Source organism: Acinetobacter sp. B51(2017) (assembly GCF_003711395.1).
In the GTDB taxonomy this organism is placed as follows: Bacteria; Pseudomonadota; Gammaproteobacteria; order Pseudomonadales; family Moraxellaceae; genus Acinetobacter.
This window is the reverse complement of sequence record NZ_PJRJ01000020.1, coordinates 1-54,366: the sequence shown is the minus strand read 5'-3', so window position 1 is coordinate 54,366 and position 54,366 is coordinate 1. Positions and strand designations below refer to the sequence as shown.

At 40.7% G+C, this 54,366-nt stretch carries 61 protein-coding genes and 2 pseudogenes; 30 read left to right on the top strand and 33 right to left on the bottom strand.

Annotated elements, in window-relative coordinates:
• Positions 1–308: 308 nt before the first annotated feature.
• The 6 genes from CYK47_RS10580 to CYK47_RS10555 all read right to left on the bottom strand — a co-directional run bounded on the left by CYK47_RS10580 (position 309) and on the right by CYK47_RS10555 (position 4,769).
• On the bottom strand, positions 309–809 hold the full coding sequence (locus tag CYK47_RS10580; protein WP_252150272.1) for a DUF2057 family protein: 501 nt from the start codon (positions 807–809) through the stop codon (positions 309–311).
• A 203-nt stretch (positions 810–1,012) separates the two neighbouring features.
• On the bottom strand, positions 1,013–1,606 hold the full coding sequence (locus CYK47_RS10575) for a nitroreductase family protein (RefSeq protein WP_122901561.1): 594 nt from the start codon (positions 1,604–1,606) through the stop codon (positions 1,013–1,015).
• Between the two features lie 56 nt (positions 1,607–1,662).
• Positions 1,663–2,385 carry a nitroreductase family protein gene (locus tag CYK47_RS10570; RefSeq protein WP_122901559.1) on the bottom strand — a complete coding sequence of 241 codons (723 nt, stop codon included), beginning with the start codon at positions 2,383–2,385 and terminating at the stop codon, positions 1,663–1,665.
• Between the two features lie 162 nt (positions 2,386–2,547).
• Positions 2,548–3,642, bottom strand: a complete 1,095-nt coding sequence (gene ftsY / locus CYK47_RS10565; RefSeq protein WP_122901557.1) for a signal recognition particle-docking protein FtsY — start codon at positions 3,640–3,642, stop codon at positions 2,548–2,550.
• Positions 3,643–4,036: 394 nt separating this feature from the next.
• Complete coding sequence (locus CYK47_RS10560; RefSeq protein WP_122901555.1) at positions 4,037–4,348, bottom strand: hypothetical protein; 312 nt, start codon at positions 4,346–4,348, stop codon at positions 4,037–4,039.
• 58 nt (positions 4,349–4,406) lie between these two features.
• Positions 4,407–4,769, bottom strand: coding sequence for a hypothetical protein (locus tag CYK47_RS10555; RefSeq protein ID WP_122901553.1), 363 nt, complete (start codon positions 4,767–4,769; stop codon positions 4,407–4,409).
• A gap of 225 nt (positions 4,770–4,994) precedes the next feature.
• Between CYK47_RS10555 and CYK47_RS10550 the strand changes: the two genes are divergently transcribed.
• From CYK47_RS10550 to CYK47_RS10540, 3 genes are all read left to right on the top strand, one after another.
• The gene (locus CYK47_RS10550) at positions 4,995–5,228 is read left to right on the top strand and encodes an SEL1-like repeat protein (protein ID WP_122901551.1); all 234 of its coding nucleotides are present in this window, start codon (positions 4,995–4,997) and stop codon (positions 5,226–5,228) included.
• 143 nt (positions 5,229–5,371) lie between these two features.
• Positions 5,372–5,737 carry a DUF2750 domain-containing protein gene (locus CYK47_RS10545; RefSeq protein WP_122901549.1) on the top strand — a complete coding sequence of 122 codons (366 nt, stop codon included), beginning with the start codon at positions 5,372–5,374 and terminating at the stop codon, positions 5,735–5,737.
• A gap of 106 nt (positions 5,738–5,843) precedes the next feature.
• Positions 5,844–6,275, top strand: coding sequence for a CBS domain-containing protein (locus tag CYK47_RS10540; RefSeq protein WP_122901547.1), 432 nt, complete (start codon positions 5,844–5,846; stop codon positions 6,273–6,275).
• Between the two features lie 36 nt (positions 6,276–6,311).
• Here the strand turns inward: CYK47_RS10540 and trpB are convergent, their stop codons facing one another.
• The 9 genes from trpB to CYK47_RS10495 form a co-directional block, all read right to left on the bottom strand.
• Positions 6,312–7,517: a tryptophan synthase subunit beta gene (trpB, locus tag CYK47_RS10535; protein WP_122901544.1), complete on the bottom strand. Its 1,206-nt coding sequence runs from the start codon at positions 7,515–7,517 to the stop codon at positions 6,312–6,314.
• 26 nt (positions 7,518–7,543) lie between these two features.
• Positions 7,544–8,731, bottom strand: a complete 1,188-nt coding sequence (locus tag CYK47_RS10530) for a vWA domain-containing protein (protein WP_122901542.1) — start codon at positions 8,729–8,731, stop codon at positions 7,544–7,546.
• A gap of 179 nt (positions 8,732–8,910) precedes the next feature.
• The gene (locus CYK47_RS10525) at positions 8,911–9,762 is read right to left on the bottom strand and encodes an AAA family ATPase (protein WP_122901541.1); all 852 of its coding nucleotides are present in this window, start codon (positions 9,760–9,762) and stop codon (positions 8,911–8,913) included.
• Between the two features lie 18 nt (positions 9,763–9,780).
• Positions 9,781–10,146 (bottom strand): hypothetical protein, encoded by a 366-nt coding sequence (locus CYK47_RS10520; protein WP_122901539.1) that lies wholly within the window; start codon positions 10,144–10,146, stop codon positions 9,781–9,783.
• Between the two features lie 21 nt (positions 10,147–10,167).
• Positions 10,168–10,470 (bottom strand): YcgL domain-containing protein, encoded by a 303-nt coding sequence (locus CYK47_RS10515; RefSeq protein WP_122901537.1) that lies wholly within the window; start codon positions 10,468–10,470, stop codon positions 10,168–10,170.
• A gap of 123 nt (positions 10,471–10,593) precedes the next feature.
• Positions 10,594–11,709 carry a ribonuclease D gene (locus CYK47_RS10510; RefSeq protein ID WP_122901535.1) on the bottom strand — a complete coding sequence of 372 codons (1,116 nt, stop codon included), beginning with the start codon at positions 11,707–11,709 and terminating at the stop codon, positions 10,594–10,596.
• Between the two features lie 175 nt (positions 11,710–11,884).
• The gene (gene recR, locus CYK47_RS10505; RefSeq protein ID WP_122901533.1) at positions 11,885–12,481 is read right to left on the bottom strand and encodes a recombination mediator RecR; all 597 of its coding nucleotides are present in this window, start codon (positions 12,479–12,481) and stop codon (positions 11,885–11,887) included.
• A gap of 12 nt (positions 12,482–12,493) precedes the next feature.
• Entirely contained in the window at positions 12,494–12,823 is a 330-nt protein-coding gene (locus CYK47_RS10500; RefSeq protein ID WP_122901531.1) for a YbaB/EbfC family nucleoid-associated protein, read from the bottom strand.
• A gap of 25 nt (positions 12,824–12,848) precedes the next feature.
• Complete coding sequence (locus CYK47_RS10495; RefSeq protein ID WP_122901530.1) at positions 12,849–14,036, bottom strand: O-succinylhomoserine sulfhydrylase; 1,188 nt, start codon at positions 14,034–14,036, stop codon at positions 12,849–12,851.
• A 133-nt stretch (positions 14,037–14,169) separates the two neighbouring features.
• Between CYK47_RS10495 and CYK47_RS10490 the strand changes: the two genes are divergently transcribed.
• The 5 genes from CYK47_RS10490 to CYK47_RS10470 all read left to right on the top strand — a co-directional run bounded on the left by CYK47_RS10490 (position 14,170) and on the right by CYK47_RS10470 (position 18,188).
• The gene (locus CYK47_RS10490; RefSeq protein WP_122901529.1) at positions 14,170–15,264 is read left to right on the top strand and encodes an alpha/beta fold hydrolase; all 1,095 of its coding nucleotides are present in this window, start codon (positions 14,170–14,172) and stop codon (positions 15,262–15,264) included.
• A 14-nt stretch (positions 15,265–15,278) separates the two neighbouring features.
• Complete coding sequence (locus CYK47_RS10485) at positions 15,279–16,151, top strand: NAD(P)-dependent oxidoreductase (protein ID WP_122901527.1); 873 nt, start codon at positions 15,279–15,281, stop codon at positions 16,149–16,151.
• A gap of 77 nt (positions 16,152–16,228) precedes the next feature.
• On the top strand, positions 16,229–16,498 hold the full coding sequence (locus CYK47_RS10480; protein ID WP_122901525.1) for a YARHG domain-containing protein: 270 nt from the start codon (positions 16,229–16,231) through the stop codon (positions 16,496–16,498).
• A gap of 25 nt (positions 16,499–16,523) precedes the next feature.
• Positions 16,524–16,937: an HIT family protein gene (locus CYK47_RS10475; protein ID WP_122901523.1), complete on the top strand. Its 414-nt coding sequence runs from the start codon at positions 16,524–16,526 to the stop codon at positions 16,935–16,937.
• Positions 16,938–17,108: 171 nt separating this feature from the next.
• A complete protein-coding gene (locus tag CYK47_RS10470; protein ID WP_122901521.1) occupies positions 17,109–18,188 on the top strand; it encodes a porin in 1,080 nt (359 codons plus the stop codon).
• A gap of 62 nt (positions 18,189–18,250) precedes the next feature.
• On the opposite strand, the gene CYK47_RS10465 is transcribed toward CYK47_RS10470, so the two are convergent.
• On the bottom strand, positions 18,251–18,871 hold the full coding sequence (locus CYK47_RS10465) for a YidB family protein (RefSeq protein ID WP_122901519.1): 621 nt from the start codon (positions 18,869–18,871) through the stop codon (positions 18,251–18,253).
• Positions 18,872–18,961: 90 nt separating this feature from the next.
• Positions 18,962–19,426 (bottom strand): DUF6231 family protein, encoded by a 465-nt coding sequence (locus CYK47_RS10460; RefSeq protein ID WP_122901517.1) that lies wholly within the window; start codon positions 19,424–19,426, stop codon positions 18,962–18,964.
• Between the two features lie 35 nt (positions 19,427–19,461).
• Here CYK47_RS10460 and CYK47_RS10455 point away from each other — a divergent pair, with 35 nt between their 5' ends.
• Complete coding sequence (locus CYK47_RS10455) at positions 19,462–20,334, top strand: DUF2797 domain-containing protein (protein WP_122901515.1); 873 nt, start codon at positions 19,462–19,464, stop codon at positions 20,332–20,334.
• Between the two features lie 29 nt (positions 20,335–20,363).
• Here CYK47_RS10455 and CYK47_RS10450 read toward each other — a convergent pair whose 3' ends face one another.
• The 3 genes and pseudogenes from CYK47_RS10450 to CYK47_RS10440 form a co-directional block, all read right to left on the bottom strand.
• Entirely contained in the window at positions 20,364–22,229 is a 1,866-nt protein-coding gene (locus CYK47_RS10450) for a SurA N-terminal domain-containing protein (protein ID WP_122901513.1), read from the bottom strand.
• 128 nt (positions 22,230–22,357) lie between these two features.
• Positions 22,358–22,630: a non-specific DNA-binding protein Hbs gene (hbs, locus tag CYK47_RS10445; RefSeq protein ID WP_122901511.1), complete on the bottom strand. Its 273-nt coding sequence runs from the start codon at positions 22,628–22,630 to the stop codon at positions 22,358–22,360.
• A 156-nt stretch (positions 22,631–22,786) separates the two neighbouring features.
• A pseudogene (locus CYK47_RS10440) lies at positions 22,787–23,170 on the bottom strand (phasin family protein); the annotation flags it as partial.
• 231 nt (positions 23,171–23,401) lie between these two features.
• Between CYK47_RS10440 and CYK47_RS10435 the strand changes: the two are divergent.
• From CYK47_RS10435 to fdx, 8 genes are all read left to right on the top strand, one after another.
• Entirely contained in the window at positions 23,402–24,046 is a 645-nt protein-coding gene (locus CYK47_RS10435) for a hypothetical protein (protein ID WP_122901507.1), read from the top strand.
• Between the two features lie 112 nt (positions 24,047–24,158).
• Complete coding sequence (locus tag CYK47_RS10430) at positions 24,159–24,632, top strand: Rrf2 family transcriptional regulator (protein WP_122901505.1); 474 nt, start codon at positions 24,159–24,161, stop codon at positions 24,630–24,632.
• Between the two features lies 1 nt (position 24,633).
• On the top strand, positions 24,634–25,851 hold the full coding sequence (locus CYK47_RS10425; RefSeq protein ID WP_122901503.1) for an IscS subfamily cysteine desulfurase: 1,218 nt from the start codon (positions 24,634–24,636) through the stop codon (positions 25,849–25,851).
• A 103-nt stretch (positions 25,852–25,954) separates the two neighbouring features.
• On the top strand, positions 25,955–26,344 hold the full coding sequence (gene iscU / locus CYK47_RS10420; protein WP_122901501.1) for a Fe-S cluster assembly scaffold IscU: 390 nt from the start codon (positions 25,955–25,957) through the stop codon (positions 26,342–26,344).
• 37 nt (positions 26,345–26,381) lie between these two features.
• Positions 26,382–26,702 carry an iron-sulfur cluster assembly protein IscA gene (iscA, locus tag CYK47_RS10415; RefSeq protein WP_122901498.1) on the top strand — a complete coding sequence of 107 codons (321 nt, stop codon included), beginning with the start codon at positions 26,382–26,384 and terminating at the stop codon, positions 26,700–26,702.
• A 91-nt stretch (positions 26,703–26,793) separates the two neighbouring features.
• A complete protein-coding gene (gene hscB, locus CYK47_RS10410; RefSeq protein WP_122901497.1) occupies positions 26,794–27,309 on the top strand; it encodes a Fe-S protein assembly co-chaperone HscB in 516 nt (171 codons plus the stop codon).
• Positions 27,310–27,345: 36 nt separating this feature from the next.
• A complete protein-coding gene (gene hscA / locus CYK47_RS10405) occupies positions 27,346–29,205 on the top strand; it encodes a Fe-S protein assembly chaperone HscA (RefSeq protein WP_122901495.1) in 1,860 nt (619 codons plus the stop codon).
• 16 nt (positions 29,206–29,221) lie between these two features.
• Positions 29,222–29,560 carry an ISC system 2Fe-2S type ferredoxin gene (gene fdx / locus CYK47_RS10400; protein ID WP_122901493.1) on the top strand — a complete coding sequence of 113 codons (339 nt, stop codon included), beginning with the start codon at positions 29,222–29,224 and terminating at the stop codon, positions 29,558–29,560.
• Positions 29,561–29,601: 41 nt separating this feature from the next.
• Here fdx and CYK47_RS10395 read toward each other — a convergent pair whose 3' ends face one another.
• Entirely contained in the window at positions 29,602–29,832 is a 231-nt protein-coding gene (locus CYK47_RS10395) for a hypothetical protein (protein WP_122901491.1), read from the bottom strand.
• Between the two features lie 227 nt (positions 29,833–30,059).
• On the opposite strand from CYK47_RS10395, the gene CYK47_RS10390 reads away from it, so the two are divergent.
• The 5 genes from CYK47_RS10390 (at position 30,060) to CYK47_RS10370 (ending at position 33,602) form a co-directional block, all read left to right on the top strand.
• Complete coding sequence (locus CYK47_RS10390; RefSeq protein WP_122901489.1) at positions 30,060–30,548, top strand: CinA family protein; 489 nt, start codon at positions 30,060–30,062, stop codon at positions 30,546–30,548.
• A 44-nt stretch (positions 30,549–30,592) separates the two neighbouring features.
• Complete coding sequence (locus CYK47_RS10385) at positions 30,593–31,201, top strand: aminotransferase (RefSeq protein WP_122901487.1); 609 nt, start codon at positions 30,593–30,595, stop codon at positions 31,199–31,201.
• Between the two features lie 141 nt (positions 31,202–31,342).
• Entirely contained in the window at positions 31,343–32,002 is a 660-nt protein-coding gene (locus tag CYK47_RS10380) for a TetR/AcrR family transcriptional regulator (RefSeq protein WP_122901485.1), read from the top strand.
• 115 nt (positions 32,003–32,117) lie between these two features.
• Positions 32,118–33,038 (top strand): ornithine carbamoyltransferase, encoded by a 921-nt coding sequence (gene argF, locus CYK47_RS10375; RefSeq protein WP_122901483.1) that lies wholly within the window; start codon positions 32,118–32,120, stop codon positions 33,036–33,038.
• Positions 33,039–33,134: 96 nt separating this feature from the next.
• Positions 33,135–33,602, top strand: coding sequence for a hypothetical protein (locus CYK47_RS10370; RefSeq protein WP_122901565.1), 468 nt, complete (start codon positions 33,135–33,137; stop codon positions 33,600–33,602).
• On the opposite strand, the gene CYK47_RS10365 is transcribed toward CYK47_RS10370, so the two are convergent.
• From CYK47_RS10365 to rpiA, 7 genes are all read right to left on the bottom strand, one after another.
• Entirely contained in the window at positions 33,599–33,952 is a 354-nt protein-coding gene (locus CYK47_RS10365; protein WP_122901481.1) for a YnfA family protein, read from the bottom strand. The genes CYK47_RS10370 and CYK47_RS10365 overlap by 4 nt on opposite strands.
• A gap of 66 nt (positions 33,953–34,018) precedes the next feature.
• Entirely contained in the window at positions 34,019–36,295 is a 2,277-nt protein-coding gene (gene clpA, locus CYK47_RS10360) for an ATP-dependent Clp protease ATP-binding subunit ClpA (protein ID WP_122901479.1), read from the bottom strand.
• Between the two features lie 9 nt (positions 36,296–36,304).
• Positions 36,305–36,718, bottom strand: a complete 414-nt coding sequence (gene clpS, locus CYK47_RS10355; RefSeq protein ID WP_122901563.1) for an ATP-dependent Clp protease adapter ClpS — start codon at positions 36,716–36,718, stop codon at positions 36,305–36,307.
• Positions 36,719–36,735: 17 nt separating this feature from the next.
• Positions 36,736–37,467, bottom strand: coding sequence for a DUF6776 family protein (locus CYK47_RS10350; RefSeq protein ID WP_122901477.1), 732 nt, complete (start codon positions 37,465–37,467; stop codon positions 36,736–36,738).
• Positions 37,468–37,547: 80 nt separating this feature from the next.
• A complete protein-coding gene (gene argC, locus CYK47_RS10345; protein WP_171407316.1) occupies positions 37,548–38,600 on the bottom strand; it encodes an N-acetyl-gamma-glutamyl-phosphate reductase in 1,053 nt (350 codons plus the stop codon).
• 213 nt (positions 38,601–38,813) lie between these two features.
• Positions 38,814–39,467 carry a M48 family metallopeptidase gene (locus tag CYK47_RS10340; protein ID WP_122901473.1) on the bottom strand — a complete coding sequence of 218 codons (654 nt, stop codon included), beginning with the start codon at positions 39,465–39,467 and terminating at the stop codon, positions 38,814–38,816.
• A 56-nt stretch (positions 39,468–39,523) separates the two neighbouring features.
• A complete protein-coding gene (gene rpiA, locus CYK47_RS10335) occupies positions 39,524–40,195 on the bottom strand; it encodes a ribose-5-phosphate isomerase RpiA (RefSeq protein ID WP_122901471.1) in 672 nt (223 codons plus the stop codon).
• A 107-nt stretch (positions 40,196–40,302) separates the two neighbouring features.
• Here rpiA and ilvA point away from each other — a divergent pair, with 107 nt between their 5' ends.
• The gene (gene ilvA / locus CYK47_RS10330; RefSeq protein WP_122901469.1) at positions 40,303–41,841 is read left to right on the top strand and encodes a threonine ammonia-lyase, biosynthetic; all 1,539 of its coding nucleotides are present in this window, start codon (positions 40,303–40,305) and stop codon (positions 41,839–41,841) included.
• 45 nt (positions 41,842–41,886) lie between these two features.
• On the opposite strand, the gene CYK47_RS10325 is transcribed toward ilvA, so the two are convergent.
• The gene (locus tag CYK47_RS10325; protein WP_122901467.1) at positions 41,887–42,393 is read right to left on the bottom strand and encodes a hypothetical protein; all 507 of its coding nucleotides are present in this window, start codon (positions 42,391–42,393) and stop codon (positions 41,887–41,889) included.
• 129 nt (positions 42,394–42,522) lie between these two features.
• On the opposite strand from CYK47_RS10325, the gene CYK47_RS10320 reads away from it, so the two are divergent.
• Positions 42,523–43,182, top strand: a complete 660-nt coding sequence (locus tag CYK47_RS10320) for a potassium channel family protein (RefSeq protein ID WP_122901465.1) — start codon at positions 42,523–42,525, stop codon at positions 43,180–43,182.
• Positions 43,179–44,522 carry a TrkH family potassium uptake protein gene (locus CYK47_RS10315; RefSeq protein WP_122901463.1) on the top strand — a complete coding sequence of 448 codons (1,344 nt, stop codon included), beginning with the start codon at positions 43,179–43,181 and terminating at the stop codon, positions 44,520–44,522. Before CYK47_RS10320 ends, CYK47_RS10315 begins: the two co-directional genes overlap by 4 nt.
• 32 nt (positions 44,523–44,554) lie before the next feature.
• On the opposite strand, the gene CYK47_RS10310 is transcribed toward CYK47_RS10315, so the two are convergent.
• The gene (locus CYK47_RS10310) at positions 44,555–45,700 is read right to left on the bottom strand and encodes a phospholipase A (protein ID WP_122901461.1); all 1,146 of its coding nucleotides are present in this window, start codon (positions 45,698–45,700) and stop codon (positions 44,555–44,557) included.
• 20 nt (positions 45,701–45,720) lie between these two features.
• Positions 45,721–48,660 (bottom strand): insulinase family protein, encoded by a 2,940-nt coding sequence (locus CYK47_RS10305; RefSeq protein WP_122901459.1) that lies wholly within the window; start codon positions 48,658–48,660, stop codon positions 45,721–45,723.
• A 235-nt stretch (positions 48,661–48,895) separates the two neighbouring features.
• Between CYK47_RS10305 and CYK47_RS10300 the strand changes: the two genes are divergently transcribed.
• The 4 genes from CYK47_RS10300 to CYK47_RS10285 all read left to right on the top strand — a co-directional run bounded on the left by CYK47_RS10300 (position 48,896) and on the right by CYK47_RS10285 (position 51,240).
• Positions 48,896–49,900, top strand: a complete 1,005-nt coding sequence (locus CYK47_RS10300) for an adenosine kinase (RefSeq protein WP_122901457.1) — start codon at positions 48,896–48,898, stop codon at positions 49,898–49,900.
• Positions 49,901–49,914: 14 nt separating this feature from the next.
• Complete coding sequence (locus CYK47_RS10295; RefSeq protein ID WP_171407317.1) at positions 49,915–50,226, top strand: Rieske (2Fe-2S) protein; 312 nt, start codon at positions 49,915–49,917, stop codon at positions 50,224–50,226.
• A gap of 15 nt (positions 50,227–50,241) precedes the next feature.
• Complete coding sequence (locus tag CYK47_RS10290) at positions 50,242–50,865, top strand: OB-fold-containig protein (protein WP_122901453.1); 624 nt, start codon at positions 50,242–50,244, stop codon at positions 50,863–50,865.
• Between the two features lie 93 nt (positions 50,866–50,958).
• Complete coding sequence (locus tag CYK47_RS10285) at positions 50,959–51,240, top strand: hypothetical protein (RefSeq protein ID WP_122901451.1); 282 nt, start codon at positions 50,959–50,961, stop codon at positions 51,238–51,240.
• A gap of 43 nt (positions 51,241–51,283) precedes the next feature.
• On the opposite strand, the gene aroC is transcribed toward CYK47_RS10285, so the two are convergent.
• Together aroC and prmB are read right to left on the bottom strand one after the other, a co-directional pair.
• Positions 51,284–52,369, bottom strand: coding sequence for a chorismate synthase (gene aroC, locus CYK47_RS10280; protein WP_122901450.1), 1,086 nt, complete (start codon positions 52,367–52,369; stop codon positions 51,284–51,286).
• 14 nt (positions 52,370–52,383) lie between these two features.
• Complete coding sequence (gene prmB, locus CYK47_RS10275) at positions 52,384–53,394, bottom strand: 50S ribosomal protein L3 N(5)-glutamine methyltransferase (protein ID WP_122901449.1); 1,011 nt, start codon at positions 53,392–53,394, stop codon at positions 52,384–52,386.
• Between the two features lie 599 nt (positions 53,395–53,993).
• Between prmB and CYK47_RS10270 the strand changes: the two are divergent.
• Positions 53,994–54,366, top strand: a pseudogene (locus CYK47_RS10270) (IS982 family transposase); the annotation flags it as partial.

Sequence of the window (54,366 nt, the reverse complement as noted above, 5' to 3'; positions counted from 1 at the left end):
CAATTACTGACAAAAAATTTGCTCAAATAAACTTCGAGAAATTCTTACCAATTATCAATGAAAATATATTCGATTGATCAACCAGTAAAAATCCACACAAGTTGTTCTTCATAATCTCTTAATGATTTTCTTACTTCTTCGTCAGAAGTAAGCAGAGTGGAGAATTTTATTCCACATCTCTTATTCAGGATAATCATTTTATATGAATTTATATAAATAGCAAGCAAAACAAGTTGGGAAAACCACTAAGTGAGAGAAAATCAACCTGAAGGAAGGTTATCGCTTGTGAAATTAATAAGAAGCTTATTTTACTTGGCTTGTTCTGCAATCCAATTCATAAATCTTTGTCTCTCAGAGATCGATGCTTGTTGCCAAAGTTGTATAAGCTGCTGATCAAATGCTGCTGGATTTATCTTTGTAGGCGTCTTAAATGCAGGTATAGCATGACTTGAGGTTGTTTTATTTTGGATGAGCGCTTGCAAAGGTGGTGTTAAGGGTAATTGATCTGCACTTTGTTTTGAAATGAGCTGTTGTTGATTATCATACAAACCTATAATAGGTTGTCTTTGATATTGTTTGGCACTGTCAAAATCTTTGGGTGCTTGAAGTAACCTCAAACTATATTCACCTGCATTCAGCGCAGGAGTCACGAAATTAAAGGCTTCTGATTTTACAATATCATGAGAATTATCTGTATGTTGGAAAAATTCCTGATAACGTAAGCTGATGTGCTGTACACCAGGGCTAAGCTGATATTGCTTTTGCTTATTCAATATACCTTGATATACCTTGATTGACGTATTGCTCATTGACCGCTAACAATTTGATTTCTTCTGGCACAGTCAGGATTACTGCAGCAAACAAGTTGCTGCTGCATGCAATAATAGCCAAACTCGCAATCAGCATCTTTAATTTCATAATCTCAATCTAAGTAAAATTAAAGCCCGCACTATGCAGGCTTTAAATGTCAGTTTCATGACAGATCATACTTAAAAACACTTCGGCCACAAAATTAATCAAAGCGTTTAAAACGCTGCTCATCTGGCATAAAATCTTTATCACCCGCAGGCGTTTCAATCGAGCCAAACACCAATTGGGCACGTAATGTCCAAGTACTTGGTAGATTAAACTCATCTGCTACTTGCTGATCAATAATCGGATTATAGTGTTGTAAGGATGCACCAATATTTTGTTCAGCCAATGCTGTCCATACTGCAAATTGGGCAATACCTGTTGAATGTTCTGACCAAACAGGGAAATTATCCGCATATAAAGGGAATTTTTCTTGCAGATCTTTTACAACTTGTTGATCTTCATAAAATAGTGCTGTACCAAAACCAGCAGCAAAACTTTCAATTTTTGTTTGCGTGTTGGCAAATGCTTCCGCAGGGACAATCTTAGCTAAGGTTTCTAGCACGATCTGCCAAAACTTGCGATGTGATGCGCCATACAACGTGACAACACGAGAGCTTTGCGAGTTGAATGAAGATGGACTCAAACGCACTGTTTCACGAATTAAACTATCAACTTGATCGACATCCTGCGATAGATTGTTCCCAAGATGATAGATACTGCGACGTTTTTGTATATGTTGCAAAAATGACATTATTATTCTCTGCACCACTTAAAAGATAGCTCTTATCCTAAAAGATCTCATCTAATTCACCTAGATGCTATTTCGTAACACATCGTTTCAGATTTAGAACATTCCGTTAAAACCTGATAATCCTTGGCGGAAAATGTTGAGCTTACTGTGGTTTTTTTATCTTCAATCGAACCAAACAATAACTGTGCTTTAAGTTGCCAACTTGGCTCTAGCTGAAATTTTTTCTGTAAACTATGATCAAAGCCTTGATAATGGAGTAACTCTGCGCCTAAACCAACATCAGCTAAAGCCCCCCATGCCGCAAGGCTAATCGCACCTAAATATTGTGCTAACCAATTCGGATGCTGCTCGGCAAGCAACGGTTGTTTTTTGGCTAAGTGTTGTAGCGCCTGCTGATCTTCAAAAAATAGAATAGTGCCCAAAGCATTTTGACAGGCTTGCATTTTATATGCAGTTGCAGCAAAAACATGCACAGGAATTTCTTGACGCTGCTGTGCTTCAACCAATTGCCAAAAATTTTGGTGAGCTTCATGATACAGCACCACAAACTTTAAACCTTGTACACCTTGTATAGATGGACAACGTTTAATGGCTTCAATAATCAAGGCACTTAAATAATTTTGACTTAAATGGACTTTTTTACCTAACTTTGCCATTGGCTGACAGGCTTGAAGATATTCGATAAAGGCTTTTTCGCTATGTGTGTTAGTTTTTTTTAGCTGAAATTCTTTTCTCAGATCCGTGGTGAACACTTGTCCAATTTTACTGAATAATGCCACAAGAAAATCCCCTAAATATTTTATGGTTTTATAGAATTCTAAGCGTTATAAGTAGATTTAGGCATTTTTTTATTTATTTTGATGTGTATATTTTAAACGATCACATCCATAAAAAGACAAAAGCTCCGCAAAATTCGGAGCTTTCGTGATTAATCTAGCATTTTATTTTTTTTCAGTTTCAAATAATGCTGCCACAAATGATTTAGCTGAGAATGGACGCAAGTCGTCAATTTTCTCACCTACACCAATAAAACGAATAGGCACATGGGTACGACTGGCAATATTAAACAATACCCCACCTTTGGCTGTGCCATCGAGTTTGGTAATGGTTAAACCTGTTAAGCCCACTGCCTCATCAAACATTTCGACTTGGTTAATGGCATTTTGTCCTGTACCTGCATCTACCACCAACATAATTTCATGCGGTGCAGTGGCATCGATTTTTTGCATCACGCGTTTAACTTTGGTCAGCTCTTGCATTAAGTGACCTTTGTTATGCAACCGCCCCGCAGTATCTGCAATCAAAACATCTACACCTTTGGCGCGTGCACTTTCAAAAGCGTCAAATATGACCGATGCAGAGTCTGCACCATGACCTTGAGCGACGACTTGGATGTTGTTACGTTCACCCCAAATTTGTAGCTGTTCCGTTGCCGCAGCACGGAAGGTATCGCCCGCAGCCAACATGACTTTTTTACCTTCGCCTTGTAAGCGTTTTGCTAGTTTACCAATGGTTGTGGTTTTACCGACACCATTGACACCTACAACTAAAATCACAAAAGGTGCTTTATTGCTATCTATATGCAAAGGTTTAACACGCGGTGCTAAGAGTGCCACTAATTCTTCTTGCAAGGCTTTATAAAGTGAATGTGAATAAATCAAATCACCACGCGCAGTACGTTCGGTTAAATTGGCAATAATGGTTTTAGTTGCTTCAACACCAATATCTGCGACTAAAAGTTGTTCTTCGACTTCTTCTAATAGTTCATCATCGATTTCTTTACCACCGATTAAGATATTCACCATGCCATCTGCAAGGTTTTTACGGGTTTTGGTTAAACCCTCTTTCATACGGCTAAAGAAACCACCCGATGTTGCAGGTGCTTCTTCTGGAGTAAGTTCAGGTGTGGCAACTGCTTGAGCGGGTTGTGTAGCCACAATCGGTACATCTACCGCAGGTAAGCTCGGTAGCGTGACATCGTCATCCCCGATATCAGCATCAATCAAAAATTTATTTTGCAGATTTTGCTGTTGCATGCCGAATCCTTAAAAAGCATCGCGTTAAAAAACAAAGAGTCTAACATAGTTTAATTACAGAGAACATTGAGCGTCTTGAACTCATCCTAGAGTTGTGTTCAGTTGGCTTTTTTTCAGCAATGGCTGTGCGATATGATTGAGGTTAATGATGAGGCTTTTTTATAGTTTGCTCTATTTAAATTGTTTTTACTGTGTTTTTCTTATTTATGATGGTTTTTTGCTTGTAAAAATAAAACTCTTTAGTTTACTTAGGCTATTTAATCAACTGTTGAGCTAAGTTTCAGCAAGATCAATGCATTGCTATGATTCCACTGGTTTAACAGTGATCCGTGATGGTGCTTTTTTTAGTATTGGATAAAATACAATCTGGCTGAGTCGCCACTCTCTCATCTTACTATTTGAATTTTAATGCGGGCAGCTGCTTGGCCTGACGCTGTTCATCTTGTTGGGCATGCATTACTTTTAAATATTGCCCATAAGAGATGTAATCATAGTCACGTAACAGGTTGAGTGCTAAAGATTGCGTATGTGGATATTCCTGCTGATGAGCCAAGTCGTGCAGTTGTTGAATGTGCACGGCGCCTACGGGATGCTGCAAACTACGATAAGCTGTGACCACAATCGCAAGCACTAAAAACAACACTGCAACATGATAAAACTGTTGCAGTGTCAATGGAATCTGAAAAGTTTTAGAATACAACGGCATAAATATCCTCGAATTGCCGAGTAGTGTAAAACGCAGCAATTAGAAGTACAAGGTCTATCTAGCCCACCATATTACGTACCACACCAAAATATAAAATTAAGGCAATAATTGCCAACACTAAGGCAATGGCAAAAACACTAACGCCTCCTTCAGCGTCCGCAGGATGCAATTGATCTTCATCGGCAATACGTTCTAATTCACCATTATAAGTATTATAAAAGGCTAAGCGCTGTTCTGGACTCAATTCGCGGGTAAAGTCATACACCCTTTTACGCTGCGCCAAACAAAAATCACCTAAATGAATCTCATGATGGAAGATCGCTTCTTCTAAATTTAAGCGATGCTGACGAGCTAAAGCAATGATTTGCTCATGGCTAGGTGGCAAATCCATGTTAAATCCATCTAAAGTACGAGTGCTCATGCTTTTCTCCTTGTTTTTGTTTATTTATTCATCCATTATCTTAATCAATAATAAAAAAGATCACTGTTTAATCATGTAATCTTGAATAATGTGAAAATTACCCCATATAAGCATTGACAGTGAGTATCACTTTGTAATATTAGTTTAATATGTTTAGTGTAAACTAATTTAAAGACTGACTTAACAGTCTGATAATTTGATCATAATTACAATAAGGAGTTTTCTATGAATCAGCCTATCTCTCAACATGATTTAGAACATGTCTATGCCAATGCAGTGAACACCATTCAATCGCAAATGAATTTTTCTGATGCGGTGGTAGAATTGGAACAAGCAGCGCGTGCAGGTCATGGTAAAGCAGCTTTATTTTTAGCTGAATTATATTATCAAGGTTTCCGTGTCGAACGTGATTCGCTGAAAGCGCAGTACTGGCAAAACATGGCCACCATGCAAGCATAAAGAAACGTCACCTAGGTGGCGTTTTTTTTATTCCTATCATCAGCATCGACATATTTTATTACGATTTTTCGCAAAGCTTACACTGATCTTTCATATGATATTTTTACAATGAGCACATCTATCTCGTTAAGCTCGATACAGTTATGCACTTACTTCAACCTGTGACACAGGATTTATTTTTAAAAGTGACCATTTTAAAATCGATGATGTACTGTGGTGTGTTGTGGGGTCTTTATCATCAAGGTTGGGCAATGAGTCAAGATCAAGATGATTTTATTTTTCCCTTTTGGCTCAGTGCGACGCAAGCTGAACGCTATGCCCGAAAACATTGGCCACAGTACAAAGCGCGTAAAATTACCTCAGAGAATTTTAATAGCGCCTTGCTACCAACCTTACAACGTTTAAATGTGCGTCCGACATTGTATAAGACAGATCGACATCGTTTAAAACTGAGCGCAGCACAAATGCAAAGTTGGTTTTTTCAAGATTTAAGCCCAAAAAATGTGTAAAAATCTCGTTTAAGCTGCTATATATACATAAAGACGTCTATTTTTCCCATGCATTTAGCATGAAGCGTCTATCACTTAACAACAACAATAAGGACCAGAATTTAAGATGACCACAGTTGCCCAAGTACTAAAAACCAAAGAGGCTCATGTCTATACCATTGCACCCAATGCCAGTGTACGAAGTGCAATTAAATTAATGGCAGAAAAAAATATTGGTGCTTTAATCGTAATTAATGAACAAAATAAAGTCGTTGGGATTATTTCAGAACGCGACTATACCCATAAAGTCGTATTAAAAGATCGTTCGTCTTTAACCACCAATGTAGATCAAATTATGACCAGCAATGTGCTTACCGTGACCCGTAGCATGAAAGTCGAAGAATGTTTACAAATGATGACAGATGGCCACTTACGTCATCTACCTGTAGTAGAAGATGAAAAACTACTTGGTATGGTCGCTATTGGTGATTTAGTCAAAGCTGCCATGGAAGACCAGCGCTTATTAATCCAACAGTTACAACATTATATTTCAGGTTAAAAAAACCGCTCAATTGAGCGGTTTTTTTAGGCTATCTTACAAGCCTAATTTTGCTGCCACATAGTCTGAGTCTTTATCACCACGACCTGAAACCGTCACAACAATTTTAGTCTCAGGACTTAAGTGTGGGGCTTCACGAATGGCCCATGCAACCGCATGTGCGCTCTCAAGTGCTGGCACAATCCCTTCGACACGAGACAATGTCATAAAGGCATCTAAGCATTCTTGGTCAGTGGCCGAAGTATATTCGACTCTGCCTAAATCTTTAAGTAAGCTGTGCTGTGGCCCTACCCCTGGATAATCCAAACCAGATGCAATGGAATGAACAGGTAGTGGCTCACCTTGTTCATCCTCCAATACATAACAAGCCATTCCGTGTAGTTGACTCGGTTTACCTAAAGTTAAAGTAGCTGAATGCATATCAGTATCTAAGCCATGTCCAGCAGGTTCAACCCCAACCAATTTAACTTCTGGATCATTTAAAAATGCACTAAATGAACCCACGGCGTTAGAACCACCCCCCACACACGCCACTACATAATCGGGATTCAAACCAAAACGCGCTTGGCTTTGCATTTTAATTTCATCACCAATAATCGCTTGAAAATCACGCACCATTTTTGGAAATGGATGAGGACCAACCACCGAACCAATGGCATAGATAAAGTTTTTAGGGTCTTTTAAGTATTCTTCAAAAGCACTATCCACAGCATCTTTTAAGGTCGCTGTACCGCGCGTCACTGCAATAAGATCAGCACCTAAAATTTTCATTTTTACGACATTTGGATGTTCTTTTTCGATATCCACTTGCCCCATATGAATTTCACACGGAATACCCACTAAAGCACACGCCGTGGCTAAGGCTACACCATGCTGACCTGCGCCAGTTTCGGCAATGACTTTGGCTTTACCCATATATTTAGCCAACAAGGCTTCACCTAAACAATGGTTAATTTTATGCGCACCCGTATGGTTTAAGTCTTCACGTTTTAAATAAATTTGTGCACCACCTAGCTGCTCAGATAAACGCTTTGCATAAAACAATGGACTTGGACGACCAACATAATGGGCAAATAAGTCTTTAAGCTCATTTTGAAAGGCCTCTGTATGGCGAATTTCTTCATAAGCCACATTAATTTCATCCATCGCCGCTTTTAAGTCATCTGAAATAAATTGACCACCATAGTTGCCAAAGAAACCATCTTCGTTAGGTAAGGCAATGCCATTGATTTGATGTTGCATAAAGGTTCTCTAAGTGTAGGGGGGCTCTAGCGAGCTAAATAACGTGTCATATCTTCAATGCCATTTAATGTCATTGGATACATATGATCAGCAAAAATCTGTTTGATGAGGCCAATAGTATGGGTATATTGCCAATAGTGTTGCGCTTCAGGATTCAGCCATGCGGTTTTATCAAAATGCTGTTGTAATCGCTGTAACCAAACTTGTCCAGCCTCATCATTCATATATTCGACTGAGCCGCCGATCGAGGTGACTTCGTAAGGTGCCATACTGGCATCACCCACGACAATCACTCGATAATCACGCCCATAGGTGTTGAATAAATCAAATGTGTTTAATCGACTACTGGAACGACGCGCATTATCTTTCCAAACATAATCATATAAGCAATTATGAAAATAGAAATATTCTAGGCTCTTAAATTCGGTTTTGGCTGCACTAAAAAGTTTCTCGCATTGACTAATATGGGCATCCATAGAACCACCCACATCAAATAGCATTAATACTTTGACACGATTACGCCTCTCTGGCATCAATTGTACATCCAAAATGCCTTGTTTAGCGGTGGCTTGAATGGTGCCGTCGATATCGAGTTCTTCAGCTGCACCTTGACGGGCAAATTTACGCAAGCGGCGTAATGCCATATGCATTTGTCGGCTCGCGAGCAATTGATCATCATCTAAATTGCGATATTGACGCTTTTCCCAAACTTTGACAGCCGAACGTTTACGGCTTGGCCCACCAATACGAACTCCTTCAGGATGATCTCCATAGGCACCAAATGGAGATGTCCCTCCCGTGCCGATCATTTTATTGCCGCCTTGGTGTTTTTTATGCTGTTCACGTAGGCGTTCTTCTAACATTTTCATCAGTTCTTCTAATGAACCAGCTTTTTGTAATTGTTGACGTTGTTCTGGGGTGAGATGTTTTTCCAGTAATTCTAAATCAAGCCAACTTTTCGGGATTTTATGTATTTGCTCCAGCAACTGATCCAAATCAAAGCTGGCAATACCTTTAAAGTAGTCTTGCATAGCGCGATCAAACTTATCAAAAAAGCGCTCATCTTTAACCATAATAGTCCGACTGAGCTGATAAAATTGCTCTTGATCGGCAAAGACAAGCCCTGCTGCCACAGCGTGATTCAGATCAATTAACTCACGCGTCGAGACGGGAATGCCGTATTTGCGTAAGGTATAAAACAAGCGCACAAACATAAATACATCCAGTCCATTTCAAGTTGTATCTTTAAACGGTAAATCCCCGCTGACCTCATTTCATCTTATGCTGACCATAGTCTATACGCAATACACTGGGTTTAAGCGCAAAAAAGCCTTGTCTATAATACCAAGATAAAATAAAAGCCGGATAAACCAGCTGATATTAAATGAGTTGATTAACGACGTGACATAAACGCCAAGCGTTCTAGCAGCTGTACATCTTGCTCATTTTTCAGTAAAGCACCATATAAAGGTGGAATCGCGTTGCTCTTATCATGATTGCTTAAGATATCTGCAGGCATATCATCAGCCATAAGTAGACTAAGCCAATCAATGAGTTCTGAAGTCGATGGTGGTTTCTTTAAACCCGGCAATTGACGTAATTTAAAGAAGACTTGTAGCGCTTCATTAACCAATTGTGTCGAGATTTTTGGAAAATGCACAGCAATGATTTGACGCATGGTGTCTTCATCAGGGAAGTCGATATAATGGAAGAAACAACGACGTAAAAAAGCATCTGGCAATTCTTTTTCGTTGTTAGAGGTAATAATCACAATCGGTCGCTGCTTGGCTGTAATCGTTTCGCCAGTTTCATAGACAAAGAACGACATTTTATCGAGTTCGTGTAGTAAGTCATTCGGAAACTCGATATCAGCTTTATCAATTTCATCAATAAGTAGGACACAGCGCTGCTCATGCGCAAAAGCCTGCCACAATTTACCAGGTTTAATATAATTTTTGATGTCATAAACACGGTCATCGCCCAATTGGCTATCACGTAAGCGTGACACGGCGTCATATTCATATAGGCCTTGTTGCGCTTTAGTGGTCGATTTAATATGCCAAGTGAGTAAAGGTAAATTCAAACGATGTGCCACTTGCTCAGCAAGTAAAGTCTTGCCTGTACCTGGCTCACCTTTAATTAACAATGGCTTTTGTAATTGACGTGCGGCTTTCACTGCCAGTTGAAGACTCTCGGTGGCAATATAACTGTCGCTACCGCTAAATTGTGTCTGATCCACAACCATATTTCATCCCTGTGTTTATTATAATGGAGACTTGTGTTGTTGTGCTTTATTGGCGCTATATTTAGACCAACAATAGCCGAGAATCGCACCCACGCCTGTCACTAATAAAATACTGGCGAGGTTTGCCCAGACCAATGGCATATCTTTAGTGAGTACGCCAAAGATTAAACCAAAAATCGCAGGTGCAAGTGCAGCATTACTGCCTTCTGACACCGTTGGGGTCAGTAAGATGGCAAAACCTAGAATCCAAGTCATGCCACCTAACAGTTTAGGTAGGCGTTTGGCAATTTCATACCAGCACCATAAAACAATGGCACTTCCGCCTAAATAAACCGTGATCGCAATCAGGTCTTCAGGAATGGCGTCCAAAAATGTCAAATCCATCTCTTCTCTCCTGATTGATGATTATGCGCCGCGCAAACCTTCAGGTTCCACTGCATTTGGATTAATTAAACCTTCTGGCGGCATTTGTAAGAAGAAACCTTTAGTTTCTAGTGAATCCAACACATGTAAGACATTCACACGCGCCAATTTGCGTTCTGCATGTAATTCTAAATCCATAACAAACGTTGCACGGCCAAAGGCACCACGTACCGCTTCTGGCAATACCAACAGCGGGTCAAAACCCTCAGCTTCACTTTCATTTGGACGAATCACGTATAAATACATTTCGTCTTTTTTGCTCGATTTATAAATAGAACAGTACATATTAGAACTCATAAAACAACTTACAACAGCATACAATAAAAAAGACAGATACCGCAGCTTTTCGTGGACCTGTCTTTTTATAATACTGAAATATTAATGCTTTCAGTGAAGAAATGTAAAGTTTTAAGCCAAATCACTGACTTGGCAAAAAACATCTAATAATGGCCGCGTCAGCAAAGGATAACGCCAACCCAATAGATAAGCAGGTAGATCCTGTTCTGTGCGTTGCAACAGCGCATGCTGATGCAAGGCATTCAACCACTTTTTACGCATCAAGACTTCTTTAGGAATACCTGTTTCTGCCACGGCGTTTGCTAAAATCTGCTCAATCTGTTCGCTGAGTTGTTGCGAAGCACGTAATGGTCGTGGTAAGCGCTCTGGCCACTGCTCTGGCTCAGGTAAATCTTTAAGCAAAGCCAAAATCGTTTTGCCGTATTCACGTACAATATTGGCCCGAATATCTTTTACTGTGGCCAATACAAACGGATTGCGCGGATTTTTCTCAACCACATCCAATAAACTTGAATTTTTAAGAATAAAGCTTTTGGGAATATTTAAGGCTTTGGCGAGTTCGTCACGCCACACTGCTAGACGCTGCAATTGCATTAACTGACGGCGTGAATGACGGTAATTACCCACATCCTGATATAAATCTTGAGTCGCTGTGTGTTGACCAATCTCATAGGTGAGATGACGGCAATCTTCTAATACCCACTCTAGCATGCCTTTAGCACGTAGCTCAGTCTGAATTTTTTCTGACAACTGCATAATATACAGTACATCATTGGCTGCATAATTGAGCTGCTCTTGACTTAAAGGACGCGCTAACCAGTCGGAACGGGTTTGGTCTTTATCAATCTCAATATTGAGCAAGGTTTTCAGCGCATTCTGATAACTGACTTGCAGACCATAACCTAAAAAGGATAAAGCCACTTGCGTATCAAACACATTATTGAGGTTATTTTGCTGTGCGTAATGGTAGATCAGATCAATATCTTCCCCACAGGCATGAAAAATATTTTGCTTAGCAGCAAATATTTTTTGCCAAAAGGCGCTTAAATCTAATGTAGTTCCATCGAGTAAATAGACTTGATTGGCAACATTAATTTGAAAAACACCAAGTTTTGGCCAAAGAGTGTCCACTTTAATAAATTCGGTGTCTAAACCGTAAGTCGAACACTGTTCCATTTGCCCTAAAATTGGCTCCAAGTCTTTTTGCTGTTGGATAAACTGAAACATATCTTAGATTGTCGTTGGATAGTTTTTTAACCCCATTATTTTAGCTACATCTATATAATTTAGATATAAAAAAATATAATTTTATGTGCTTTATTTCACATTTTATTTAAATTTTCTCGAGGATATATAAAGATACTTATATTTTTTTTATATAAAAGTTAAAACGCATAAAAATTTATTTCATGCGCATTCGATTATACACAGCTTGGCTTAAAGTATGACTATCCACATATTCAAGTTCGCCCCCTTGTGGCACGCCTTGGGCAATACGGGTCATGGTAATCGGTAAATGCTTACTGGCTTCTAATAAGTAGTGCGCCGTGGCTTGACCTTCTACTGTCGCATTGGTGGCTAAAATGACTTCTTTAATCTCGCCTTGGGTTAAACGCTGCAACAAGTATGGAATACCAATTTCTTCAGGGCCAATACCATCGAGTGGTGATAAATGCCCACCTAAGACATGATATTTACCACGAAAGCTACCACTTTGCTCAATCGCCATGACATCGGCGGGTGATTCCACTACACACAGCAACTCAGCATCACGGTCATGAGCTGCACAAATTTCACACACATCATCTTCGGTTAAAGAATGACAAATGCTGCATGCATGTAAGCTATTACCCGCTTCAGTTAAAGCATGTGCAAGTTGATAAGCACCTTCACGGTTTTTTAACATTAAATGTAATGCCATGCGCTGAGCCGATTTCGGCCCAACGCTAGGTAGAACACGTAATGCTTGTACCAGTTGATCAAAACGATCACTAAACATTACCTTAATTCCTTAGAACATACCCGCAAGACCAGGCGGTAGGCCCATGCCTTGATTCGCAGATTTCATGGTTTCTTCAGAAATCGCTTCTGCTTGACGCGCTGCATCATTCATTGCTGCTGCAATTAGGTCTTCAATCATATCTGCATCGTCTTGTAATAATTCAGGATCGATTTGAATACGTTTCACCACATTGCGGCAAGTCATGGTTACTTTGACTAAACCGCCACCCGCTTCTGCGTGCACTTCAGTTTGCGCCAGCTGTTCTTTAGCCTTCTTCACGTTGGCTTCCATGTCTTTTTGCATGCGCTGTGCTTGCTGCATCAACATATTAATGTTCATAAAAATCTCCGAAAAAACGTAATAATTAGATCAGATCTAATCCGCGAGAAAGATCGCGAATAATATCATCAATATCTTCTAAACCAACAGACACGCGGATCAAACCTTCACGAATACCAGCTGCAGCTTTGGCATCTGCTGATAATTTGCCATGTGTGGTGGTGGCAGGATGAGTAATGGTTGATTTTGCATCACCCAAATTACCAGTAATTGAAATAAATTGGGTATTGTCGATGACTTTCCAAGCGCCTTCACGTTCGCCTTTCACTTCAAAGGAAACAATGCCACCAAAACCAGTTTGTTGTTTTGCTGCTAATTCATGACCCACGTGTGCCGGTAGACCTGCGTAGTACACTTTTTCAACTTTATCATGTGCATCTAAAAATTCTGCTAATTTTTGTGCACTCGCTGAATGTTCACGCATACGTAAACGCAGTGTTTCTAAACCTTTTAAGAATACCCAAGCGTTAAATGGGCTCATTGATGGGCCGGTAGTACGTACATAACCAAATACATCTTCAAGTAAGGCATGATTACCCACCACTGCACCACCTAAAGCACGACCTTGACCATCTAAGTATTTAGTTGCTGAATACACCACCAAGTCAGCACCAAATTTTAGCGGTTGCTGTAATACCGGCGTACAGAAGCTGTTATCAATAGCAAGTAAAGCGCCATTTGCATGGGCAATATCCGCTAAAGCTTGAATATCAGCCACTTCAGCAAGTGGGTTAGATGGTGATTCTACAAATAAAAGTTTAGTCGTTGGTTGAACTGCATTTTTCCATGCATCTAGATCGGTTAAATCGACAAAATCAACTGCAACACCAAACTTCGCCACATATTTTTCAAACATCGCCACAGTCGAACCAAACACGGCGCGTGAACAAATCACATGATCGCCTTGTTTTAAATACGACATTGCTACAGCCATAATGGCAGCCATACCCGAACTTGTTGCCACGGCACGTTCTGCACCTTCTAACGCTGCAAGACGTTTTTCAAACATTGCAACGGTAGGATTAGTAAAACGTGAATAGATATTACCCGGCTCTTGACCTGAGAACTTCGCTGCAGCTTCTGCGGCATTGGCATACACAAAAGATGAGGTTAAGAAGATTGGCTCGCCGTGTTCACCCTCAAAGCTACGTGTGTGGCCGGTACGTAGTGCTAAAGTATCTAATTGGTATTCAAGATCGTCGTATTGGCTCATTATATTTTCAGTCCATGACTGCCTGTGTGAAGAATTGCCAACATTTTGAGCGCCTAGTATCTTATCGGTCAAGGTAAAATATACAATGATCGTTTAGACTTCGTCCAAATCTACTGCTAAAGATGTGCTATTTATGAGAAAGTTAGGCAAATTCAACCTGAAAAATCAAACAGATAAATTGAAAAACTTATCTACTCGGGTGTTTCGTAGTACCTCACTGGTGGTCTCGCAAAGCACACCGTATCAGGTGATTTTTGAGTATGAACATGCCAAAGTACGTCATTATCCTGCGGTAGAACGTAAATTTTTACAGCCTTTGGTGTTTATTCCACCACTTGCTGTGACTGTTTCGATTTACGATTTGTATCCTTATCGTTCTTTAGTCAATTACTTCCAGCAACAAGGCTTTGAAGTGTATTTACTCGATTGGGGACGCTTGAACTATAGCCATCACCAACTTAATTTTATGAGCTTCTTAGAAGACACGATTCCAGCGTGTTTAAGCTATATCCGTAAGCATGCCGATAGTGAGGAGGTCTCTCTACACGGATGGAGCATGGGGGGCTTATTCGCTACGCTGTATACCGCGCATCATCACTCCAAGCATATTAAAAACTTAATTACCTTAGGTGCGCCAATTGATACTTTCTTAACCGGTTGGCACGGCGAATTACTCAAACACACGCAAAAGATTTTACAACGCTATCCACGCCTTGCCGAGACACTGTATCAAGGCAAACTTCCCAAGAAAATGATTCAAACCCCCGGCAAACTCAATGCTTTTGTATTTAAGTTGTTAGATCCAAAAGGTTGGTTCAATGGTCATAAACGCTTTTTGCAAAATTTAGATGATCCACAAATTGTGCAAGAACATGCCACCATGGGCGCTTATTTAAACGACATGATTGATTACCCGGGTGGTATCAATCAAGACATGATGCTCAATATTTGGCTGCAAAACCCACTCAAAAACGGTCATATTCACTTAAATAATAAACTTATCGATTTAAAAAATATTCACTGCAATCTCTTGGTGGGCGCGGGTTTGCGCGATCAATTGGTCTCAGCCAAAGCGGTAGCGCCTTTATGTGAATTGACAAGTAGTACGGATGTCACGTTTACTCTGATCCCAGGTGGGCATATGGGGATTATGTCTAACCAAAATACAGCCAAGGAATTTTGGCCACAGATGGCGGCTTGGCTGACACAACGATCGACACAGATATAAAAAAGGGTATCCGCATGATTCAATCCGTTGCATTCATTGGTTTAGGCGCAATGGGCTACCGTATGGCAGCACACTTGGTAAATAATTTTGCACAGGTGTGGGTATGGAACCGTAATTTTGTTAAAGCCGAACAACATGCTGCTGAATATGGCTCACAAGCTGTAGAACTGGCGCAAGCCGTACAAGCCGATGTGATTTTTTCATGCTTACCCACCAGTCAAGATGTCATTGATTTAATAGAAACTGTGCAATTAAAACCTGGTTCAATTTGGGTCGATTGCACCAGCGGTGTGCCAGACAGCGCGCGTCTGTTACATAGCCGCCTCAAGGCCCAACAGATTGGCTTTTTAGATGCGCCAGTTTCAGGTCAAACCATTGGTGCTGAAAAAGGCACCCTAACTGTGATGATTGGCGGTGCTGCTCAAGATGTTGAACGCGCTTTACCTGCAATTGAATGTTTTGCTGAACTGATTCAACATGTGGGTGAACCCGGTGCAGGCTTTGCAGTAAAAGCGGTCAATAATATGCTGATGGCAGTGAATCTATGTGCGGCTTTAGAGGGTTTTGGCACATTAAAAGCGCACGGCGTAGATTTAAATGGCGCTTTAGCTTGTATTAATGCCTCAAGTGGCAAAAGTGGCGTCACCGAAAGCGTATTACCGCAACGCATTCTTAATCGTGAATTCCCATTGACCTTTGCGCTTCCATTATTAGCCAAAGATACTGGCATTGCGCTAGACTTAGTCCGTCAGGCTAAATTAGCAGCACCTGTCATTGCCCAAACTCAAAGTTTAGTGCAAGCAGCCAGCAACCAAACTGATCAGAGCAGTGATTTTTCTACCCTTGCCCACCTGTATGAAACTTGGAATAAAATTACAATTGAGTAAGCTTTAGTCATTGTATTTTGCATCCAGCACCCCAATATTAGAGGCATACATCATTTAATTCATGAAGGAATATCAACATGATGAAATTCACCATTGCAGCGATAGCAAGCTTAATGACCCTGTTGGCTGCAACCCACGCCACGGCCAATGAGCAGCAATGCCAGAAGCTGCAAGATGATCATGATGTGATTTATGCTTCTAAGGGCTTTTGCTTTAAAGACCCAGCCAAACAAGCTCGTTTTGATGGCAAAAACTGTCATTTGAGTAAAGAACCAAAGTTCTCAGAAAAAGAGCAACAACGTCTTGACCAAATCAAGCAAAAACAGAAAGAATTGAACTGTAAATAATTACAGCGATTTTTAAGGAAAAATCATGGCTTACGATGATCAAAACATTTTTGCTCGTATTTTACGTGGTGAGTTACCAGCCATTAAAGTCTACGAAGACGAACAGGTCTTAGCTTTTATGGATATCATGCCGCAAGCAGATGGCCATACTTTGGTGATTCCAAAGTCCCCTGCGGTAACATTGCTTGATTTAGCACCTGAAGCGGCGGCTTATACCATTCAAGTCGTGCAAAAAGTTGCCAAAGCTATGGAAAAAGCCTTAGACGTTCAAGGCATTGTCCTGATGCAACTCTCTGGTGCTGCTGCGGGTCAAACTGTACCGCATGTGCATTTTCATCTCATTCCAAGCTCTATTCATGAGTTAGGTAAACACGGCGCCGTAATGGGTGATCAAGTACAAATTCAAGCATTAGCAGAAAAAATTAAAGCCGCACTTTAAACACTTCTTCACAAACGGAGCTATTTGGCTCCGTTTTTTGTGCTTATTCTTGTGAATCGTCATCAAACTGCAATCATTTGTTCATTGAACTGTCTTATTTATTGACAATACTGAGCGCCAATAAAGCGCAGTAAATATTTCTTACTGCTCAGTTCTTTACTGGAGCAAACAATGAACAAAACACTTTGTGCACTGGCAATTGGGGCAACACTTTTTACACCAGCCTTAGCAATGGCAGCAGATATTAAACTTTATGGTCGTGCACACGTTTCTTTAGATTATTTAGATGACGGCAAAGATTATAATGAAGTGGCTTTATCGTCGAATGCTTCACGCTTAGGCTTTAAAGTTGAACATCAAGTCAACCCAAATTTAACCGCATTTGCACAAATCGAACAACAAATTAACTTCGCCAGCGGCGCAGATGACAGTAAAGATTCTGTTGATTTTTCCACGCGTGACACCTACGTTGGCTTAAAAGGTGACTTTGGTCAGGTCAAAGTGGGCCGTTTTGACTCACCATTTAAAGCCGCACGTAACCCAGTGAATTTCTTTGGTGACCAAGTCGGTGATTTACGTAATATCACCCGTGCTTATGATCATCGTTTTGACGAACGTAATCCAAATACCATCGAATACCAATCGCCAAAATTTGGGGGTGGTTTTACCGCTAAAGCGGCATTGTCTTTACACAATGGCACCATGATCGCCGATGAATCTACCGAAGCAAGCAACGAAAAATCTAAAGCCTATGATTTGGGCTTAAACTACAAAGCGGGTGATTTAGATTTAGCCGCAGCTTATGAGCATTATGAAGAAGATGTTAGCCGCGGTGAGCGTGATGGTTTCCGTTTAGCAGCAAGTTATAAAATTACACCTGCCTTTAACTTAGGTGGTTTATATCAGTTTACCAGCAGTGACAATGATGTAGGCGTGAATGCCGATGCGCATGTGCTTGGTGTAGCGGCCGACTATAAATTAGCAGCAAAAACCTCATTACGTGGTCAAGTCTTCCATCGTGAAGTTGATAGCGACGATGCCAACTCAACTTTATTGGCTTTAGGTCTAGAACATCGTTTAGATAGTCAGTTACGTATCTATAGCAACGTAGCTGCTGTGATGAATGATGACAATGCCACGTTAACACCATGGTCACAAGCACGCAGTAACAAGCCTGCCAAAGATCAAGGCGTAAATGCTGCGGGCGAAACCGCACTTGGTTTGTCTGTAGGTATGCGTTACGACTTCTAAGCTCGGCACAACTTCTTATAAAAAAGACCAGATTTCAATCTGGTCTTTTTTATTATTTAAGCTTAACGTTTTAAAAAACCTGACACCAAATTTAATACGTGTTGAATATCATCATTAGCTTCTTGCTTACTGGTCTTTTCACCTTGTGGGGTTAAAGAGTCAATAATCTCAGGTAAGACTTTTGAAATTGCGCCATACACATCTTGTTTATCGGTATGTGCTTGTTGCGCGACTTGCTCGACATCCTGATCATCAAACAAGCTTTGTACAGCCTGCCGATCCACACTCGCATTGGCACCCTCACCCGTGGATACCCAATCTTCCACTTGTGAGCTTAGACCTTGGCCACGTAACTTATCTAAAGCCCCTTGTAAACCGCCTTGTTTTTGAATCCAAGCCAATACCAAAGGCAACACAGCAATTAATAGGGTTTTTCCACCACCTGAGAAGCCAGCATTACTGCGCGGCTGTGCTTGAGGTTGCTGCTGTCCACCTAATTGACCTAAAACACTGCCTAAAATCCCCCCTAAGCCGCCTTGTGCACTGTTCTGACTGGATTGTCCACCAAGCTGACCCAAAACACTGCCCAAGATACCACCCAAGCCATTTTGCTGGCTTTGCTGTTGATTGCCACCTAGGGCTTGTTTAGCCAAAATCTCTACAATATTGCTTAAATTTGTCATTTCAACTGCCTAATTTTTGTCAAATCCCTCTCTTTCAGCATACGTATTTTGTAAAGTTTTTCCTTGACTGCTTTGTTAAGATTTGCAAGCTTACCAACGAAATTTATCCCAATTTTCAGGATTGGCCCAAAACTTAGCATTCAACCAATCTGGCACATGCTTATAGGTTAAAATATTAAATTGCCATAAAGCAAAATCATGTGCATGGCTCGTTTTATCAATCAGTTGGGTAAAGCCTAGTGCTCGTAGGAGTTTTTCATCGCTTAATGCAGCAACCACCACAATACGCTTCGCCATTAAATCACGCAGTTTAACCAACAGTTGTGATTTTTGCTGAACAGTATATTGCTGCATCTCTGGGCTGGTTAAGATCACTAGCGCCACATCATGACGCTGCTGAAAAGGCAGATTTAAAAACTCGGATACGTTAAAATATTGCCAAGCAAGTTTAGGGGCAATCTCGCTTAAGTCCTGCCCTAGACATAAGGCTGTGGTGATCGGCTGCACCTTGGATAAATCGTCTAGCATTAACGTGATGACACTTTCCTCAGCCATGAGCACATCCTCTTTTTCATTCAGTGAGTATTTATATGGAATATCAAGGCATTTGCCATAAAATGCATGCCGGTTTGCAAGACGTTAGTGTAACTGATCAACAAACACACAAGGCAAATGTTGAGTACAAATTTATTCTAGATCGCACAAAAATTGATCTACCTTTCGTTTTAGGTCAAGAAATTGAACTGGAATGGAGTGGCAATATTTATTGTGTGTCTTGCGGTCAAAAAACGCCGAAGTCTTATTCTCAAGGACATTGCTTTAAATGTTTTAAAACCAAAGCGTCTTGCGATATGTGCATTATGAAGCCTGAGACCTGTCATTATCATTTAGGCACCTGCCGTGAAGAGCAATTTGCCCAAGAGGTGTGTTTCCAACCGCATATTGTGTATTTAGCCAATTCTAGTGCATTAAAAGTCGGGATTACCCGTTTAGGACAAATGCCAACCCGTTGGCTCGATCAAGGCGCGACGCAAGCATTACCAATTATGCAAGTCGGCTCACGTCGTTTATCAGGGCAATTAGAGGTGATGTTTGGGGCCGAAGTGGCTGATAAAACCGATTGGCGTAAATTACTGAAAGGTGAAGCGCCTCCACTTGATCTCATTACAGTTCGCGATCAACTCTTAGATGATTTTGCCCCACAAATTGCCATGATTCGTGATGAATTTAGTATGAGTCTGGATTTTAACGAAGGCTTAGAGATTCTAGAGCATGAGCGTCCACGAGAGTTTATCTATCCTGTGGCAGCCTATCCTGAAAAAATTAAATCACATAATTTGGATAAAACCCCGAAAATTCGTGGCAAGTTACAAGGCATTAAAGGTCAGTATTTAATTTTAGATAACGGTGTCATTAACATTCGTAAATATACCGGTTATGAGCTCTGTATTCGTAGCGAATAAAAAAACCAGCCCGAGGGCTGGTTTTTTTATTATTTAATTTTGGCTTTAGATTTTAGATAACGGGTGTAATCATCTAATTCTTGTTCAGCACGCAACTTTTGATACAAACTCGCGAGCTCTTGTACTGCCTCTGGTGCTAAAGCATCGGTAGTCTTTTGTACCTTAGAAACACCTACGACAATCAATTCATTGGGTAAAGTCGCCGTGGTCACTGACCAATGACCTTCTTTTGGTGGCAAGACACTAAATGCAGCGCGCTCTACATCACGCTTTAATAAGCCTTGTGAGCGTGCAAATGTACCTGCATCTACAAAGTCGATAGCATGCTTAGCGCGAACTTGGGCTGCGGGCTGAGTTTTAAAGTCATTTAATGCAGCTTGAATTTTAGCAGTTGCAGCAGCAGCGGCTTTTTTCTCAATTAATGTGGCTTTTACGCGTGGCATAGCTTCCACTAAGCTTTGCACACCAGCCGCATGGTAATCACGGACTTTAACCCAAGCCACATCACCATTGGCTAACTGAATACTGCTTGAGGCATTGCGGTCACCATTTTGTACATCACTATTAAACAGCTTAGTTTTTACATTTGGATCACTTAATACAGGATGCTGTGTACTTAAAGTCATGCCTTTTAAGCTTTGTACTTGAGTGCCTTTCACTTCTTGCGACACAACATCTAAGGCATCGCTGCTAATTACCAATTCATTTAAAGCATTGACACGGTCAGAGAAAGCATTCGCTTGTTTTGTTTTTAAGATTTCCGCCTCTAAACGTGGCTTTTCTTGCGCCAAGCTTGGCACATTGATAGCTGCTGCTTGCGCTTGAATAACATGGAAACCATATTGAGTTTTCACAACATCAACTTGGCCTGCTTTGCTGGCTGCTACCGCTTGATCAAAATCATCGCCAAATACACCTTTGGCATACCCTTCAATCACACCGCCTTTGGCTTTAGAATCTGGATCTTCTGAATATTTTTGTGCAGTGGCTGCAAATGTTGCCCCTTTGGCAATTTCTGCTTGTGCCGCTGTTGCACGCTGTTTAGCTTCAGCTTCAGAACGCCCATCTAAAGTCACTAAGATATGTTTCACTTGTGCTGGAGCATTGCTTTGTTGAGATGCCACAAACTTATCATATGCTGCTTGTAGCTCTGCTGCAGTTACAGTGGGTTGTGCTGTACTCATACTGCTTGGTGTGAACACAATATAGTCCACATCCACACTGGCTACTTGCTTAAAGGTATTTTTATGTTGGTTATAGTAATTGGTGATGTCTTGTTCAGAAACTTGAACTGCTTTTTTATAGTCATCAAGTTTAATGCTAGCCAAATGTAAAGTACGCTGTTCAGTTTGTAAGTTTACAATTTGCTGAATATCATTTTTGCTCACCAACGCATGTTCTAAAAATGAATTACTCAACATTTTTAAGGCGTGATCTTGGCGTAAATTCGCAATTAAGCTTTGGCTCGTCATCCCTACAGAACGCAAGTAATTGGCATACAAAGTTTCTGAAAATTGACCATTTTCTTGAAAGCTCGGTTGTTGCGCGATCATTTGTTCAATTTGCGCATCGCTTAAAGAAATACCTAGTTTTTGTGCTTGCTGTAATAGTAAGGTACGGGCTACTAAGCTATCTAAGGCTTTATTTTCAATAAAACGCTCATTGAGCAAAGTCTCATCACCATTCACATAAGATAGATATTGCTGTTTAAACGACTTGGTAAGTGCTTCTAATTCTTTTTTAGAAATTTCATCGCCATTGACCAATTGAGCCGTGTCTTCAGATTTGCCACCGCTAAAATATCCTTCAATACCTACAAGCGCTAAAGGGGTTAAAAACAACACCAGCAGGACTTTACCTAGCCAACCCTTAATAACTTTGCGAAAAGCTTCCATAAGTATTCCAATATTTTATTTGCGGGGAATTTTAACCGAAAACCCCTATTGAATGAATCGTCGTACGGTACAAAAACCGTGATTTCATAAAAAAACGCGCCTGAGCGCGTCCTTAAACACAACAGGGCTTACGCGATTGCATCTTTTAAGCCTTTACCTGCTTTAAAACCTGGAACTTTGCTGGCTTTAATTTCTAAAGTTTCGCCAGTTTGTGGGTTACGACCTGTGCGTGCAGCGCGTTCTTTTACTGCAAAAGTACCAAAACCGACTAAAGTAACTGTATCACCTGCTTTTAGTGCAGTTGTAATTGACGCAATTGTTGCATCCAATGCTTTACCCGCATCAGTTTTTGACAGTCCACCATTCTCTGCAATTGCATCGATTAATTCTGATTTATTCATGAAAATTACGTCCTCTTAATCTCTTTATTCAAGATCTAAACTATAACTAAAAACCTGTATAACGCCTTTATAGCAATGCTTTAGTGCAAAACGCAATACTATCTTGCTGCTTTTATTAAAAATAATAAAAATAAAGAAATCCTGTGCGACTAAAGCTTAAGGTTTAGGATGCAATTGCTGCTTGAGTTGTTGATTTTCTTGTGCCAAGGCATCAACCTTATGATGTAACTGTAAAATAAGTTGTTCTAAATATTGAATATCCTTATGTGTCGCAAGGCCAACTTTATTTAGAGATTGCTGCACGCGCTGATCCCAACCTTTATCAAGCTTTTCTGGCGGCTCATCGCTTGCTTTTGGGGTATTTTTTACTGTCTCTAGCGCTGTTTTTGCACTTTCAGCAATATTTGATTCAAGTTCTTCACCCATCTTTACTAAATTTTCAAAGAGTTTAGAACCCTCTTCTTCAGCACGTGAAAATGCACCTAAACCTGCTAGCCAAATTTGCTGAGTATATTTACGAAAATCCAGCATATTTTTGCGTGTATTTTCTAGACGTTTAGGTTTCTCATGTGAGTCTATATTACTTAGGCTATTTTGTGTGTTTTTATCCTGCTGTTGTGTTGGCATACGTTGCCTCCTTGCTTATTTTGTGTACGGTTTTAACATCAAAAAGTGGATTTATCTTATAATAGCAAAGCTAACACTTGAACGTTTTGTAAAACTGTTCTACAAAGCTGTGGCGAATTTCTATTTATTGGGCAAGGATGGTTTATGAGTCAACGTAATAAGAAGCAACAAGCACCCGTGATTCTAGAGATGAGCATGGTCGCGCTTGAAACTTTATTTACTTTTGTATTACAACACGACCCTGTTATTGCTCACCAAGCTCAAAAATTCGTAGACCAAAATATTCGCCTAAAAATTAACAGTTATGTGCCCTACTTCGACTTTTATGTTGAATTCAACCAAAATGGTATTTTGTTTGATACCCAAGCACCAAGCCAAGCTGTCGATCTAGACATCCGTACCACGTTAATGGATTTAGTCAAAATCTTTGTTATGGGTAATAAGCGCAGTATTCGTGCAATGCGTATCCAAGGCGATGTAACCTTAAAAGATGAATTTCGCGACTTAGCTTTAATGTTTAGTTTACCTAAAGTATTGTCTGACTGGAAACAATGGCTTAAAGAGCCTTCAGAGAGTACGGATTTAGTCTCTTCTAAACAGCGCATTCATCCTTTATTAGAAAAAATTGATGATCAACGCACGCAAATTAATCGTTTACAAGTTGAACTTAAACAATATAAAAACCGTGTTCGTCACTTACAAAGCAAGCAAAAACGCTTAAATTTTATATTTTCAAGCCTGATACTGCTTTTAATTGTAATATTGTTGTATACTATTTTCTTCGCATAAAGTATTCATTTTCTAAAAAATTAAAAGCAATTTTCGCCCAATAAAAAAACTTGACTATTTTAGTCAGGATTCTTAAAATCACCTTATCTAGTCTTAACATGTGTATCGAATCATGCGCTTAACAACTCGCGGTCGCTACGCAGTGACTGCACTCCTTGACTTAGCTTTGCAGCCAACTGAACAAACGATCACGCTTGCTGAAATTGCAGCACGCCAAACGATTTCTGTTGCTTATTTAGAGCAGTTATTTGCGAAGCTCAAGCGTCACGGCCTAGTGTCTAGTGTGCGAGGTGCCAATGGTGGTTACCATTTAGCGCGTAGTGCAGATGATATTACCGTGTTAGAAATCATTGAGGCTGTAAATGAAACCGTAGACGCGACACGTTGTGACCATAAAGGTAATTGCCAAAATGGTGCAATGTGCTTAACTCACGATTTATGGCAGGAACTCTCCCATCACATCGCCGATTATCTTGCAAAAATCTCACTTGCTGACTTAATCGCCCGTGACAACGTACAAACCGTTGCCATTCGCCAAAATTCAGCATCTTTTGATTCAGCCCTTTTATCGGTTACAGGTATTTGACATGAAACGTCCGATTTATCTTGATTACGCAGCAACAACTCCTGTTGACCCTCAAGTTGCAGAACGCATGGTAGAGTGCCTTACGTTTGAAGGTACTTTTGGTAATGCAGCATCTCGCTCACATGCTTATGGCTGGCAAGCAGAAGAAAAAGTAGAATATGCCCGTGAACAAGTGGCGAACCTAATCAAAGCTGATCCACGTGAGATTGTGTGGACTTCTGGTGCAACAGAATCAGATAACTTAGCGCTTAAAGGCATAGCACAGTTCTACGGTTCAAAAGGTAAGCACATTATTACCTCTAAAATTGAACATAAAGCAATTTTAGATACATGCCGTGAGCTTGAATCTGAAGGTTTTGAGATCACTTATCTTGAGCCTCAACCACAAACAGGTTTAATTACTCCTGAGATGGTGGAAGCTGCGATTCGTCCAGATACAATTTTAGTATCACTGATGATGGTCAATAACGAAATCGGTACCATTACTGACGTTGCTGCAATTGGTGAGATCACTCGCGCGAAGAAAATTTTCTTCCACGTTGATGCAGCTCAAGCAGCAGGTAAAGTTGAAATCGACCTTTCAACCATGAAAATTGATTTAATGAGCTTCTCAGCGCATAAAATCTATGGTCCTAAAGGTATTGGTGCACTTTACGTTCGCCGTCAACCACGTGTACGTCTAAAAGCGCAAATGCATGGTGGTGGTCATGAGCGTGGTATGCGTTCAGGTACAATTGCGACTCACCAAATCGTGGGTATGGGTGAAGCATTTGAACTTGCAGGTAAAAACCTAGCTGCAGAACAAGCGCGTATTCGTGTATTACGTGACAAATTATGGAACGGTTTGCAAGGTTTAGAACAAGTGTTCTTAAACGGTCACCCAACCTATAACGTAGCAAACTACTTAAATGTAAGCTTCAACTTTGTTGAAGGTGAATCATTGATGATGGCGCTTAAAGATGCTGCCGTATCATCTGGTTCTGCATGTACATCAGCAACGCTTGAGCCTTCGTATGTACTACGTGCGCTTGGTCTGTCTGATGAGCTTGCACACAGCTCTATCCGCTTCAGCTTTGGTAAATACACCACTGAAGAAGATATTGATCACGTGTTGAGCATCACCCAAGCTGCTGTTGAGAAGTTACGTGAACTTTCTCCGCTTTGGGATATGTATAAAGAAGGTATTGACCTCTCTAAAGTTGAGTGGACTGAACACTAATTTGAGTTTGAGATTGTGGCTTTAGTGTCACAATCTCATTGAATTTCATGTTTTAACCCTCATATTAAATATTAACGCTGACCCCGAGGTTTGGAGAAGCAACATGGCTTATAGCGAAAAAGTGATCGATCATTACGAAAATCCTCGTAATGTTGGTGTATTAGATAAAAATGCTGAAAACGTAGGTACAGGTATGGTGGGTGCACCTGCATGTGGCGACGTTATGCGTTTACAAATTCAAGTGAATGACGAAGGCGTGATTGAAGAAGCACGTTTTAAAACTTATGGTTGCGGTTCTGCAATTGCATCAAGTTCACTGGTAACTGAATGGTTAAAAGGTAAAACTTTAGATCAAGCTCAAGCAATTAAAAATATTGACATTGCAACTGAACTGGCATTACCACCAGTAAAAGTACACTGCTCTGTACTTGCTGAAGATGCAATTAAAGCAGCGGTAGAAGACTACCGTGCCAAGCAAACTGACAAAGCTTAATTGTTCTGAGTTTTAGATTGAATTTAACGGAGTTTTCATGATCAATTTAACTGAAAATGCTGCAGCTCATATCAGCAATTACCTGAAAAATCGTGGTAAGGGTGAAGGCATTCGCGTTGGTGTGAAAACTTCAGGCTGTTCAGGCTTAGCATATGTGCTTGAGTTCGTTGACGAAGTTGATACACATGACCAAATGTTTGAACAATTTGGTGTAAAAGTCTTTGTTGACCCAAAAAGCTTAGTTTATCTCGAAGGTATGGAGATGGATTACGTAAAAAATGGGCTTAACGAAGGCTTCGAATTTAATAATCCAAATAAAAAAGGCGAATGTGGCTGCGGCGAATCTTTTACAGTTTAAGCCCTCCTCGTTGTCTTATTTTGCATTAAAACAGTGTCACTTACACTGTTTTAATTGCATTTAACCTCAGTAAAATTAGCCGGAATCTCCCATGAATCATTTTGAGCTGTTCAATCTTCCTGTAGCACTCGATATTGATTTAGCTACTTTAAAAGCCGAATTTTTAAAGTTGCAGCAACAATATCATCCTGATAAAGCCAGTGATAAAGATCAAGCCCTGATCAAATCTAGCGAGATCAATCAGGCCTATAAAGTGTTATCTCAGGTTGATAGCCGTGCGGGATATTTATTAGGCTTAAAGAAACAAGATTATCATCTCGATCAATCGATTAGTGATTTTGAATTTTTGCAAGATGCCCTTGAAATTCGTGAACAGCTTGATGACGCGCGTTCAAGTGAAGAATTACAATCGTTAAAAGTTGAAGTACAACAATGGATTGACGGCTTAGTTCGTGAATTTAAAATTGATTATGATGATGAAGATTGGGGGGAAGCGCGCGATACAGTGCGTAAACTACGTTTCTTTGTCAAAGTCATGGCCGACATTGAAAAAGCTGAAGATCGCATCTTAGATGATGAAGACTTTGATTTAGATGATGATTTTTAATTGATGTATTTATTTTTAGTTCAAAGGATGTAACGCATGGCGCTCTTGCAAATTGCAGAACCTGGTCAATCAAGTGCACCGCATGAACACCGTATTGCGATTGGCATCGATTTAGGCACTACACATTCATTAGTTGCGACGGTACTTTCGGGTCAAGCCAAAGTCCTGCATGATCAACAAGGTCGAGTGTTACTCCCTTCGATTGCTCACTATAATGAACAACGTGCGGTTTATGGTGATGAAGCCAAAGCATTTATTACTCAAGACCCTAAAAACACCATTGTTTCAGTGAAGCGTTTTATGGGTCGTTCAAAAGCCGACATTAAGTTTCAGCACCCTTATGAATTAATGGGTGAAGACAATCAAATGCCTGCTTTTGCTACAGCGCAAGGTCCAAAGACACCGGTAGAGATTTCGGCTGAAATTTTAAACCAGCTTAAACTGCGTGCTGAAGATAGCCTAAAAAATCCAATTAATGGTGCGGTGATTACTGTACCGGCTTATTTTGATGAAGCGCAGCGCCAAGCGACACGTGATGCTGCGGAGCTTGCTGGCTTAAATGTATTACGTTTACTGAATGAACCAACTGCTGCTGCGGTGGCGTATGGTCTCGATCAAGATGCGAATTTAGCTACTGACCGTAACTACGTGATTTACGACTTAGGCGGTGGTACATTTGACGTTTCCATCTTACGTTTCTCTCAAGGCGTATTTGAAGTATTAGCAACTGGTGGTCACACTGCATTAGGTGGTGACGACCTCGATCGCTTAATCGTGAAATGGGCTAAAAAACAGCTCAATATTGATATCCTCGATGATCATCAATATTCGCAAGTTTTAGTTGCTGCACGTCAAGCCAAAGAAGCACTTACCGAACAAGACAGCGTTGCCCTGCAAGTTTTAGACGTAACATTGACCTTAGATCGTGCTAGCTTTGAAGCGATTATTAAAGTTGCTTTAGATAAAACCATCAGTGTATGTAAACGTGTATTACGTGATGCCAAACTCGAACTGAGCGACATTCAAAACGTGGTGTTAGTCGGTGGCTCAACACGTTCTTATGCTGTGAAAAAAGCTGTGCGTGAAGTCTTTGCGCAAGAACCACTGTGTACCATTAACCCAGATGAAGTGGTTGCGATTGGTGCCTCAATTACTGCCAATCAACTCATTGGTAACAGTACCGATGGTTCTTTACTGCTTGATGTCACACCGTTGTCTTTAGGTTTAGAAACCATGGGGGGCTTGGTTGAGCGTCTGATTTCACGTAACACTGCAATTCCTGTGGCACGTCGTCAAGAGTTTACCACCTATCAAGATGGTCAAACTGCGATGTTAATCCACGTAGTGCAAGGTGAACGTGATTTAGTTGAACACTGCCGTAGCTTAGGTCGTTTTGTATTGCGTGGTATTCCACCAATGACGGCGGGTCAAGCACGTATTGAAGTGACTTTCCAAGTCGATGCAGATGGTCTACTCAGTGTTGCAGCCAAAGAAACGACTTCTGGTGTAAATGCACATATTGATATCAAACCGTCTTATGGTCTATCTGATCAAGATATGGAGCGTTTATTACTCGATGGTTTTAAGTTTGCCGAAGTGGATAAAGAACTGCGTCAGCTCAATGAAACTAAAGTTGAAGCAAAACGTGAACTTGAAGCGCTAGCACCTGCCCTACAAGCCGATGCACATTTATTAGATCAAGCGCAACGTACAGCAATTGAAGCGGCACAAGCAGCTCTTGAAAGCACATTAAATGGCACAGATCTTCCAGCCATTGAACAGGCGGTGGCAGCATTAAAAGTCCATACCGACGCTTTTGCTGCGCTACGAATGAACCAACATATTGATGCTGCTTTAAAAGGCACCAAATTAGATGACTGGTCTAACTCAAATTAATTTATAGGTAACGACTATGCCACGTATTAAAGTATTGCCACATGCAACGATTTGCCCAGAAGGCAAAGAATTTGATGTTGAGACCAATGCCAATTTATGCGAAAGCCTACTGCAAAATGGTGTCAAAATTGAACATGCTTGCGATATGTCATGTGCATGTACGACGTGCCACGTTGTGGTACGCAAAGGTTTTGATAGCCTTGAAGAAATGGATGATGTAGAAGCAGATCTACTTGACCGTGCTTGGGGCTTAGAACCTGATTCACGCCTATGCTGTCAAGTGCGCATTGTGGATGAAGATTTAGAAGTTGAAATTCCTAAATACACTATCAACCATGCCTCTGAAAATCATTAACATGATTTGATGAAAAAACCACGCTTAACGCGTGGTTTTTTTTAAATTGCTATGACCTTCACCAAAATATGCTGTGTCGGGTCTTGTTCTTCAGCTGTTTGTTTACGGTTTAACTCTTTACTTTTCACTTTAAATTCTAAATTTTGATGCTGGATAATCGCGGGAATTTGATCAAAATATAATGCATCAGCCTGCAATTCTTGTTGAAAAAGTGGGGTTCCAAGTTGGTAGTCACTGCTTTTTAACACCACATATTTTACGATCGTTTTCATTTTATAAACCTACTTTCACTAAGCACTTTATTTTTATTTTTAACAGCTTTTAAGCTGAGATGATACTTATTTTTTTGAAGTTTGCCGTTTTTGCACTCAATTGAACTGAAGTTGAGCATTTGTACAATTATTTCAATTTTTTTGATATTTGTAAGCGATAAAATCAGTTATTTATTCAGCATTTTTGTTTTATTCTAGTACGTACTCATACGATTAATTAAAAGAAAATGCTAAAAATTTGTTGTGATTATTTAGAACAGCATGGCTTAAAAATTGCCTTTATTGAAAGTGCAAGCGCAGGTTATTTAGCCAGCCAATTTGCTTTATATAAAAATACGGGTGCAAACATTTTGCTCGGTGGCTTAGTTTGCTATGATCCATGGGTAAAACAACATCTTTTAAATATTCCTGCGCAATTGATCGAAGACTATAGTGCAGAGTCGCTTGAAGTCACGCAAGCCATGGCACTTGCTGGACAGAATTTATTTAGTTGCGCGGATATTATTGTGGCCTGTACAGGTTTATTAAAACCGGGCGGTTCTGCTTACTCAGATAAGCCAGAAGGGACATTTTTTATTAGTTTAGCTTATCAAGGTAAGGTCATTAATCAGCGTTATTATTTTAAACACGCACCCAGTTTACGTTTAAATGCGCTGATTTCAGCAGTTTGTCAGCTTTTACTTAACACATTACCACAGGATGTCACCACCCGATAAAACCCATATTTGACAGATGTTGACTGATTTCAAGGAAGCTCAACATGAATATTAAAATTGCACTATGTAGTCTAGCCGCCCTCCCCAGTCTTGCCTTAGCAACTGTAGGTGGCCCACAAAGCATTGAAGTGCTGGGTTATGATGCACCAGATCAAAAAGTGTATATATTGCGACATTTCCATGATGGTCGAGGTCGTTTACCGCAGTTATCCTATTATCTTCTAGGCAGTAAACAACCACAAAAACAAATTGATGTCAGCTCACTGTATATTCATCATAAAACTCAAAAAGTCGATTTTGATCAAGATCCAGCAGCCTTCAATCAAGCCCTCGCCAAAATTCAGCGCCGACTACAGCCACTGACCAAAGTAAACACCAACCAACTTAAATTAAAGGTTTTACAGCGTAAACAACGACGAGTTAAAGCGGCCATGGATCCCTCTTGCAGCTTGCTAGAATACCAATATCGTTACCAAGTACAAAAGTCTGCGCTACGTAGCCCAATACAAAATGCCATCAGCTATCAGCCTAAAATTCAGCTCAGTCAAAGTTATAGCATTCCTAAACACAACAAAATTTTAGCTGTGGTTAAATATCAAGGTATTGCGATGGAGGGCGGCTATAGTGTAGAAGATGCCGTAATTTTGAAATAATACCCCTGATTCCTTTAATGTAGGTAAAGTATGCTTGAAGTCAAGCAGCTAAAGCTAGGCAATTGCAGTAATTAGGCGGTTTTTTTGCTATGATCACTGTGATGCGTTTATCCATGATTTATTTTGGTGTTGTTGACTTCTATGCCTGATTTTGAGCACATTGAACCGCTACGTGATATGCCCCAAACCAAACGTGGGCATGAGCGTTGTGTTGCCCTATTACTCAGTGCCAGTCGTCTATTTTTAGAAAAAGGCTACGATGCGGTGTCATTAGATGACATTGTGAATCATGCAGGCGGTTCTAAAGCGTCAATTTATAAATATTTTGGCAATAAAGAAGGCTTGTTTACGGCAATTTGTGATTATCGCCGTGAACAGTTTTTTAAAGACATTAGTTTGCCCTTTACCCAAGCGGGTCAAGATTTAAGAACATATTTAATTGACACCTTAATTCGTTTTTACTTACATATTATCCAGCCTGAGAATGCGGCATTTTTACGTTTGATCTTAGAACAAAGTCAACGCAATACTGAACTTGCCATATATATTCATGAGCAAGGTCCAAAAGAAATTCAGCAAAGTTTGGCACATGCCTTACAACTGGCACATGACAAACAGTATATTGTGTGTAAAAATCCAGTGTATTCGGCACACATGTACTTTGGTATTTTGCGTAATTTGGAGTGGCGCGTCCTGTTAGGTTTACCTTTGCCACAACCCGCAGAAGAAATTGATCAAGAAACACTCAAATACATTCATTATTGTGTAGATGTGTTCTTAGACGGTCACCAAAAGGTCTAGTTTTTTTGCAATTTGATCTGCATATAGTATATTAATTGATTCCCTATTTTTGTTTAACCAACCAACAACTAATTGTTGTTTCCTTTGAAACTTAGCAATTATTGTGGAGTAACGAATGGCTCTACGTCACTTTTTAACCCTACGCGACTTATCGACTTTAGAACTGAACCAAATTGTGCAACGTGGTATTGAACTTAAGCGTATGCAGCATAATAACCAAGTGTTCCAACCATTTACTGGCAAAGTCATGGGCATGATTTTTGAAAAATCGAGCACACGTACTCGCGTTTCGTTTGAAGCAGGCATGAGTCAATTTGGTGGTAGCGCGATTTTCTTATCTCCACGCGATACGCAATTGGGCCGTGGTGAACCAATTGAAGATTCTGCACGCGTGATTTCAAGCATGCTAGATATCGTGATGATCCGTACTTTTGGACATGACATCGTAGAACGCTTTGCATCTTATTCTAAAGTGCCTGTAATTAATGCCTTAACTGATGATCATCATCCATGTCAATTGTTAGCAGACATGCAAACTTTTGTAGAACATCGTGGTTCTATTGAAGGAAAAACCGTAGCATGGATTGGCGATGGCAACAATATGTGTAATTCATATATTGAAGCGGCGCATATGTGGGGCTTTAAACTCAAAATTGCTGCACCAAAAGGCTATGAACCACAAGAAAAATTCTTAAGCGAATTTGCGCATTGTGTTGAGTTAGTTAATTCAGCAGAAGATGCTGCTGTGAATGCAGATTTAATTGTGACTGATGTTTGGGCGAGCATGGGTCAAGAAGAAGAGCAAAAGATCCGTGAACAAGCCTTTGCTGACTACCAAGTCAATGAACGCTTAATGGATTTAGCACATCCTGATTGCTTATTTATGCATTGCTTACCTGCACATCGCGGTGAAGAAATTTCTGAAAATATGCTCGATCATAAAAATGCGGTGGTTTGGGATGAAGCAGAAAATCGTTTACATGCGCAAAAAGCACTGGTTGAATTCTTAATCAATGAAAATTTAAAAAAAGATTAACTTTGCTTTGATAAAGCTCACAAAAACAAGCATCCATAAGGGTGCTTTTTTTTATTTTTACGGCATAATGAAATTAGCCCCATGCTAGGTGATGTTATGCAATTATTCAAAAAAACAGTGCTGTTTAGTTTAGGTCTGATGTTGTCGGCACCTGTACTTGCAACCGAATTTGATCAATATTTACAACAACAGAAAATCATTGATCAGAAGTTTAAAATTAAAAACGCAAAGGAACTTAATGCTTTATTAACTGTACTCAGTGCCGAGGATTCACGCACCTTGCCCTTACAAATTGATCAAAATACTGTAATTGAAAAGCTGCAATTATCCAGCAGTAAAACACAATTAACAGGTTTAATTGTGACACCCGATTTTGAGCAATTTGAGCGTGATTTAGGTCATCAAGAAGTACAAGCTTTAATCAAAAAGAATTTGAGTCAAAATTGCGAAATTTTCTTTGAGCATGAGTATCAACGTGCCAATCCTTATCGTGTGGTGTTAAATTTAAGCTCTGCTCAACATCAATATACGGTGGAATTAAAACAAAAAGACTGTGCGTTTTAACGAAGCAAGCCTTGGGGTTGTAAAATAATCACCAAGGCTCCAGTCATCACAATAAAACCACCCAGTAGATCCCAACGGCTTAAAGCCAATCCATCAACATACTTCAACCATAACAAAGCAGTGGCAATATAAATCCCGCCATAGGCTGCATAAATCCGCCCTGATGCCGCAGGATGTAAGCTTAACAACCAGACAAATACGATTAAAGCTAGAGCAGTCGGCAACCATAACCAATGCGATTTATTTTGATTTAAAATTAAATAAGGAAAATAACAGCCTAAAATTTCCATCAATGCGGTAACAAAAAACAGTCCCACTGTAGTCAAGATTTTAGTGATTTGAATATCCATACATGCTCAATGAAATGACAATAAAAAAAACCCATGCGTACATGGGTTTTATAATATGCGAAAAAGTTAAGCTGGTTCAGCTGTTTGGTCTTCAAACACTTCAAGTTTCAGACCGACTGCTTTGCCATTTTCTTTTTTCACTGATACTGCAACATTACCGCCATGATCTGCCAACTCACCAAATAGGATCATTTCGGCAAGTGGTTTTTTCAAATGTTCTTGAATAAGTCGTTGCATTGGTCGTGCACCCATCAGGCGATCATAACCATGTTCAACCATCCATTCACGTGCATCTTGATCGACTTCAAGCACCACACGTTTTTCATCTAGCTGCGCTTGTAGTTCAGTCAAGAATTTATCTACCACACTTTCAATCACAGAGGTTGGTAGCGCTTGGAATTGAATCACGCTATCTAAACGGTTACGGAATTCAGGTGAGAAGGCTTTTTTCATTGCATCGGTATTGTCTTTGCTGTTATCTTGCTCCACAAAACCAATACTGGTACGTGAAATACTTTCTGCACCCACGTTGGTGGTCAGTACTAACACCACATTACGGAAATCTGATTTACGACCGTTATTGTCGGTCAAGGCACCATGATCCATAATTTGTAGCAATAAGTTAAATACATCTGGATGCGCTTTTTCAATTTCATCCAATAACAATACGCAGTGCGGATTTTTATGAATCGCGTCTGTGAGTAGACCACCTTGGTCAAAGCCCACATAGCCCGGAGGCGCACCAATTAGGCGCGATACCGCGTGACGCTCCATGTACTCAGACATATCAAAACGCACCAGTTCCACACCAAGCAATTTCGCCAATTGCTTCGTCACTTCGGTTTTACCCACACCTGTTGGGCCGGCAAAGACAAAGCTCCCCACTGGTTTATCTGGTGATTTTAAACCCGCACGCGACAGTTTAATCGCCGATGCCAATGCTTCAATTGCTTCATCTTGACCAAACACCACACGTTTTAAGTCGCGTTCTAAATGACCCAGTACGGTTTTATCATCTTTAGACACAGTTTTTGGCGGAATACGCGCAATTTTCGACACGATATCTTCAATGTTTTCTACTGTGATTAAAGTGTCATCTTGCTCTGCTTTGAGGCGACGCTGTGCACCGGCTTCATCAATCACATCAATGGCTTTATCGGGTAAGAATCGGTCATTGATAAATTTAGCAGATAATTCAACTGCAGCAATTAAGGCGCTATCGTCGTATTCGACATTATGGAAATCTTCGAATTTAACTTTTAAGCCACGTAAAATATCAATGGTTTCGTTAATTGACGGTTCATTGACGTCAATTTTTTGGAAACGACGTGATAAAGCATGATCCTTCTCAAATACTTGACGGTATTCTTGGAAGGTAGTCGAACCAATGCAACGCAATGTACCATTCGACAATGCTGGCTTAATTAAATTCGAGGCATCCATGGTACTGCCCATACTTGAGCCTGCACCAATAATCATATGAATTTCGTCAATGAATAATACTGCATCAGGTTTTTTCTTTAAGGCATTCAGCAACTGCTTTAAGCGCTTTTCGAAGTCACCACGGTATTTGGTACCGGCAACCAAAGCGCCAATATCAAGGCTGTAAATTTCAGCATTTTCTAGTGGCTTGGGGGCTTTACCATTGACAATCAGCCATGCCAAACCTTCAGCAATCGAAGTTTTACCTACTCCAGGATCACCGACCAAGAGCGGGTTATTTTTACGACGACGACATAAAATTTGTGCCGCGCGCTCAATTTCTTTTTCACGACCAATTAAAGGATCAGTTTTGCCTTTTTGCGCTTCCAAATTAAGATTAGTGGTATACAGCTCAAGTGGACCTGAGTTACTTGAACTTGTGGTCTCACCATCTAAATCCTCAACTTCTTCTTCGGGCTGCACATCTTCTTTACGAGCCCCATGCGATAAGTACTGGGTCAAGGTTAAACGATTAATCTGATGACGTTTAAGTAGATAAACCGCAAATGAGTCACGCTCTGAATACATGGCCACTAAAATATCCGCACCTTCCACCGTACGATCACCACCGCTTGATTGCACATGGAAAATGGCACGTTGTAAAATACGATCAAAACTTTCAGTTGGATGTGGCGCTTGCTCAGCGTGTTCACCCAACTTAGGGGTATGCTGTTCGATATATTCTTCTAATTCTTTACGTAACACGATGATGTCCGCACCACATGCTTTTAAGGCTGTGACGGCAGAATCATTGTCTAATAAGGCTAATAGCAAATGTTCAACTGTTAGAAACTCGTGGCGCTTTTGACGAGCCATGCTAACAGCCAAACGTAGTGATACTTCTAATTGACGACTGAGCATGCAACCCCCTTAACTTTTCGGCTCAATTTGACACAATAAAGGATGTCCTTGAGCTCTAGCATAATTATTGACTTGGTTGGCTTTGGTTTCTGCAATGTCTCGCGGATAGACCCCAGCTACACCTTTTCCTTCATAATGTACTGTTAACATTACTTGAGTTGCTTGGTCAAGATTCATTGCAAAGTATTGTTGTAAAATTTCGATTACAAAGTCCATTGGCGTGTAATCGTCATTCATTAATAACACCATATATAACGGTGGGCGTTTAAGTTCAGGTGGCGCAGGTTTCACAGCCACGTCGCCATGCTCATCTTGCTGCGGCGTATCACCTAAACGCGGCGCGAGATGCCAATCCACGAGACCTGATTGTTGAAAAGTGGTTTTTATTTGATTTAAACAAACACAACGCTTAGAACTTGGCATATGACTCTGATTCACCATTATTGGGCATTTGCTTCGACTTGTGGGATCTCTGCGACAAAGGCAGAGGGTGATTCAACCGCTTGACCACGCGACCAACTAAAACGCTTTGTAACAGATGTCGCACCTGTTAAACGCACCTCAATAAATTGTGGGCTAAAACCTTTGGGCATGGTCCAACGACCAGTTAAACGCTCGTAATTTTCAAAACCAAATTGAGAGTCTTCAAGTGGCACGGTGAGTACTTCTGTACCGCGAATGAGACGCAGCTCTACACTTCCAGTCGCGCGGCGATTATTTGGGCTGACTTGCACCAAATCAATTTGATATTCATATACATTTTCAGGTAAAGATTTAATACCTAAGTTTTGAATAGTCAGACTAAGACCACCGCGTTGTTTTAAGACTTCACGGTAAATGGCACTCATGCCTTCGGCTTGCTCTTGATTAGCTTTGGCTTGATTAACAGCAGCATATAAATCATTGGAATTGGTTACAGCCACGTCACGCTCTTGAATGGCGGCATTTAAGCTTTTATTTAACGATTCAAGGCTGGCTTTTTGTTTTTGTACCACTTCAACCAGTTGTTCTGCATCTGCATCATAGCCTGTGACCGTTAATCCCTGACGATGGCCGATTGAATACGCCAAGAAACCACTGCTGAGCACTAAAATTGCAGCGCCAAGTGCTAGGGGTAAATTACCTTGTAAGATTGGTTTTTTTTGTGTTGTATTTGAATCGGTGTCTTGCATTGTCATCTCTTAGGTCAAATAAAGCCAAGCACACACATTTAACGGTAAATTTAAATGTGTGTGAAGTGCTAAAGCGTTTTTTATGGTAATAAACCAATGCCGTCTAGACCAGCATTCTCGCTAAAACCAAACATTAAGTTCATGTTTTGTACAGCCTGACCTGCTGCACCTTTCACTAAGTTATCTTGTGCTACCAAGATAATCAGCTTTTGCGGCTGCGGGCGATATAAAGCAATACGTAACTGGTTGGCACCACGCACTGAACGTGTCTCTGGTGAACTGCCTGCAGGCATCACATCTACAAACTGTTCGTTGGCATAAAATGCTTCATATAAGCTTTGTAAATCGGTCGCTTGACCTTGCTCAGTTAAATCAATGTAGATGGTGCTGAGCATGCCGCGAATCATCGGCACTAAATGCGGCACAAACACAATATGATCAAACACCCCTGTTTGACCTGAGATGTTTTCTAAGGCTTCGACTATTTCCGGATGATGGCGGTGCCCTGCCACACCATAGGCTTTAAAGTTATCGGCATTTTCTGAATAAATCATACCCAGACTGGCTTTACGCCCCGCACCTGACACACCTGATTTAGCATCAATAATAATGCTTTCTGGTTTGACTAAATCTTGTGCTTTTAATACTGGTGCTAAACCCAATTGTACAGTCGTTGGGTAACAACCTGGATTACCAATCACATGGGCTTGTTTAATTTTGTCACGATTCAGTTCAGATAAACCATAAACAGAATCTTTTAAAATCTCTGGACAAGCATGTTCTAAGCCATACCATTTTTCAAATTGTTGTAAATTTTGCAAACGGAAATCTGCAGCTAAGTCAATGACTTTGGTGTTGGCTGCCACAAGCTCTGCCGCATGTTTCATGGCTACACCATGTGGGGTTGCAAAAAATACAACATCACATTGCTTTAATTGTTCTACATTTAAGTCCGAATAGCATAGATCGGTATGTCCGCGTAGGCTTGGGAACATATCGTCCACACGGCGACCCGCTTCCGTACGTGAGGTGAGAAGTGTTACTTGTACATCCGGATGACGTAACAAAAGACGTAACAATTCAACGCCTGTATACCCTGTACCACCTACAATTCCGACAGTAATCACGTGCACAACCTCAATTTATCTCGTTGGTTTTCATCAAGACTTAGTATGACAGGAAGTTGATTTTTTCAAAACCATTTCACAGCGCTTTGTTGCTATTTAAAGCAACAGATCAACTGAATAATCAAATCAAATAAATAGGTTTTATCTTTTTGATGACGTATAAAATTATTTTAAAACTTACTTAGGCTAAATATAGTGGATATTTTAGTGCAATAAAATTCAATATAAAACATGAATTTGCTGTTGTTTTAAGCGTTGGCGATGCTGTAAATGATCGGGATCAAACTGTGCCACTACCTGCCAAAAATCGGCACTGTGATTCATATGTAAAGTATGTGCCAACTCATGAATACAGACATAACGCACGAGATGTTGTTCACATAACACCAAAGCGCTACTCAGCATAATGTTTTTTGTCGATGAGCAACTGCCCCAACGGGTTTTGGCTTGGCGAATAGTTATTTTTTGATAAGGTAAATTGATTTCAGTACTCACTTGCTGCAAAAAAAGCGGCAAATGTTGTTTGGCATAACTGAAGATAAAAGCCTTTAAAGCAGCCTGCACTTGAGATTCATCAATAAAAAGCTGTTGATCTTGCAGGTAAAAGGCTTGTTTTTGCGCTTGGTAAATAATATGAATGGGCTGTTCTAAATTAAAGAGTTGTAGTTGCTGAGGAGGAATAAATGGGCTGACGTGTTGTTTTTGCCATGCTTCTATTAACCAAGCTTGCGACTGTGCCAGAAAAGCTTGAATATGCTGCTTACGCGCGAAAAAAGGTACGGTTAAGCAAATTTTATCAGGATACACCCTGAGTCTAAAACGCTTGGCGCTCAGCTTAGGTTGAATCTGTATTTCAGGTAAAGAGTGGGTCATTATTTTTAAGTCAGATTTTCCCAAGCCTACATTTAGACTTGGGAAATCAGCAAAAATTAGCCTGCTGTGCGTTCTTCAATACCGTTGTCTGTTGCAACAACCGCAATATCCGCTTTATTAATTGCGAAAATACCGTTACATACCACACCCGGAATATCGTTAATGGTTTTTTCAAGCTCTAAGGCATTTAAGATATTTAAGTTATGTACGTCTAAAATCACGTTACCGTTATCGGTCACTACGCCTTCACGGTAAACAGGGTCACCGCCTAAGCTGACAATTTTACGTGCTACAGCTGAACGTGCCATTGGAATCACTTCAACAGGAAGCGCAAAGCCTACGCCCAATTGATTGACCCACTTTGAATCATCTACGATACATACGAATTTTTTGGCAATTGACGCCACGATTTTTTCGCGCGTTAAGGCTGCACCGCCGCCTTTAATCATGTGTAAATTGGCATCAATTTCATCTGCACCATCTACATAGGCATCTAAACTTGCAACAGAGTTCATGTCGACAACTTCAATACCCAACTTACGTAGACGTTCTGCAGTTGCTTCTGAGCTTGAAACAGCCGCTTCAAGTTGTAATTCAGGCAACATTTCGATTAAGAAATTCACAGTACTGCCCGTACCAACGCCTAAAATACCGCCTTTCGGTAAATGCTTTAATGCAGCTTTTGCGGCTGCTTTTTTCTTTTCATCTTGGGTAGTATATAGGCTCATCGCTTTACTCGACTAAAATTTGACCTTTGTTGCTGAATTTTCAGCCCAAAAAGACAGGGGTTTGTTACAATAAGCCCCTATTTTAAACTGTTAGATGGAAGATTAACATGCTGTCTCGTTTGGTTCGACAAATTTTACAGGCAACGGTGTATGACGTTGCAATCGAAACCCCACTCGAAGCAGCGCCTCGAATTAGTGAGAAGCTTAATAATAATATTCGCTTTAAACGTGAAGATTTACAGCCGGTGTTTTCTTTCAAGCTGCGCGGCGCCTATAACCGTATTAGCCAACTCAGTAAAGAACAACTCGAACGCGGTGTGATCACTGCTTCTGCCGGTAACCATGCGCAAGGGGTCGCATTATCCGGGCAAAAACTAGGCATTCGTGCCATCATAGTGATGCCAAAAACTACACCTGATATTAAAGTGCAAGCGGTAAAACGCTTAGGTGGTGAAGTGGTATTACATGGCGATTCATTTGATGTAGCCAATAAATATGCCATTGCCCGTGCCACAGAAGAAGGCATGACTTTTATTCCACCCTATGACGATGAATTGGTCATGGCAGGTCAAGGCACCATTGCTAATGAAATTTTACGTCAATGGCGTGATGTGGAATATGTATTTGTTGCAGTCGGCGGTGGCGGCTTAATTGCAGGGGTTGCGGCTTATTTAGGTGATGTTGCGCCACACGTCAAAGTCATTCCTGTTGAATATGACGAATCTGCTTGTTTAAAAGCGGCCCTTGAAGCCGGTGAACGTGTCATTCTTCCCTCTGTAGGTTTATTTGCCGATGGCACCGCGGTCGCACAAATTGGTGAAAAACCGTTTGAAGTGATTCGTCTACAAAAATCAGATAACTCAGGCCCAATCGTGGAACCTGAAGTGGTCTTAGTGAATACCGATGAAATCTGTGCGGCGGTAAAAGATACCTTTGACGAATGCCGTAGCATCGTTGAGCCGTCTGGTGCCATGGCGCTTGCCGGTATTAAAAAATATGTAGAACAACATAACCTACACGGTAAAAACATGGTGTCGATTGTTTGCGGCGCCAACATGAACTTTGACCGTTTACGTTATATTGCCGAACGTACTGAACTGGGTGAACGCCGTGAAGCGATTTTTGCCGTCACGATTCCAGAAGAAAAAGGCTCATTCCTTAAATTCTGCCGTGCTTTGCAAGGTCGTAATATTACCGAGTTTAACTACCGTGCTAGTGGTGCCACAGCCGCGCAAGTGTTTGTCGGGATTAGCTTAAAAGGCGGCGAAAAAGAACGTCACGACATTTATGACGCACTAAAAGCGCAATATGATGTGGATGACTTATCGGATGATGAAGTGGCTAAACTGCATATTCGTTATTTAATTGGTGGTCATGCCGATCTTGCCAACGAACGTTTATTCCGTGTCGAATTCCCAGAGCGTCCGGGAGCGTTACTCACCTTCTTAGAACGTCTTGGTCCAACGCATAACATTACCCTGTTCCACTACCGTAACCACGGCGCAGCGGAAGGTCGTGTTTTGGTCGGGCTTGAAGCCACCGATGCACAGCAAAATCCAGATGGTTTAATTGAAACCTTAGAGAGCATCACTTATCCGTACGATGAAGTGACCAATAACTTAGGTTATCAGCGTTTCTTAAAATAAATATTTTAGCTTGCTTTAAAAAACCGTCTGCATGCAGGCGGTTTTTTATTCTAAGACCAAAAATTCTTGTTCTTCACCAAAGGTCTGCGCATAGTTTTTGCTTAAAGCAGATAGCAATTCTGGCTGATTGGGCACAATCATCCAATAAGGTTCTTCATGATCTAAAACTACGACCGCCAGATCATAAGGTTCAATAAATAGCTTTAAGGTATTTAAAATGACATTATCGCCAATTTCAGTGGCATAAAATGCGCCCATGTCGCGGGCGTCTGCATCGGCCTCATCGTCATCGTCGTACAGTTGATATACACTTTGTAATTCTTCACGAATTTCATTTTTCAGTTCATCTAAGTCTAAATTAAGCTGTTGCAAACGATAACAATGGTCTAGCTGTTTTAGACTGAAATCATGGCCATCTAAGCGTTGCAAATGGGTATGATAACTATTGAGCCAACTGACAAAATATTCAAAGCGATCTAATTCGTCAGGCAAAGGCACTTTTTTGAGTTCTGGAAATGCCACCTGTAGATTTTCATATAAATTCCGAGCCACGCTACACTCCTTGTCTCGCGATAGATCAAAATAAATTATAAAATGCACCTCGGATGATTTTCCACTCAGATTGTGTTGTTTATATGCACTTTGGTGGTAATCACTTAACAAAAGATAAGGAGCATTGACATGGCCCAATTTGCAGTTATTGGTTTAGGTGGCTTTGGCGCTGCTGTCGCCGAACAACTGATGCAACTCAATCATGATGTACTTGGCATCGACAATGAAAAAAAGTTGGTGGACAATCTGGCTGAAAGCATTACCCATGCGGTGATTGCCGATGCTACCGATGAGCATGTATTGGCCGAGCTAAATATCCAAAATTGTGATGCTGCAGTGGTCGCCATTGGCGAAGATATTGAAGCCAGTATTTTATGTGTTTTACATTTAAAAAACTTAGGCTTAAAAAAAATTTGGGTGAAAGCCAACTCCAAAGCGCATCATATGATTTTGACCCATTTGGGCGTGGATAAAATTATCCATCCTGAGGAAGACATGGGGATTCGCGTGGCACAATCTTTAAGCTACCCCATGGTGAGTCGCTATATGGCCTTAGAAGACAATCATTATTTGGTGCGTGTTGAAATTAAAGCCAATATGCATGGTTTACGTTTTTACGAATTGATGCGTCATGCGACTGATATTCGCAGCATTTTACATAAACGTGGCACAAGTATTAACTATACAATTGATCCACAACTGATTTTACAACAAGGTGATATGTTGGTGATTGCGGGCGAATTACATGACTTACGTCGCCTATCACAGTACTTTGTTGATGATTTATGAAACATTTGCACTATAACCCGCAACATAAAACGATTAACTTAAGCCCGCCAAGTTTGTTGGCACTGGGCTTTTGTATGTTTATTGCCTTAGGGACGCTGTTACTTAAAGCACCCATATCACATCATGGTGATATTTCATGGTTAGAAGCACTGTTTACCGCCACTTCTGCAGTAACCATTACAGGGCTTTCGGTAGTCAACATTGGTGATAGTTATACCACCTTTGGACAAAGCATTATTATGCTGTTGTTACAGTTGGGTGGCTTAGGCTTTATGACCTTTGCGATTTTAGCAGCTTTGAGTTTGGCGCCTAAATTGGGGCTAAAACAACAAATGATGGCACAAGAAAGCATTGGTTATACCAGTTTAGCCAAAGTAGCACTGACGATTAAAGCGGTGTTTTTTTATTCTTTATTTTTTGAGCTGCTCGGCACTTTTATTTTAACCATCGCATGGATGCAAAACTATAACTTTGCTGATGCTGTGTTTTATGCTGCCTTCTACAGTGTTTCAGCCTTTAATAATGGAGGCTTTGCCTTATTCCCCGGTGGGCTTTTAGGCTTTGATGGACAATATATTATTACGCTCACCATCAGCTTTTTATATATTATTGGCGGCATTGGCTTTTTAGTGCTGCTAGATATTCAGCAGAAAAAGCGCTGGAAAAAACTATCTGCTAATAGCAAATTGGTGCTGCTGACTATTTTGGGCTTAAATATCTTTGGTTTTGTGGTCATTTGGACTTTAGAAGCACAAAATCCCTATACCATGGCGCACTTAAGCTTAGGTGAACAAGCGCTGCATGCATGGTTTCACGCCACTGTACCACGCTCATCTGGTTTTAATAGCCTCGATATGGCAGAGATTAATGACACCACGGCACTCATCACGATGTTATTGATGTTTATTGGTGGTGGCTCTTTAAGTACCGCTGGAGGCATTAAAGTGGGTACTTTTATTATTGTGGTGCTGAGTGTCATTAATTTTTTAAGACGTAGTGATGAGCTACGTGTGTTTCACTATGCGATTTCTGAAAAAGTCATTTTTAAGGCCATGGCAGTGGTATCTATTACCTGTATGCTGATTTTTATTGGGGTATTGGCTTTAATGATTGTTGAACCAAAACAAAGCTTTTTAAATTTGCTTTTTGAAGCGGTCTCTGCCGCTTGTACTGTAGGTTTATCGCGTGGTATTACCGCAGATTTAAACCCCATCAGTTTGGTCATTTTAATGCTATTAATGTTTGCAGGACGTTTAGGGCCTTTGACTTTGGCTTATTTGATTGCAACACCCAAAAAAAGTCGCGTCAAACATGCTACAACCGACATTCAAATTGGCTAATAATAAGCCGCGCATGCGCGGCTTGTTTAAATTTAGAACCAATTGAGTAAAGACACACCTAAACCAGCATAAGTGGCACGGTGGTTATAATCAATTAAGCTTTCACCATAGCCATCAAACAGTTGGAAATGTCCACGTAATTTGCCACTGATCGGGAACGCCCAATCAAATTGCATGGCACCATGTGAATCACTACCGCCTTGTAAGCTATGCCGTAGCATTAAAGAGAAATCATGCTCATTCCAACGGTAGAATGCTGTTAAATCACCACGGCCTACATAGTCGTCAATGTCCGCATTGTTGTCATCTGAACTATCTTCACTAATGCGATACCACGGACGCAGCATTAAAGCAAAATTATCACGTTCAAAACCAATATTCATGATCACACGATTCCAACTGCGTGATAATGGATCAGAACGACCATTGGATTGATGATTAAAGGTCAAACCCAATAAGCGACCACTTAAACCAAAAATCTCGTAATTGGTACGGAAAATTAAGCTTGCTTCTGGTTCGTAATTGGTTTCACGAAACGGACGCGATTCATCTTCGTTATAGACTTGCCAACGTGACGACTGGGTATAGCCCAACCATAAATCACCGTTATCGCCAATTAAGTTCTCCATTGCCTTGGTTTTGAAAGACAATTGGAATTTTGCTTCGGTTGATTTTAAATTTTGCTCATCCCCCACCTTTACTGTATTGTCCGGATTTGGACTGGTTGGACGCTCATTTTTATCGGTGGTACTAAACACTGGCAATAAATAGACCGGTTGGTATTCACGTAAATTCCAAGTACCCAGTTTACTGTTAGGCGACAGCTCCCAACGTTGGTCTAATAAAGACGTGGCTGGGTTAATGTCTGCTGCTTTCACTGGCACCACTTCTTCAGCTTTATCACGTACTTTTTCAGTTAAAGTGACAGGTGCTGCTGCCAATGCCTTGGCCGCTTCACGCTCTGAGACCAAACTTTCGCTTGGGGCTGCGGGTTTAAACAACAGATCATAACAGTTTAAACGCTCTGAATTAGAGCTGAGTGCCGCACAAGCTGCGGCACTGGCAGGCTGAACCGTGGCAATCGTCTGTTCCGCGGCTTGGGTGTGTGTTGCAGTCCAGAAGCCTAGCATCGAAATGCCAAGCCAAAGTGGACTGCGCTCAAAAAATTTGAGCGCCATAATCTTCCCCTTTTATTGTTTTAATTGACTTGATAAATGTTAAAACCAAGCTCTGTCAGCAATTCACGTTTTGCCACAGGCGCTACCACTGCACGACTTGGAGTTTGTATAGCTAAATACTGCTGTGCTACACGCTTTAAGTCATCTAATTTCACATGAATTAAACGTTCACGTAAAGTTTGACGGAACGATGGATGACGACCATGCAACAATGCATAACATGCGGTAATTGCTTCACCTGCAGGCGAACCTGGTTTGTCCATACCAGCAATTAAACCTAAAATCGCCTCTTCCAATTGATGCGGCTGCTGCTCGGCATTTAGGATCCATGCAATCGCTGCATTAAAGTCGTTAAAGGTTTCTGCTAAACGTGGGTCACGGTAGCTATAGAAACGGAACGAACATGCATTGCCATCGTAGCTTGCTCCACCGCCGTATGCACCGCCTTTTTCACGAATGGCACTATGTAAGAAACCATTACGTAAATATGCCGCCAATACCATCAGGGGTGCCGCATCAGGGTGCGATACAGGTACCGCAGGATACGCGGCTGCACAGAACTGTACATTTGCTTGAATCAGCCATGCTTGATCACTACCATCATCTTGTGTGGTTTTAAGTTGTTGTAGCGCAATTGGGCTACGATCAATTGCCACTTTATCCCAAACATTTTGTACTTCTTCAACCAAACGCTCAGACTGTTGCTCTTCACACACCAATAAGAATTGTTTTGGTGCTTGCAATAAAGTCCGGTGAATGGCTTTTAATTCATTAATTAAAGCATTGTAGCTTGCTTCGTCATTTAAGCTTGCCACCAGTTGACCCAGCCAATTGAGCGCACCTAAACCGGTATTTTGATAATCACGGTTGGCTAAAGCACTATGCTGACGTGCCGCAATTTGCATGGCATAACTATGGCCGGCATCAGACACGCGCGCTTGCCAGCGGGTTTTACGTTGTTGTAACAGCTCAACAATACGATCTTTTTCATCAAAACGTAGTTGTTCAAAGGCCATTTTAAGTAAATTGATGGCGCTTAAGTTATTCACCAACGATTTAGTGGTGAGCGTTAACCATGCGCTGATTTTACCGGCATCATCCACTTTAGAACGCAATGAAGCCCCCATACCTAAGCCACCACTCACCGCAGTTTGCAGCTGTTGTAGCTCTAGATAATCATATTCACCAGCACCTACTTCGCCCATTAAAATAGACAACAGGTTGAAGTATGGCGATTGCACCACGGCGTCTGGAATTTGCACCAACACTTGTTGGTAGTAAATCCCATTGGTACCAGCATGATAGAGATTAAGCGGTGTATCTAAACCATTGCTAATAATTTCACGCAATTGACCTTGCACAATGTGTAAATCGGCAGGAATATCTTCTAGACCCACTTTAGGCAACAGGTTTAAATCATCCGGCGTATCTTGACGGACTTTTAATGCTTCAGTTTGCGCAATAATTTCCGCTTTTTGCTCTTCAGTTAAGCTAGCACCAATCGCAGCTAAACGCGCTTTTTCGGCATCATTTTCGGCTTTGGATTTATTGGCATCTGGTACTAAAGTCATTTGTACGCGATGTGGGTTGTCAATTAAATGGGTTTGAATTAATTGAGGCAACCACATTGGGTCTTTCAGCTCTTCTTTGACCGCACGAATTGCGCTATCCACATCCCACACGCCCACAGGGTCATTGTGGTGAATCACGCTGCTTAAACCATTTAAAATCAGGCTTAAACCGTATGGCATACCATCGCCATTGATTTCACGTTGATGCAATTCAATTTGATGTAAAATCGCATCGACTAAATCTTGATTGACTGGCTGTGCCACAACCTGCGTTAATACATTAAAGACGCCATCTTTAAACGCTTGAGCGTGTTCAGGATTCGAGCCTTGAATACCACAGTAGAAGGTCATTTCAAAGTTAGAATCGTCTACACCCATTAACGGACCCGTCGATTGTGCATAACCACAGGTTTCTAAATAATGACGCAGTGGCGATGCTGAATCTTCTAATAAAATCCCTTCAACTAAACGCATACCTAAACGCAATTTAATGTCGCTGGCTTGTGGCAATAACCATGACATTACATGATAGGTTTTATCCTGCAGATCATCTGCATCTAACGCATAGGTTTCTGTCACTTCGATCGGTGCTGCGAGGCGTGTTTCAGGCGTTGAATAGAGGGTTTCGCCTTTGCCAAATTTAGCCAAGGCTAAAGTTTCAAATTGCTCTTGTAAATCATACGCCGATTGATTACCAAAGGTCATAAACACCGCATTACTTGGATGGTAATGTGATTTATAGAAACCGAGTAATTCGTCGTAAGTTAAATCTGGAATATCTTTAGGATCACCACCTGAATTGTAATGGTAGGTGGTTTTTGGGAATAAATGCTGTGCCAATTGGTGATAGAGCTGATCTGATGGTGCACTCATAGCACCTTTCATTTCATTAAAGACCACGCCTTTATAGACTGGCTCACCATTTTCAAGCTCAATACGAATCCCTTCTTGGGCAAAATCAAGTGGATTTAAGTTGGCAGCAAAAGCGGCATCTAAATATACTTCAAGTAAATTTTGGAAATCTTTTTTGTTTTGCGTCGCAAATGGATACGCCGTCCAGTCTGCAGCGGTAAAGGCGTTCATAAAAGTATTCAGAGAACGACGAATCATTAAAAAGAATGGATCGCGTACTGGGAATTTTTCCGAACCACACAGGGCTGTGTGTTCTAAAATATGCGCCTCGCCTTTTGAATCCATCGGTTGGGTACGAAATGCCACCAAAAATACATTTTCATCATGATCGGTTGCCAAATGATAATGTACCGCGCCTGTGACGATATGTTGGTATTCAGAGACAAAAATATCTAAGGCTTCGACATGGTGTTGACGTACCAACTGAAACGCAGGATGTACGGTGGTGGTTTGAGTTTCAGTGACATCTACAGTCATGTGATCTCCAAATAAAAATTAAAAAAACTGTTCTCATTATAGCGACAGTTGTGCTAAAAATTCATGCTAAAAGCTGAGTAATTCACTCAACATTAAAGTGAATGTGGCTGAATTTTGTTCGCAACTTGTAATTTTTGGCGAATTCGTTAAACCCTGAATTTTATTCAGCAAACTGTATCCAAGTTGAACAATCATGTAAAATCTGATTTTTCTTATTTAATGTGAATGAAAAGACATGGCAACTGTTGATCTTTTTGCAATTGGTAATGCGTTAATTGACCAAGAATTTAAAGTTTCTGATGCATTTTTACTTGAACAAAACTTGCAAAAAGGCACCATGCAACTGACCGATGGCGCAACTCAAGCCGCGTTATCTACCAATTTACACGCCACACAAACGTATAAAGGTCAGGCCGCGGGTGGTTCTGCTGCTAATACCACAGTCGCTTTTGCAGCCCTTGGTGGTTCTGCCTTTTATGCCTGCCGTGTTGGCAATGACGACTTAGGCGCAATTTATTTAGCCGGTTTAAGCGACGCTGGTATTCAAACTACGCCAAAATCGGTCAGCGATGGTGTGACGGGCAGCTGTATGGTGTTAGTCAGCCCTGACTCTGAACGCACCATGCATACCTATTTAGGCATTACCGCAGAGTTATCAGCAGCGCAAATTGATTTTAGCGCGCTTGAAACTGCCAAATGGTTATATATCGAAGGTTATCTCTCTACTAGTGACACGGCACGTCAAGCAGTAAAACAAGCCCGTCAAATCGCGAAAAACCATGGCGTTAAAATTGCCTTAACTTTATCTGACCCTGCGATGGTGCAATATGCACGTCAGGGCTTAGATGAATTAATTAATGATGGCGTAGATTTACTATTCTGCAATGAACAAGAAGCATTGATGTACACCCATACCAATACGGTAGATGCTGCACTTGCTGTTTTACGTCAAAAAAGTCAGTACGTTGTGATTACATTAAGCGAAAAAGGGGCTTTAATTGCCACGCAAGACACGCAATTTAATGTCGCAGGTCGCAAAGTCACTGCGCTTGATGCCAATGGCGCAGGTGATGCTTTTGCAGGTGCTTTTCTTTATGGCTTAAACGCAGATTTAGGTTTACAAACTGCTGCCGAATTGGCTATTTTAATTTCAAGTCAAGTGGTGTCACAATTTGGCCCACGTTTAGACTTAAACGACTACGCAAAACTGCTGACTACATTGCAAAAGGACCCTGCATAATGCAAAAAATTTGCATGACTGAAGACGTGCCAGAACGTGAGGCGCGTGGCTTCGATTTAGACAATGGCGATAAAATTTTTATCACCCAACGTGATGGCAGTTTTTTTGCCTACCAAAACCTCTGTCCACACTTACAAGTGGAACTTGAGTTTTTAGAGAACCAATTTTTAGACCGTGAGCAAGAATATATTGAATGTTCTACCCACGGCGCATTATTTTTAGTCGAAAGCGGTGAATGTGTTTCGGGTCCTTGCCAAGGTCAAGCCTTAGAAAAAGTCGCCATTAGTGTCCATTCCGATGGTGGCATTTACTTAGCCGATGCTTAATTAGGATATGCCAACATGCTTGAGCTGTTACAACATTGGCAGTTAATGCCCTTTCATTTAAGTCTGTTATTGTTGCTCAGCTTAAGCGTGCTGGAAACAGTGGGCTTTTACTTAAAATCCCCACCGAGTTTATGGCTAAAACACTGTATTCCACCTAAATTGCGTCATGCTGATCTACTCAACGTCAAGTTCTCGAAATTACTGATTGTGGTATTCTTATTAATGAACTTTAGTTGTGTGGGCTATGTATTACAATTTGCTATTTACGCCCAACAAAATCAGTTTGCGCCATTTTATTATGTGTTTTTTCCAGCACTGATTTTAGCCATCTTTTTTACTGCCTTTATGATCCATTGTCTAGATCAAGTATTACCTCCTAAACAACAACATATTGAACCTGATTTATTGGGGCGACTAGCCACCTTAGTTGATAAAGCCCGTCCTAGCTTTCCTGCCGAAGCGCGTATTCGTGATGAATTTGGACGTTTACATATTGTGGATGTCGAACCTGAATTTGGTGAATTAGAAGCAGAAAGCCAAGTGATTTTAATTCGTATGAAACGCGGTCATTATGTGGCGAAAAAAATAGTCCGTTCTCAACCTTTACTGAATTCTACTCAGCACGCACACAAATCTTAATTTATTTGCTTGTATTTTAGACATTTATTCATCGTTGCCATTTTTTCACACCTAATTTGATTAGACTGCTGCTTTTAGAACAAGGACTAAACAATGTTAGGTCAATTATTCAAAAGCGTTACCGAAATGGGCGTCAACGAATTGTGGAAACAACATGGTCAGCAAGTACAAGGCCTAGTGGTGCAGCAACTTCTGAATGTCGCGGAAGAAAAAATTACGCAAGATGAAGAACTCGCCAAAACTGTAACGCAAATTTATCAGCTCTTACCTGCCAATATCGCAGCATTATTGCCAGCTGATTTAGTCGTGAATAAAATTATTGAAAACAAAGCGGTTATTTTAAGCCAAATGCAACAATTGCGTGGCAACGCTTAAAGAAAAAAAATCCAGACCTTTGGTCTGGATTTTTTATTGATGCTTAGATCGGTGCAAACGGTTGTACCACATCAGCATTTTGTGCACGGTGACGCATAAAATGATCCATTAATACAATCGCGAGCATCGCTTCTGCAATTGGCGTTGCACGCACACCGACACATGGATCATGACGACCTTTAGTCAGGACATCGGTATCTTCACGATCAATGGTAATGGTTTTACCTGGTGTGGTAATGGAAGCCGTTGGTTTTAAAGCGATGGCAACACGAATGTCTTGACCGCTCGAAATACCCCCTAAAATACCGCCAGCATGATTGGCTAAGAAACCATCTGTGGTGAGTTCATCACGGGTTTCATGACCAAATTGCTCTGCGACAGCAAAACCATCGCCAATTTCAACGCCTTTTACTGCGTTAATTGACATCATGGCATGTGCGATATCTGCATCTAAACGATCAAAGACTGGCTCGCCCCAACCGACAGGTACATTTTCTGCAATAATTTCGAGTTTTGCACCACAGCTAGTACCTTGCTCACGTAAAGACGTGACTAAGGCTTCAAAACGCGGTACAGCATCGACATCACCACAGAAAAATGGGTTATTCGGGACTTCGTTCCAATCGAGTTGCGTGGTTTTTTCCGTACCAATTTGCGTGACATGCCCACGAATTAAAATACCAAACTTTTCGCTTAAATATTTTTTGGCAATAGCACCGGCTGCCACACGCATCGCAGTTTCACGCGCGCTTGAGCGACCACCACCGCGATAATCACGGAAACCATATTTATGGGTATAAGTATAATCTGCGTGATTTGGACGGAAGGTTTGTGCAATATTGCCATAGTCTTTAGATTTTTGATCGGTATTACGGATCAATAAACCAATCGACGTTCCTGTAGTTTTACCCTCAAAAACCCCAGAAATAATTTCAACTTCATCAGGCTCTTTACGCTGAGTGGCAAATTTTGATGTGCCCGGCTTACGACGGTCTAAATCAAGTTGCAAATCAGCAGCCGACAATTCAATACCTGGTGGTACCCCATCGACAATTGCCATGAGGCCAACGCCATGAGATTCACCGCAAGTCGTTACACGGAACAGTTGCCCTATACTATTACCTGCCATGTTCAACGACTCCTTTATGCTTGAACAGATTGAATAAATAAATCACGGAATTGACGGCATTGCGCTGCTGTGAGTGCAAAGATACCTGTGCCGCCTTTTTGGAATTGCAACCAGTAGAAATCAACTGTATTGAAGTTTTGGCGCATTGCCCATTCTGAGTTGCCCACTTCAATCACAATTAAGCCATCTTCAGTTAAGTAATCTGCTGCTTGTGCTAACATTTTACGTACTAAATCTAAACCGTCTTGACCTGCTGCAAGGGCAAGTTCTGGTTCATGATGGAATTCATCTGGTAGATCTGCCATATCTTCAGCATCCACATATGGTGGATTCGATACGATTAAATCATATTGATTTTCGGCAGGAATCTTGGCAAACAAATCAGACTCCATTAAAGCCACTTGATATTGTTTGTTATGGTGTTCTGCATTAATCGATGCCACTTCTAAAGCATCTTTAGAAATGTCAGTTGCATCGACATCAGCATCAGGGAAGGCATAAGCTAAAGCAATTGCGATACAGCCTGAACCTGTACACATATCTAAAATACGCTGCGGCGTTTTTGGATTTGGGTTTTCTGGTAAGTTGTTAACCGCTTGACCCATTTGACCATTTTCACCTAAGCAATACGGTGCAAAACGGTTTTCAATCAGCTCTGCAATTGGTGAACGCGGAATGAGTACACGCTCGTCGACATAAAATGGCTTACCAAAGAAGTAAGATAAATTAAGTAGATACGAAGTTGGCACGCGTTCGTTAATACGACGTTCGAGCAGGCTTAAAAATTCAGCTTTTTCACTTGGGAGAAGTTTAGCATCTAGAATTTCAGCATCTGCATTCCAATCTAAAGACAAGGTTTGTAAAACCAAAGCAGAACTTTCTGCAAAATAATCTTCTGTACCTTGACCTAAATGCGCATCGTATTGACGTAATGCTGTGACACCAAAGCGAATACAATCACGAATAGTTACCAGTGTTTCAGCGGCTTCCTGCAAATGTTCAGGGCTAATTGTCGGTCGATCCACTTAAGGCGTCTCCAAGGTTAATTTTTTAAAACGCTCTATGATACCTTGTTTTTAGTGCTTTTTCGCCCATTTGCACAGAAAAAATCCATCCACAGCAGCTACATTTGACACTCTAGTTCAATGACTGTGGCTTAGATTTTTAATTTTACTGTTACTGGCTTGAGCTGTGTATTTTGATATAGCTTGATTTATGCTAAACATCGCCAAAATCAGTAAATGTTGTGGATTCAATCTTTTAATTCGCTATAGCATTTTCATGGATGTGCTTATGCAAAAATCGCGCAGTAAGCTTAAAAAAAGCGCTCTATGCTGAATATAGATCAACAATACAGTCATACAACAATGAAAGCACTTTTGAGCACTTGGAAAGTTTTTAACTCGCATTCCTTATGTGCTGCACAACATAGCAGCCTTGCTGATGCCCGAATGGATAGTTGTATTTTGTTTTAAATCCATACGTTTATTTTTAAAATCATCAGAGGTAGCAGCACATGAAAGTACACTATTTAACCCGAATCATGGATAAGAAATTCAGTTGAAAAAAAAGATGACTGAGTTGATAAGTGAGTTACGACACAAACCATTCAACCAGTCATCCTATGTTCGAGTTTACAACTTTATTCTGCACGATTGATGATTTTTTTAAAAAAAATGAAGCGGTCTATTGGCAGTATCTAAAACAAGAAAATCCTAAAGTCAGACAGCGCTCAGGTGTTCTATGCTTATCTGAAATTATCTTTATCGCAGTTTGGTATAAAAATTCTCAACTTCATCATTTCAAAGCCTTTTATAGCATGCTAAAGCGCTTTTACTCCAAGCTTTTTAAAGGATTACCATCCTATCAGCGGATCGTTTATTTGATCAACCAACATCAACTCGCACTTCAAGCATTACATATTTCTTTAGCTTCCAATGCTCAAACAACGTGTGCTTGGGTTGACTCTACAACTCTACCTGTATGTAAAAATCAGC

Coding starts and splice junctions, on each gene's coding strand:
- CYK47_RS10580 (WP_252150272.1), bottom strand. CDS start 809: ATGAGCAATACGTCAATCAAGGTATATCAAGGTATATTGAATAAGCAA.
- CYK47_RS10575 (WP_122901561.1), bottom strand. CDS start 1,606: ATGTCATTTTTGCAACATATACAAAAACGTCGCAGTATCTATCATCTT.
- ftsY (WP_122901557.1), bottom strand. CDS start 3,642: ATGCAACAGCAAAATCTGCAAAATAAATTTTTGATTGATGCTGATATC.
- CYK47_RS10560 (WP_122901555.1), bottom strand. CDS start 4,348: ATGCCGTTGTATTCTAAAACTTTTCAGATTCCATTGACACTGCAACAG.
- CYK47_RS10555 (WP_122901553.1), bottom strand. CDS start 4,769: ATGAGCACTCGTACTTTAGATGGATTTAACATGGATTTGCCACCTAGC.
- CYK47_RS10550 (WP_122901551.1), top strand. CDS start 4,995: ATGAATCAGCCTATCTCTCAACATGATTTAGAACATGTCTATGCCAAT.
- CYK47_RS10545 (WP_122901549.1), top strand. CDS start 5,372: ATGCACTTACTTCAACCTGTGACACAGGATTTATTTTTAAAAGTGACC.
- CYK47_RS10540 (WP_122901547.1), top strand. CDS start 5,844: ATGACCACAGTTGCCCAAGTACTAAAAACCAAAGAGGCTCATGTCTAT.
- trpB (WP_122901544.1), bottom strand. CDS start 7,517: ATGCAACATCAAATCAATGGCATTGCCTTACCTAACGAAGATGGTTTC.
- CYK47_RS10530 (WP_122901542.1), bottom strand. CDS start 8,731: ATGTTTGTGCGCTTGTTTTATACCTTACGCAAATACGGCATTCCCGTC.
- CYK47_RS10525 (WP_122901541.1), bottom strand. CDS start 9,762: ATGGTTGTGGATCAGACACAATTTAGCGGTAGCGACAGTTATATTGCC.
- CYK47_RS10520 (WP_122901539.1), bottom strand. CDS start 10,146: ATGGATTTGACATTTTTGGACGCCATTCCTGAAGACCTGATTGCGATC.
- CYK47_RS10515 (WP_122901537.1), bottom strand. CDS start 10,470: ATGTACTGTTCTATTTATAAATCGAGCAAAAAAGACGAAATGTATTTA.
- CYK47_RS10510 (WP_122901535.1), bottom strand. CDS start 11,709: ATGTTTCAGTTTATCCAACAGCAAAAAGACTTGGAGCCAATTTTAGGG.
- recR (WP_122901533.1), bottom strand. CDS start 12,481: ATGTTTAGTGATCGTTTTGATCAACTGGTACAAGCATTACGTGTTCTA.
- CYK47_RS10500 (WP_122901531.1), bottom strand. CDS start 12,823: ATGAACATTAATATGTTGATGCAGCAAGCACAGCGCATGCAAAAAGAC.
- CYK47_RS10495 (WP_122901530.1), bottom strand. CDS start 14,036: ATGAGCCAATACGACGATCTTGAATACCAATTAGATACTTTAGCACTA.
- CYK47_RS10490 (WP_122901529.1), top strand. CDS start 14,170: ATGAGAAAGTTAGGCAAATTCAACCTGAAAAATCAAACAGATAAATTG.
- CYK47_RS10485 (WP_122901527.1), top strand. CDS start 15,279: ATGATTCAATCCGTTGCATTCATTGGTTTAGGCGCAATGGGCTACCGT.
- CYK47_RS10480 (WP_122901525.1), top strand. CDS start 16,229: ATGATGAAATTCACCATTGCAGCGATAGCAAGCTTAATGACCCTGTTG.
- CYK47_RS10475 (WP_122901523.1), top strand. CDS start 16,524: ATGGCTTACGATGATCAAAACATTTTTGCTCGTATTTTACGTGGTGAG.
- CYK47_RS10470 (WP_122901521.1), top strand. CDS start 17,109: ATGAACAAAACACTTTGTGCACTGGCAATTGGGGCAACACTTTTTACA.
- CYK47_RS10465 (WP_122901519.1), bottom strand. CDS start 18,871: ATGACAAATTTAAGCAATATTGTAGAGATTTTGGCTAAACAAGCCCTA.
- CYK47_RS10460 (WP_122901517.1), bottom strand. CDS start 19,426: ATGGCTGAGGAAAGTGTCATCACGTTAATGCTAGACGATTTATCCAAG.
- CYK47_RS10455 (WP_122901515.1), top strand. CDS start 19,462: ATGGAATATCAAGGCATTTGCCATAAAATGCATGCCGGTTTGCAAGAC.
- CYK47_RS10450 (WP_122901513.1), bottom strand. CDS start 22,229: ATGGAAGCTTTTCGCAAAGTTATTAAGGGTTGGCTAGGTAAAGTCCTG.
- hbs (WP_122901511.1), bottom strand. CDS start 22,630: ATGAATAAATCAGAATTAATCGATGCAATTGCAGAGAATGGTGGACTG.
- CYK47_RS10435 (WP_122901507.1), top strand. CDS start 23,402: ATGAGTCAACGTAATAAGAAGCAACAAGCACCCGTGATTCTAGAGATG.
- CYK47_RS10430 (WP_122901505.1), top strand. CDS start 24,159: ATGCGCTTAACAACTCGCGGTCGCTACGCAGTGACTGCACTCCTTGAC.
- CYK47_RS10425 (WP_122901503.1), top strand. CDS start 24,634: ATGAAACGTCCGATTTATCTTGATTACGCAGCAACAACTCCTGTTGAC.
- iscU (WP_122901501.1), top strand. CDS start 25,955: ATGGCTTATAGCGAAAAAGTGATCGATCATTACGAAAATCCTCGTAAT.
- iscA (WP_122901498.1), top strand. CDS start 26,382: ATGATCAATTTAACTGAAAATGCTGCAGCTCATATCAGCAATTACCTG.
- hscB (WP_122901497.1), top strand. CDS start 26,794: ATGAATCATTTTGAGCTGTTCAATCTTCCTGTAGCACTCGATATTGAT.
- hscA (WP_122901495.1), top strand. CDS start 27,346: ATGGCGCTCTTGCAAATTGCAGAACCTGGTCAATCAAGTGCACCGCAT.
- fdx (WP_122901493.1), top strand. CDS start 29,222: ATGCCACGTATTAAAGTATTGCCACATGCAACGATTTGCCCAGAAGGC.
- CYK47_RS10395 (WP_122901491.1), bottom strand. CDS start 29,832: ATGAAAACGATCGTAAAATATGTGGTGTTAAAAAGCAGTGACTACCAA.
- CYK47_RS10390 (WP_122901489.1), top strand. CDS start 30,060: ATGCTAAAAATTTGTTGTGATTATTTAGAACAGCATGGCTTAAAAATT.
- CYK47_RS10385 (WP_122901487.1), top strand. CDS start 30,593: ATGAATATTAAAATTGCACTATGTAGTCTAGCCGCCCTCCCCAGTCTT.
- CYK47_RS10380 (WP_122901485.1), top strand. CDS start 31,343: ATGCCTGATTTTGAGCACATTGAACCGCTACGTGATATGCCCCAAACC.
- argF (WP_122901483.1), top strand. CDS start 32,118: ATGGCTCTACGTCACTTTTTAACCCTACGCGACTTATCGACTTTAGAA.
- CYK47_RS10370 (WP_122901565.1), top strand. CDS start 33,135: ATGCAATTATTCAAAAAAACAGTGCTGTTTAGTTTAGGTCTGATGTTG.
- CYK47_RS10365 (WP_122901481.1), bottom strand. CDS start 33,952: ATGGATATTCAAATCACTAAAATCTTGACTACAGTGGGACTGTTTTTT.
- clpA (WP_122901479.1), bottom strand. CDS start 36,295: ATGCTCAGTCGTCAATTAGAAGTATCACTACGTTTGGCTGTTAGCATG.
- clpS (WP_122901563.1), bottom strand. CDS start 36,718: ATGCCAAGTTCTAAGCGTTGTGTTTGTTTAAATCAAATAAAAACCACT.
- CYK47_RS10350 (WP_122901477.1), bottom strand. CDS start 37,467: ATGCAAGACACCGATTCAAATACAACACAAAAAAAACCAATCTTACAA.
- CYK47_RS10340 (WP_122901473.1), bottom strand. CDS start 39,467: ATGACCCACTCTTTACCTGAAATACAGATTCAACCTAAGCTGAGCGCC.
- rpiA (WP_122901471.1), bottom strand. CDS start 40,195: ATGAGCCTATATACTACCCAAGATGAAAAGAAAAAAGCAGCCGCAAAA.
- ilvA (WP_122901469.1), top strand. CDS start 40,303: ATGCTGTCTCGTTTGGTTCGACAAATTTTACAGGCAACGGTGTATGAC.
- CYK47_RS10320 (WP_122901465.1), top strand. CDS start 42,523: ATGGCCCAATTTGCAGTTATTGGTTTAGGTGGCTTTGGCGCTGCTGTC.
- CYK47_RS10315 (WP_122901463.1), top strand. CDS start 43,179: ATGAAACATTTGCACTATAACCCGCAACATAAAACGATTAACTTAAGC.
- CYK47_RS10310 (WP_122901461.1), bottom strand. CDS start 45,700: ATGGCGCTCAAATTTTTTGAGCGCAGTCCACTTTGGCTTGGCATTTCG.
- CYK47_RS10305 (WP_122901459.1), bottom strand. CDS start 48,660: ATGACTGTAGATGTCACTGAAACTCAAACCACCACCGTACATCCTGCG.
- CYK47_RS10300 (WP_122901457.1), top strand. CDS start 48,896: ATGGCAACTGTTGATCTTTTTGCAATTGGTAATGCGTTAATTGACCAA.
- CYK47_RS10295 (WP_171407317.1), top strand. CDS start 49,915: ATGACTGAAGACGTGCCAGAACGTGAGGCGCGTGGCTTCGATTTAGAC.
- CYK47_RS10290 (WP_122901453.1), top strand. CDS start 50,242: ATGCTTGAGCTGTTACAACATTGGCAGTTAATGCCCTTTCATTTAAGT.
- CYK47_RS10285 (WP_122901451.1), top strand. CDS start 50,959: ATGTTAGGTCAATTATTCAAAAGCGTTACCGAAATGGGCGTCAACGAA.
- aroC (WP_122901450.1), bottom strand. CDS start 52,369: ATGGCAGGTAATAGTATAGGGCAACTGTTCCGTGTAACGACTTGCGGT.